The following is a 56317-nucleotide window of genomic DNA, read 5'->3' on the forward strand; positions in this document are numbered from 1 at the left end:
GTCGGGCTTCGCCCGACTGCCAGAGGCGCGTCGCGCCTCGCTGTCGCCGGCGCTAGGCGCCGGCTGCCAGCGGGACCTTCGGTCCCTCGCTGGACGCGGCGAGCGAGGAGCGTGGTTCGAGAGAGCTTCGCTCTCTCGTCACCGCCGGGAGTCACAGACTTCCGGCTAGCAGTCAGGAGCCGAGGAGTTCTGACGATATCCCGAAAATCGGAGATTTTCGGGCGACAGCAAGCCGCGCGAGCCCCGCAGCGAAAACGAGCGAGACCACGAGCGTCGCAGCCCGCACGGCGAAGCGGACGGACACGTCTTTTGAAGGCCCTCGCGCCTGAGGCTTTGGAGGTATCTTCACCCGACGCGGGTTTAGAAATTCACTTCCGCGCGACGATCCGCAACACGTCTTCATCAGCCAACTCGTGGCCCTTCCCGACCTGTTGGTCGTCGTGTTTCGCGCTGTCGCCCGACACCCGCGCAAATTTGAAGCGCTCGTCGAACTCGCCGCCGATCTTCGTACAGGCGTCGCCGACCGTGTCGCCCTCGAACAAAATTAGCGGCTCCTCGTAGTCGACGCCGCGACCGGGCTTGTCCATGTAGATGCGAATAACGCCCAGCTCCTCCCAGAGCCGCTCCTTGAGCCCGTCGAGGCCGAGTTCCTTCTCGGCGGAGATGAAGAGCACGTCGTCGGGGTCCAGGTCCCGCTCGCGCAACTCCGCTTTCACCGTCGGGAGGTAGCTCTTGTCGATGAGGTCCGCCTTGTTGACGGTGACCATCGAGGGGAGGTACTCGCGGTTGTCCATCACGGCGTCGACCAGCTCGTCGATGGTGAGGTCGTGCGGGATCGTCACCTTCGCGTTGACGTAGCCGTACTCGCGGAGGACCTGCTTGACCGTCTCCTCGTCGAGGCTCACGTCGTCGCTCATCGTCACGCCGAGCCCGTCCTTGTGCGTCTTCCGGATGTTGATGTTCGGGGGATCGGTGTCGAGGCGGATGTTGGTCGCGTACAGCTCCTCGCGGAGGCGGTCGTACTGCTCGATCTCGAAGACGGAGAGCATGAACACCACGAGGTCCGCGGTCCGGACGACCGAGAGCACCTCCTTGCCGCCGCCACGACCGCCCGCGGCGCCCTCGATCAGCCCCGGCACGTCGAGGATCTGGATGTTCGCGCCGCGGTACTGTAGCATGCCGGGGTTGACGTCGAGGGTGGTGAACTCGTAGGAGCCCACCTCGCTGTCGGCGTTGGTGAGGGCGTTGATGAGGGTGGACTTGCCGACGCTGGGGAACCCGACCAACGCGACCGTGGCGTCCCCGTGCTTCTCGACCGCGTAGCCGTGACCGCCGCCGGCGGAGGACTGGTTCTCCAGCTTCTCCTTCTTCTCGGCGAGTTTCGCCTTCAGGCGCCCGATGTGAGCCTCCGTCGACTTGTTATAGGGCGTCTCGGCGATCTCCTCGCGGAGGTCTTCGATCTCCTCCTCCAGTCCCATTACCACACCCTCGGCCGGTCGGCTCGTTAAAGGTGTTCCTTCGGATCGCCGGCCCGTCGGCGGGGATCGAATCGGCCGACAGCTCCGCGCGAATCGGCGGTTCGCGCCGAACGAGTGGTTGGTCCGCCGATACTTCGACACGGTTATATCGGAGACGAATAATCCTCTGACACGCCGAATGCCAGATCCGTCGAGCCTTCGCGACAGTACGCAGATCGTCCTCCCGCGCCGCGCGCTCGACGGGCACCGGGAGCCCCTCGAAGCCCGCTTCACCGTCACCGTCGTCGAGACCGACGACCGGTACCGGATCATCGGCAGCCCGGTCGAGATCAAGGCCGCCAGCGACTACCTCACCCGCAACGGCGTCGCTGTCGCGTGAGGCGCTCCGTCACGTGAGTCGTTCCGTCGGCGGGCGGCCCGGCGGTCGCGTGTCGATCCCGCTGCGCGACGGGGAGCCCTCGCGGGGCCGCTATCGTCGCGCCGGCCGCGGGTTCCGGATCCCCACGACGGCTGCTGGGGTCCAAACCCTATTGCGGTCCATCCACAAACGGGGACCGTGACGAACACCAACCGCGAGTGGCTTCTCGCCGAGCGGCCGACCGGCGAGCCCGATCAGGACAGCTTCGAACTGCGCGAGGCCGAGGTCCCCGCCCCCGACCCCGGCGAACTCCTCGTCCGCGTCCGGTTCCTCTCGGTCGACCCGTACATGCGCGGCCGGATGCGCGACGCCGAGTCCTACGCGGAGCCGTGGGACGTGGGCGACGCGCTCAGGGGCGGGGTCGTCGGCGAGGTGGTCGAGAGCGCGAGCGACGCGTACGACGCGGGCGACCTCGTGACCGGCGAGGGGCGCTGGGCCGACTACGCGACGCTCGACGCCGACGACGTCGCGCCCGTCGACCCGGCTGTCGCGCCCCCCGAGGCGTACCTCGGCGTCCTCGGCATGCCCGGGCGGACCGCGTACTTCGGACTGCTGGAGGTCGGCGAGCCGAAGCCCGGCGACACGGTCGTCGTCTCCGGCGCGGCCGGCGCGGTCGGCTCGGTGGTCGGCCAGATCGCGGTGCGGAACGGCTGTCGCGTGGTCGGCTTCGCGGGCAGCGACGAGAAGACCGACTGGCTCACCGACGACCTCGGCTTCGACGCCGCGATCAACTACAAGACCGCGGACGACTACCGCGCCGAGCTCGACGAGGCGGCGCCCGACGGCGTCGACGTGTACTTCGACAACGTCGGCGGCCCGATCACGGACGCCGTCTTCACGACGCTGAACCTCGACGCGCGCGTCGCGGTCTGCGGCCAGATCGCCCACTACAACGACGAGGAGACCCCGACCGGCCCGCGGAAGCTCCCGCAGCTGATTCCGGTGCGGGCCAAGGTCGAGGGCCTGCTCGTCAGCGACTTCGCGACCCGGTTCGGCGAGGCGAGCGAGCGGCTGGGCCGGTGGGTCGCGAGCGGCGACCTCGAACACCGCGAGACGGTCGTGGAGGGGTTGGAGAACGCGCCCGACGCCTTCCTCGGCCTGTTCTCCGGCGACAACATCGGCAAGCAGGTGGTGCGGGTGTCGGACGCCGACGCGGAGTAGTCGCGACTCGGCGTCGCTTCTACCTGTAAAGGGAGTGCGCGGGACCGGATTCGAACCGAGGCGAGAAATGCTCGCTCACTCCGTTCGCTGCGCTTTCTCGCTGGGTTACAAATCCGCTCCTGCTCCCTCACTCCAGCCGACTCGCTTTGCTCGTCGGCTTCCGTTCAGTGCGCGGGACCGGATTCGAACCGGCGGACCCCTACGGGATAGCGTCCTAAGCGCTACGCCTTTGGCCTGGCTCGGCAACCCGCGCGCAACCCCGAATACGCGAAACCGAGTCAAGAACCTGACGAACCACCAGCGGCGATGCGATTTATAAATACGATGGCGCGTGCCGACGAGCGCCCGCAGGGCGCGAGTCGCACGCGCGAGGGAGTCGGCCGCCCAGAGCGAAGCGAAGGGCGGCCGACGAGGCTGGGGAGGTGTGAGGTGCGGTTGCGGTGCCGTGCGGGGTGGGACTCAAAGGGGCGGCCGCGAGGGCGAAGACGCGCGACGCAAGTAGCGAGAGATCAAAGGTCTCTCGGACAGCCGGCGGCGGAGCCGCCGGCGAGACCGCAGGAGAGAACGGAGTGAGCGACGAGGACCGCAGCGAGCGCATCGAGCCCTCGCGGCCGGGGCTTTGGACGTGTTCGCTACCAAGCGGGCGTCACCGTTCACTTATAAACCACTACCAACTGACCCCGCCCCACCGTCTCAGCAGTACTCGCAGTCGCAGTACTCGTCACAGACGGGGTTGTCGCAGTCGGCGCCCCGAGCGGAGCAGTGCTCGCGGCCGTGCCGAATCAACAACACGTGAAGCGGATAGATCAGTTCGTCGGGCACCTGCTCGTCCAACACCTCGTGCGCACGCTCGTTCGACGCCGACTCCGGCACCAGCCCGAACCGCTTCGAGACGCGCTCGACGTGGGTGTCGACCGCCATCGTCGGCTTCCCGAAGTGGAAGTTCAACACGACGCTGGCGGTCTTCGGGCCGACGCCTTTGATCTCCGTGAGCCACGCCTTCGCGTCGTCGGTGGCCATCGCGTCGAGGAACGCCAGCGAGTACGCGCCGCCGGTCTCCTCGCGGATCGCGGTCAGCGCGCGCCGGATCCGGGCTGCCTTCTGATCGGGGAGGCCCGCCACGCGGATCGTCTCCTTCAGCTCCTCGTGGTCGGCCGCCTCTATCGCCGCGAAGTCGTCGTAGCGGTCGAACAGCGCCTCCGATGCGCGCCGCGTGTTCTCGTCGGCGACGTTCTGCGAGAGGATCGTCGTCACCAGCTGGCGGACGCCCTCGCCCGGCTCCGCGGTCGGGTCCGCGCCGTGCTCGGCGACGCGGTCGACCGGCTCGTACAGCTCGACGAGGTCGTCGTGAAGCGCCCGGACCCGCGTCTCGTCCCACTGCTGTGTCGACATACGCGCGATACGCGTGCGGTCAACTTGAGGCCGGCGGACGTCAGAAACCTCGGGACGGCGACCGCGGGCGGAGCGCGGCCGGCCGACGCGGCCGTTTATATATCCCCCGCGACTACCTCGGCGCGTGTACCGGGCGAGCGACCGGGTCGACAACGAGGCGTGGATCGAGCTGCTCGAGGAGGCGTGCGTCTCCCTCGACCTCGACGAGGAGACCCGCTCGACCGCGGTCGACCTCTTCCTCTCCCGCGCGCCCGACGACGACCGCGGCAAGCGCGTCGCGGCCGCCGCCAGCCTCTACGCCGCCGGCCTGATCCGGGGCGAGGAGCGGTCGCAGTCCGCGGTCGCGGACGCGATGGACGTCTCGCGGCTCTCGGTCCAGCAGCGCTGGAAGCCGATCCTCGAAGACGCCGGCTTCTCGCCGCCGTCGTGGTGAAACGGCGGAGACGGTGCGTAAGACCGTCTCTTCCGTCGCGGACCAGAGTCGTCTTCGACGGCGACGGTCTTAGTTTCTAACGTACAGTGTCCGTTACTGTAAAGCGAGCGTTACACACAGTTCCCGCTCGCTTTACCCCCAGCATAAGCGAACACACCACCTCCGCGACGACTCGGCCCTCCTCACGGAAACGCTACGAACGCATCGCGTACGGCCCGCTCGGCGCCGGCGTCCTCGCGCTGTGGATCGGTATCGCCCTCGACCGCTTCGTCCTCGGCGTCGCCCTGTACTGGGCCGGCGGCCTCGGGCTGGGGCTCGTCCAGCGGTTCAGCCCCGTCGAACTGTACGACGAGCGCGACACCACCATCGAGCGCAAGGCGAGCCAGAACACGATGAACGGCTTCGCGTACGTGTCCGTCCTCGGGACGCCCGGCGGGCTCGCGCTACAGGGGAGCGGCGTCGTCACGCTTCCGGGCGAGTTCTACGGCGCGACCTGGACCCTCTTCGGGGGCTTCGTCGCGTTCGGCGCGTCAGTCCTCTACTACAAGCGGCGCATATGAGAAACGACGTCTCAGACAGACGCGCCGAGACCGGCGAGAGCCAGGCCGACCTCGCCGCCGCGGTCGGCGTCACTCGCCAGACGATCAACGCCATCGAACGCGAGCGGTACGACCCCTCGCTGGAGCTCGCCTTCGGCCTCGCGGACCACTTCGACTGCCGGATCGAGGACCGCTTCGACCCCGATGAGTGATCACTTCGGCGTCGCCACGACGCCGAGGTGGTCCTCGTGGAACCGGTCGAGCCGCCGCGTCTCCAGAATCTCGTACGCCTCTCGGAGGCGGCCGAGCGCGCCCTCGAACACGGTCTCCGGATCCACCGTCACGTCCTCGCTGCGCGCCTTGACCGCGAGCAGCAGCCGCCCGTCGTCCGCCAGGAACTGCGCGTTGCGCACGGCCACCTCGGCCTGGCCGCGCGTGGCCACGTCCTGAACGATCGCGTCCACGTCGGCCTCGACGACGTGCGCGTACGTCTCCGGCTTCCGCGCGTCCTTGAGCAGCGGGAACAGGCGGTCGCGCGGCGCCGCGGCGTCGAGCAGGTCCCTCGCCGGCCGGGGCGCGAACTCGACCGCGTAGGTCGGGCCCGCGAAGTCGGCCACGTGGCTGACCGTGGTGCCGCTCGCGGCGCCGAGGTAGAGGACCGTCTCGCCGCCCGTAAGCCCCGTCTCAACCCCGAGTTCAAGCATCCCGCCGAGCTTCGACCGCTCGGGGTCCCACGCGCGCCAGCCGTCCGCGGTCGGCTCGCCGTAGACGGGCTCGCCCCGGGTCGCTAACCGCCGCCCGCCCTCGATCTGGCGACGTTCGACCCCGTCGGGAAGGGCGGACTCACTCATCGGCGGCCCCCCCGTCCTCCGTCTCTCCGTCTTCCGCCTCGCCCGCGTCCCCCTCGCCGTCCGCCCGCGCCCGAATGGTCGCCATCCGCTCGCGGAGGTCGTCGTGGAGTCGCTCCCGGCGCTCGCCGGCGTAGTGGTCCGCACGCGCGCCGAGCGCGAGCTTCCCGGCGAGCGCGCGCGCCGCGGACCCCCGGTCTTCGGGCCGCGTCCCGCGGACGAACTCGTGCGTGTAGATGATCCCGTGTTTCGGCGAGGGCGCTCGTCCGGAGAGGTGCGCGAACAGCGCGTCCTCGGCGCCGAGCACCTGAACCGTGCCCGACGGCTTCTTCGCGAGCGGCTCCAGCCCGCCCGCGAGCGCGATCAGCCGCGCGGCGAGTTCCGGCCCGGCCATCTCGGTGAGGTTCGGCGCGACCGCGGGCGCGATCCGGCCGATCGTCTCCGCGAGCGCCGCCCGCTCGTCGTCGAGTTCGGCCGCGCGCTCGGCGAGGGAGACGGCCCGTCGCTCGACCTCGCCCTCGGGCTCGCGCGCCGCGACGGCTCGGGCGCCCTCGACGCCGGGGTCGACGTCGTCGAAGAGGCTCCCCGCCCACTCGACGGCGCGCTCGGCCAGCTCGTTAGCGGTCCGCTCGGCGTCGTCCATGGCTCGAATCGCGTGGATCAGCTGCGCGTCGTCCGCGCGCTCCCGCTCGCGGACCGCCTCGCGGGTGGCGCGCGTCGTCGCGGCCTTGAGCCGGTCGTAGTACTCGTCCGCGTCGCCGGTGAATCCGGCCTCGACGGCGCGCGCGGGCCAGTCGGCGGGCGACGCGGCGCTCCCGGTCAGGATTCGGTCGCGGCGCGCCGCGGCGTCGTCGTCCGCACCGGCGACCGCGACAGCGAACCAGCCCGCACTACCGACGTCGGGCGGCGAGTCCGGCGCCACGTCTTCGCTCATGACGAGCCGTTACTCTCCCCGCCCGTATAGGCGTTCCCGAAGCCATCCGCGCGACGAGCGCTGGGCCGTAACACCGGTTCACGGACGAATCGCCCCGCAGCGCGTCGAAAGCACGGATACACCCCAATAACAGCAGATAAATTAAATAACTCTGTATATGTATTACGTGGGGAATATTTATTTACTCCACTTCGTACATACGGCGTATGCCAACGAGTCACGAGGACTCGGCACGATCGAACAGGAGCGTGAGTCGTCGTCAGTACATCGCCGGTGCCGGTGCGGCCGGTGCGGTCGCACTCGCCGGCTGTAGCGGCGGTGGCGGCGGTGGCAGCGGTGGCGGCGGTGGCAACGGTAGCAACGGCGGTAGCATGGGCGGCGACGGGACGACCACGATCAACATCATCACGTGGGAGGAGTACGCCGAGATGCAAGAGAACATCGAGTCCACGCTCGACGGGGTGGAACTCAACATCACTCCCTCGACGTCGTCGACGGAGATGTTCTCGCAGTGGAGCGCCGGCCAAGACGCGCAGTACGACATCGCCGTCCCCAACAACAACCTCGTTCCGCGGTTCATGGACGCCGGCCTCGTCGCACCCGTGAACCGCGACGTGGTGACGAACTTCGACTCGATGTACGACCGGTTCCAGACGTTCGTCGACGAACAGTTCACGGAGGGCGGAGACGCCTACGGGGTTCCGATCCGCTTCGGTTGGTACGGCTACTCCTACGACTCCCGGAGCGTTCCGGACCACGAGCCGAGCTACAACATCCTGTTCGAGGAGGACTACGTCGACGCCGACCTCGACGGCGAGATCATCATGTACAACGAGGCGGCGAAGACGATCCCCGCGGCGGCGCTGTACCTCGGCATGGACGACGCCATGTCCGGCGCGCGGATGACGTTCACGGAGGAGCAGCTCACGGAGATCCAGGAGGTGCTCATCGACCAGAAGTCGCGACTACAGGGGTACATCGCCCCCGACCCGACCTTCATTCAGGAGTTCCGGCAGGGTAACTTCCTCGTCGGACACAGCGGGCGCAACGAGACCGTCCAGATGCGGAGCGAGGGCGACGACTGGGTGGAGTTCGTCGCTCCCAGAGAGGGCGCGCTGGCGTGGTACGAGACCGCGGTCGTCTCGGCCGCCTCGGACAACCAAGAGACCGCGTGGGAGGTCGTGAACGAGTTCATCACGCCCGAGAACGGCGCGGCCCTCGCCGAGGCGGGCTTCTCGCCGAGCACGAACCCCAACGTGGCGGACGAACTGACCGAGGAACAGAACGAACTGTACGGGCGGATCGATCCCTCGCGTCTCGAAGGGATGTACTCGCTCAAGGACATCGCCTCCGACGTCGAGGAGGCGTACCTCTCCACGTGGGAAGAGGTCAAGGCGGCATAGATGTCGACCGACCAGCCGGACGAGAGCAGGCGGGCGAGAGCGGTGCGGCTGTTGAGCGGACCGCGCAGTCGGCTCGGCGTCACGGTCGGCCCCAGCGCGGCGTGGATACTCACGCTGCTCGTCGCGCCGCTGGCGTTCATGATCGCCGTGAGCTTCTTCGAAGTCAGCTCGCTGACGTATCAGATAATCTACGAGCCGACGCTGAGCAACTACCGGTCGCTTTTCGACGGCGGGGGCGCGATATGGAACACCCCGTTCGTCACGGCGCTGTGGCTCTCGTACGTCATCGCCACCGTGACCACGGTGCTGTGTTTGGCGCTCGCGTTCCCGCTGGCGTACCTGCTCGCGCGGAACGGGGGACGGCTGTTCAAAGTCGTCATCTTCTTCGTCCTCTTGCCGTTCTTCACGATGTACCTCGTGCGGGCGTACTCGTGGGTCCTGATGTTCGGCCCGGGCGGCGTGATCAACAGCACGCTTATGAACTGGGGGCTGATCGACGCCCCGCTGGCGATATTCAACTACGGCATCCCGGCCATCATCGTCGGACTCACGCACGCGTACTTCCCGTACATGCTGTTGACGCTGTACGCGAGCCTCGACGGTCTCGACTTCTCGATCATCGAGGCCGCCCGCGACCTGGGGGCGTCGCGGGTCGAGGTGTTCCGTGACCACGTGATCCCGCTCACGCTCCCCGGGATCATCGGCGGGAGCCTCTTCGTCTTCGTCCCGAGCGTCGGCGCGTTCATCACGCCGACGTTCCTCGGTCAGGGGAAAATCCAGATGATCGGGATGCTCATCGAAAACCGGGTCGCCGGGACGTACTCGATCGGATACGCGAGCGCGGCGTCGATGTTCGTACTCGTCTCGATCATCGGCGCGATGGTCCTCGCCTTCCGGTACGTGAGCATCGAGGAACTGGGGGGTGCCTGAGATGGCGACCGAGACCGCCGAGTCGAACGAAACGACGGAGCCGACCCGGCTCGTCGGCCACCAGCAGGTAGAGAAGCTACTCAGCACCTCGCTGTACGTCGTGTCCGGGCTGTTGCTCCTCTTCTTGTGGGTTCCCCTCGCGATCATCATCTTCCTCGCGTTCGCGGAGAACGCCGTGACTATCTTCCCGTTCGAGGGGTTCACCCTCGACAACTTCCGGCTGGCTATCAGCAGCGATTCGATGCGCTCGTCGCTCGCCGGGAGTTTCACGATCGCGACGGTGGCGGCGTCGATCGCGACGATACTCGGCGTGCTGGCGAGCTTCGCGCTGACGCGCTACCGGTTCCGCCTCCGGGAAATGTACCGGACCTTCGGAATTATTCCCATGGTGATCCCGGGTATCATCCTCGGCGTGGCGCTCCGGATCTACTTTCAGAACCTGCTCGGCATCCTCCCCGGGTTCACGACCGTGGTGTTGGCCCACTCGTTGTACGGGCTTCCGTTCGTGCTCCTCATCGTCTCGGCTCGGCTGTATACCTTCGACGAGTCGTTGGAGGAAGCGGCCAGAGACCTCGGTGCGGACCCGATCACGGTGTTCAGAGACGTCACGCTCCCCGTGATCGCTCCGGCCGTCGGAGCGGGCTTCCTGTTCGCGTGGATCCGGTCGTTCGAGGACTACATCCGGGCCCTGTTCCTCACCGGTCCCAACACGGACGTGTTAACGATTTGGATGTTCAGCCGGATCCGACAGCTCGACGCGCCGGAGCTCAACGCCGTCTCCGCGCTCATCGTGTTCGGCGTCGCGGTCGCGTTGGCGGTCGCGATGAACGTCGGCAACGTGACCGGCTACGTCGCCGGAACGGTCGCCGACGAGGAGTAGCTCCCGACCGGGGGGACCGTTTCGAGGGGCGTTTCGAGACCGCGAACCACCCGCGTACGAACGCACGACGAGGCGAACCGCCGTACCCCGGCGGTCAGAAGACGGTGATCAGAAGACGGTCGGCGCGCCGTCGACCACGCCCAGCGCGACGTCGTCGCCGGTGTCGACCGACGACTCGCGTCCCTGAATGACCACCTGAAGTTCGTCGATATCCTCGTTTGGGTCGACGACGTAGTTCGTCTGGTCTCCCTGGAAGTACCGCTCGACGACGACGCCGCGCAGGATGTCGTCACCCGTCGCGATGGTGAAATCCTCCGGTCGGATCGAGATGGTGACCTCGCCGGCCCGGTCCTCTACCGGTACGCTGAAACCCCCCTCACCGCCGATCTCTGCGACCGTCGTTCCGTTCCGCTCGACGATCTGCGCCGTGATGAGGTTCGTGTCACCGATGAAGTCAGCGACGAACTCGGACGCCGGCTCGCGGTAGATCTGCTCCGGCGGGCCGATCTGTTCGATGTGGCCGTCGTTCATCACCGCGATCCGGTCGCTGAGCGTCATCGCGACCTCCTGGTCGTGGGTCACGTAGAAGAACCCGCCCTGCGTCTGCTTGTGGATCCGCCGGAGTTCGACCTGCATCTGCTTCCGGAGCTTCCGGTCGAGACTGGAGAGCGGCTCGTCGAGCAGCAGCACCGCCGGCTCGTTGACCAGCGCGCGAGCGAGTGCGACGCGCTGTTGTTGGCCCCCTGAGAGCTCCCCCGGGTTGCGGTCCTCGAACCCGCCGAGGTCGACGAGATCGAGGTATTCGGAGACGCGCTCCGACCGCTCGTTCGCCTCGACGCCCGCCTTGGCGAGTCCGTACCCCACGTTCTCACCCACGGTCATGTGGGGGAAAAGCGAGAGCTGCTGGAACACGAGGTTGGTGTCCCGGGCCTCCGGCGGAACCGATCCCATCGACCGGCCCTCGATCCGAACCTCGCCTTCCGTCGGGTGTTCGAAGCCGCAGATCATCCGGAGCGTCGTCGTCTTCCCGCAACCGGACGGGCCCACCAGGGTGAAGAACTCGCCCTTTCGGACGGAGAAGTCAATGCCGTCGACCGCGGTGAGATCACCGAACCGCTTCGTCACCTCGTCGAGTTCGACCAAACTATCCCCTGTTGTCATGTGACACTCGTCCCGACACCAGCATTATCAATCTACCGCCGGACGGCGCCCACGGCGGCGTCACACTCCACGAGGTGACCGGCGCGCTTGCCGCTTCGTCCCCTCCGGAAGCCGTGTCGCCCGCCGGTCGCGTCGCTCGCCGGCGGTTCGAGCCGACCGACCCCGCCGCCGGAGGCCTCGCTCGTTGCCGCCGCTGCTCGCCCGGCTCGTGGTGACGTTCCCGACGCGCCCGCGGGCTATCCGCTTCGCGGACCGGCCGTCCCGTCGGACCGATTACGGAAAATTCGAGGCGAAAGCCTCGCGTTTCAGCGCGGGGAGGATGTCAAGCCGCCGCGTCGGCCTCGGCTCCCCCGTCGTCATCGGCGTCCGCGTCGGCCCCGTCCGCGAACAGGCCGTCGGCGCCGGACTTCAGTTCGGCGAGCGTCGCCCCGGCCAACCCGCCCAGCGCGCCGCCGGTGCTGGCCGCGTTCCGGCTCCACAGCCCGCCGACCGCGGCGCCCACCGCGGCGCCGACGGCCGCGTACTTCGCCCTGTTAACCGCGTTTCGGATTCGGGATCCCATACTCCCCACTTCTTGTCTGTTCATAAAAATGTGTCTGCGAAAGCCACGAATTGGTTCGGTCGACCGGATCGGCGTACGGACGCGGCGGATACGCGTCGTCGCAGCCTATTGGAGCCGCTTCGTCGTCTCCACGAGCGGATGGCGCGCGTAGTCGACGACTTCGATGTCGTCGACGACGCGGAGCCCCTCCTTCTCCGCGGTCTTCGCCATTCCGAGGTCGACCGGCGTCTGCGGGACGATCACGTACGCGTCCATCGCCTCGATGCCGGCCTCGCGGGCGGCCATGGCGCGGTGGTGGCCGTCGGCGAGATAGAGGGTGCCGCCGTTGTCGATGACGACGAGCGGCTCGGCGAGCCCGTGTTCGAGCTCGTACTGTCGGCCCTCGAGTTCGTCGGCGTACACGCGGGCCTGCGTCGGCGTCAGGTCCGCGATGGCGACCTCGCGGCGCACCTCGTCGAGCTCGACGCCGTGGATCTGCGAGAGCGTCCGCATCAGCTTCCCGACCTTGCCCGGCGTGGCGCGCTCGATCTGCGAGCGGACCACGTCGGTGTTCGAGATGATCCCGACGAGGTTGTCGGCGTCGTCGACGACCGGGAGCCGTTGGATGCCGGAGCGTAAGATCACTCGCGCCGCGTCGGTCACCCTCATATCGGGGTGTGCGACGATCAGGTCCTCCGTCATCACCGTGAACACGGGGGCCTCGTCGTCCGCGAGCAGCAGGTCCCCGGCCGAGACGAACCCCTCGACGGTCCGGCCCTGGGTGACGGGGAACCCGTTGTGTCCGTCGCTGTCGGCCATGCGGCGCGCGACGGCCGCCACCGTCTCGTCCGGACTGACCGTCTCCACCTCGCGGGTCATATACTCTCCGACGGTCGGTTTCCCGCTCATCACCCGCCGTAGACGCCCCCGGAATAAAAAATAGGGAGGGCGGATCTGAGCGATAACGGCGAAGCGGCCGCTCGAGAACCGGGGAAAGTGAGAAATCACAGAGAGGCGGCGACGCCGTCTACTGCGGACTCGGGCTGGACGGACCGGAGACGTTGCCGTCCTTCAGCGTCGACCCCGTGATCGACTTCAGCCGGGAGACGAGCGAGTCCTTCTCGGTCTCGCCCTCGAGGGCGATGTCGAGGACCTCGCTGATGTGCGAGACCGGGATAACCTCGATCATCTCCTCGTATTCGTCTTCGATCATCACGTCCTGCTCGTTGGCCGCGGGGATGATTACCCGGTCGCAGCCGGCCTTCGCGGCCGCTTCGATCTTGTGGGTGACCCCGCCGACGGGGAGCACGTCGCCGCGGACCGACAGCGAGCCGGTCATCGCGAGGCTCTGGTCGACCCCGACGTTCTCCAGCGCGGAGATGACGGCGGTCGCGACCGTGATCGACGCGGAGTCGCCGTCGACGCCCTGCTGGCCCGTCTGGATGAACTGGATGTGGATGTCCTTCTCCGAGATGTTCTCGTCGGAGAACTTCTTGATGATCGCCGAGACGTTCTGAACCGACTCCTCGGCCATCTCCTTGAGCTGACCGGTGGCGATCACCTGCCCGCCGCTCTGGGTCGGCGTCACCTCGGCCATCACCGGGAGCATGATCCCGGAGTCCTCGCCCATCACGGCGAGGCCGTTGACGCGACCGGCGACGTAGCCGTCGGAGACCTGGAGCTCGTAGTCCTTCCGGCGCTCGATGTAGTCGTCCGCGAGCTGCTGTTCGATGGACCGGGAGCGGCCCTTCGCCTGAAGGACGTGCTCGCGGGTCGTGATGTCCGCGTCCTCGCCGCGGGCGATGTCGCCCGCGACGCGGACCATCCCGCCGAGGTTCCGCATCTTCAGCGTGAGGTGGCCCTTCCGGCCCGAGCGCCGTTTGGCCTCGAGGATGATCTCCTCGACGGCCTCCGCGGAGAACTCGGGCAGGCGGCCGTCCTTCGCGACCTCCTGGGCGATGAACCGGACGTACTTCCGGCGCATCTCCGGGGTGTCCTCGATGGTGTCCTCCATGTACACCTCGTAGCCGTACCCCTTGATACGGCTGCGCAGCGCCGGGTGCATGTTCTCCATCGCGTCGAGGTTCCCGGCCGCGATCATGACGAAGTCGGTCGGGACGGGCTCGGTCTGGACCATCGCGCCCGAGGAGCGCTCGGACTGGCCCGTGATCGAGAACTCGCCCTCCTGGATCGCCGTCATGAGGTGCTGCTGGCTGCGGATGTCGAGCGTGTTGATCTCGTCGATGAACAGCACGCCCTTGTTCGCCTTGTGGATGGCGCCCGCCTCGACGCGGTCGTGGCTGGGCGTCTCCATCCCGCCGGACTGGAACGGGTCGTGCCGGACGTCACCGAGCAGCGCACCGGCGTGCGCGCCGGTCGCGTCGCGGAACGGCGCCGTCTTCGTGTCGCCGTTGTTCACCAGCAGGTTCGGGATCATCGCGTCGGACCCGCGGTTGAGGTACCGGAAGACGAGGTACACCACGCCGGCCGCGATGATGCCGACGAGGATCTGGCCGACGATGATGAGCGCGTAGCCCAGCACGACGGCGATGATGATCCACATCAGCAGCGATCGCATCTGGTTGCGCTTGCGCGCCTCCTCGCGGTGCGCCTCGACGATCTGGTCGCCCTTGCCGGCCGGCACGGTCCGGATCTTCGGCTTGTTGCCGTCGTCGGGGTTGTGATACACCAGGACATCCTGAAGCTCCTCTTTGGGGAGGAGTTCGGACATCGCCTTCGCGAGCATCGACTTCCCGGTCCCGGGCGAGCCGATCATCATCACGTGGCGGCGCTGCTTGGCCGCCTTGATGATCACGTCGCGGGCGTGTTCCTGCCCGATGACCTGGTCGACGAGCCGGTCGGGGATCTCGAGTTCGGCGGTCGTGTCGATCTTGAGCCCGCCGAGGAGGTCGTCCTCGTCCGGGTCCTCCTCTATCTCGGCGCCCTCGACCTCAACGGTGCTGCCGAGCTCGTCGATCCCGCCGTCGTCGACCGGACCGGCGGTATCGCCGTTCCGGCCGCCGTCGGGACCCTCCCCGACGACCTCGGTCTCGTCGACCCCGCCGTCGTCGACGACGATCCCGTCGTCCCAGGGGTCGTCCCCGTCGTCGGGGTCCGCGGCCGACTCCTCGTCGGGGTCCGCGGCCGACTCCCCGTCGGAGTCCGCGGCGTCGTCGACGTGGGGCTCGTTCGCCGGACCGTCGTCGGGCTCGGGGTCGCCGTGCGCGGCGTCCTCGCCGTTCCCCGCCGGACTCGAGTCGTCGACGCCGCCGTGGGGCGGTTCGTCGGGGTCGTCGGCCGTCGGGTCGTTCGTGTCCTTCTCGTTGCTCATAGAATCGAGTGTCGCTATTGGAAAGGAAGGGTCGGTTACTGATATACTTTCTCCCCCCGGAGGCGTCGGTTCGGGGGCAGTAAACACCGTTTTGAAGCCGTTTACTCACCGATCTCGGCCTCCTGCCGTTCCCGCCGGGTTTATAAATGGCGGCGACGCTACGTGGATCCATGCGGGGGTTTTACATCGGCCGGTATCAGCCGTTTCACGACGGCCACCAGCACATGGTGGAAGAGATCGCCTCGGAGGTCGACGAACTCGTCTTGGGAATCGGCTCCGCGGGCGACTCTCACACCACGCGGAACCCCTTCACGGCCGGCGAGCGCGTGATGATGGTGACGAAGGCGGTCGAGCGGTTGGACGTCACCACCTACGTCGTCCCCATCGAGGACCTCGACCGCAACTCCGTGTGGGTGAGCCACGTCCAGAGCATGACTCCGCGGTTCGACGTCGCGTACTCGAACAACCCCCTCGTAGTCCGCCTGTTCGAGGAGGCCGGCGTCGAGGTGCGCCAGTCACCGATGTTCCGCCGCGACGTGTTGGAGGGGACGGAACTCCGCGAGCGGATGATCCGCGGCCGCGACTGGGAGGACCTCGTCCCGGACGCCGTCGTCGACGTGATCCGCGAGGTCGACGGCGTCGAGCGCATCCGCCGGATCGCCGAGACCGACTCACTGGGCGACGAGCCCTCGGACGAGTAGGGCGGGGAGTACGAGCGGAGCGAGGGCCGTCGGTCGCGAATCGTCGAGCGTGTACCGGCGGCGAACAGCTTCGATGGCCTCGCTCTCTCGTAATGGATACCCGTCAATCTGCGGTGACCGTCTCCGAAGCCCCGGCTGCCCTCTTCGAGTCCCGCCCCGCACCGCGACCGCACAGCACCGCCCTCACGCCTCCCCAGCCTCGCGGTTCGCGCTCTGCGAGCGCTCACCGCTCCCTCGCACGCGCTCCTCGTGGCCTGCCGGCCACTCGGAGGCGCGCGCCACCGCGGCGGGCGGGTGAACGGCGCGGTCGCCCGTTCGTTTTAACCGCTCGCCGGACGCGGTTTCAGATATGACATCGGGTCTGATCACGTTGACCTCGGACTTCGGATCGCCGTATCCCGCCGCGATGAAGGGCGTCGTCCGCCGACACACGGACGCCGAGATGATAGACGTCGCGCACGACCTGCCGCGCGGGGACCCGCGGGCGGCCGCCTTCTGGCTGCGGTTCGTCCTCCCCGAGTTCCCGCCGGCGGTCCACTGCGCCGTCGTCGATCCCGGGGTCGGCACCGACCGCGACGCGCTCGTCGTCCGCGCCGGCGCGCACGTCCTCGTCGCGCCCGACAACGGCCTCGCGATGCCGCCGGCCCGAGCGCTCGCGGCCGACGACTCCGACGTCGAAGTCTGGACCATCGCGGTCGACGAGCCCGCGAGCGAGACGTTCCACGGCCGCGACGTGTTCGCCCCGACCGCGGCCCGCGTCCGGGCGGCCCTCGACGACGCGGCGGCGGGAGACGGTGCGGCGGCGGGAGACGGCCCGAGCGATCCCGACGCGGTCGCCGAGACGCTCGCGGGGACGGACGACCTCTCGCCAGCGAGCGACCCGGTCGACATCCGCTTCCCGGAGCCGACGGTGGAGCGCGACGAGGCGGGCGACGGCGAGGGGAGTGACGGGGAGGGCGGCGGCGAGGTCGTCGCCGTCGACGGCGAGGTACTCGCGATCGACCGGTTCGGCAACGTGATCACCAACGTCCCCGGCGAACTGGTCCGCGGCCGCGACTGGATCCGCGTCGACGGCGACCTCACGCCCGTCGCGGCGACGTTCGGCGCCGTCGACCCCGGCGACCGCCTCGTCACCGTCGGGAGCCACGGCTACGCGGAGTGCGACGTCAACGACGGGCGCGGCGACGGCGCGTTCGACCTCCGACCCGGCGACTCGGTCCGGTTCGTCCCCGACAGCGTCAGCCTGTGAGGGTCGGGGCGTCCGCCCGAGACCGTCCGTCCGCCTCAGAGTTCGACGCCCGAGGGGATCAGGCTCTCGCTGCGGAGGAGGTTCCCCTCGTGGTCGTAGACGAGGAAGGTGTCTTTGTCGTAGGTGACGAGCCGCTCGCCGTCCACGTCGATTTCGACCCGGTACCGGGCGTCGCCGTCGTCGGTGGCGTCTCGCGCGGCGTGGATGAAGGGGAGTACGTCGGTCGCCGTCTCGTTGAGTTCGAGGATGAAGTCACCGGTGTACCGGTTGGTGACGCCGACCACGCCCTCCGGGTCGTCCGCCTCGTCCAGGGGCTCGCGGAGCCGGAAGGCGACGTCTACCTCGTCGGCGGTGAGTAAGTCGTCGCCCTCGCCGTCGGCGCCGTCGCTCTCGCCCCCGGAGAACTGCTCGCGGAGCAGCTCCTCCGGTCCGTGGAAGTCGATCCGCACCAGCGGGGGCGACCGAGAGCCGGCGCCGTCCCCGACGCCCTCAACGGTCAAATCGAAGTAGTCACGCCGCATTTCGTGCCAACTGCTTTGCGGTCCGGCCGTATCAACGTAACGGGCGGATCGGCGGTAGCGCGGGGTGGGCGACGCGCACGCGCCAGCGCGAATCGACGCGGACACCGGTTCGGTCCGATCCGGACGCCGGTTCGGTCCGATCCGGACGCCGGTTCGGTCCGATCCGGACGCCGGTTCGGTTCGATGTCGACCGTGATAATCGCCGGGGGGAGTTTAACTTCCCCCCGCCTCTACGTCCCCGTAGCCATGGCGAGTGACGCCGGCGGGAGCGACCTCGGCGACCGGATCGAGGCCCTCCAGCGGCGCCTCTCCCGCACGTGGGAGCTGCTCCAGGGCTCGACGCTCGACGTCCGGCCGTTCAGCCCGGACGAGGACGGACCGCTCGCCTCGTTCACCGTTCCCGAGGACGAACGCGAGGTCGACCGGTACTGGGTGAACGCTCCGTACGCGTACGTCGTGATCACCTACGACGACGTCGAGAGCGAACACCGCTACTACGCGGTCGAGCCCGAACTCGACGCGTTCGAGCGCGACCTGCTCGACCGCGTCGTCGACGACATCCGCGACCCGCTCCTCTACCGCGAAGGGAGCGGGAAGACGGACGAGGAGACGCTGCGGACGGAGCTCGAGACGCTGTTAGAGGGGTACGGCGTCGACGCCGGGATGGACACGTTCCACGCCATCGCGTACTACCTCTACCGCGACTTCCGCGGTTACGGGAAGGTCGACCCGCTCTTGAACGACCGCCACATCGAGGACGTCTCCTGTGACGGCTACGACCTCCCGATCTTCGTCTACCACGACGAGTACACGGACATCGAGACGAACGTCTCGTTCGGCCAAGAAGCGCTCGACAGCTACGTGATCCGCCTCGCTCAGCAGTCCGGCCGTCACGTCTCCGTCGGCGACCCCATCGTCGAGACGACGCTCCCCGACGGGTCCCGCGCGGAGCTGGCGCTCGGCGAGGAGGTGACGCCGCGCGGCTCGGCGTTCACGATCCGCCAGTACGCGGAGGACCCGTTCACCCCGGTCGACCTCGTGGAGTACGGCACGTTCTCGATCGAGCAGATGGCGTACTTCTGGCTCTGTATCGAGCACAACAAGAGCCTCATCTTCGCGGGCGGCACCGCCTCCGGGAAGACCACCTCGATGAACGCGGTGTCGATGTTCGTCCCGCCGCGCGCGAAGGTCCTCACCATCGAGGACACCCGCGAGCTCTCCTTGTACCACGACAACTGGCTCTCGGCGGTCACCCGCGAGCGCCGGTTCGAGGGGACCGACATCGACATGTACGACCTGCTGCGCTCGGCGCTGCGCCACCGCCCCGAGTACATCGTCGTCGGCGAGGTGCGCGGCGAGGAGGCGATCACCCTGTTCCAGGCGATGAACACGGGCCACACCACCTTCTCGACGATGCACGCCGACTCGATCGAGACGGTGATCAACCGGCTGGAGAACGAGCCGATCAACGTCCCGCGTGCGATGGTCCAGTCGCTCGACATGCTCTCGGTCCAGACGCTCACGCGCTCCGGGGACGAGCGGGTGCGCCGCGCGAAGACGATCGGCGAGATCGGCGGCATCGACCAGCGCACCGGCGAACTCGACTACTCCTCGGCGTTCGAGTGGCGCCCGGACTCGGACACCTTCCAGCGGAACGACTCGTCGCTGTTGGCGGAGATCGCCGACGAGCGCGCCTGGTCGCGCTCAGAGCTCCTCCGCGAGGTCCGGCGCCGCGAGCGCTTCCTCGAACTGCTCTCCGCGCTCGGCATCGACGACTACCGCACGTTCACCGCCCTCGTCAACGAGTACTACGCCGACCCCGACCGCGTGATGGAGAAGCTCGACGAGCGCGCCGCCGCGGCCGACGACGTCGACGCCGACGACCTCGGCGGCGAGGAGGTCGGTGAGGGCCGAACCGGCGCTGGAGACCCGATGACCGATCCCGCGGGCCGATGATCGAGTACCTGCCCCTCGTCGTCGCGGTCGGGGCCTGCCTCGCGCTCGCGCTCCAGTTCGTCGACGACCGGGCCGACCTGTTCGTCACCCGCGTCGCGCTGTCGGCGTTCGGCGACTACGTCGGCGAGAACGAGACGCGGCGAAAGGCCCAGCGCGACCGGATGCGCGCGGCCCACGTCGCCGGCACCACGCACCGCGTCTACGCGTCGCGGACCCTGCTGTACGCGGCCGTCCTCGGGGTCGCCGGCGGCGTGATCGGCGTGTACGCGGCCGGGGGACTGCTCGCCGCGCTCGACGTCGGCGAGGCCGCGCTCCGCGAGGCGCTCCCGGCCCAGCTCGGGTTCCTCGCGGGCGTCGCGCGGCTGGCCGACCTCGGGCTTGGACGGCTGTTCGTCCTCCTCCTCGTCGCCTCCGCGACCGTCGGGGCGGGGCTCGCGCTGGGCGTGTACGTCGGTCGCTGGCAGTTGCTCGACCAGCGGGCGGCCGCGCGAGCCGCCGAGATCGACGCCACCTTGCCGCGGACGGTCGCGTTCATGTACGCGCTCTCGCGTTCGGGGATGGCGTTCCCCCGCGTGATGGACACGCTCGCGGAGAACGAGGCGGTGTACGGCGAGGCCGCCACGGAGCTGTCGGTGGCCGTCCGCGACATGAACGCCTTCGGGACGGACGCGCTCACCGCGCTTCAGCGCATCTCGCGGCGGACGCCCAGCGACGACCTCTCGGACTTCTCGGAGAACCTCGCGTCGGTCCTCGGAACCGGGCAGTCCGTGTCGACGTTCCTCAAGGACCAGTACGAGCGCTATCAGGCGGAGGCGGAGGCGAAACAGGAGCAGTACCTGGAACTGCTCTCGACGTTCGCCGAGGCGTACGTGACGGCGCTGGTCGCCGGACCGCTGTTTTTCATCACCATCCTCGTCGTCATCGGGCTCGTCTTACAGGACACGATGCCGCTCCTCCGCGTCGTCGTCTACCTCGGCGTGCCGCTCGGCACCTTCGGCTTCGTCGTCTACGTCGACAGCGTGACGCAGGGCGTCGGCGGCACCGAGACGGTCGCGGAGTCGTCGCTCGACGACCCGAACACCCCGTCGGTCACCGGAGTTCGCAACGCGACGGACGGGTCCGGGGACCGGGGCGACCCCCCGCGGTTCGACGGGGGAACGGCGACCGGGAGCGGCTCGGACGGGGTCGACGCGAGCGGCGCCGGCGCGAACCGCTGGACGGAGAGTCGCGAGCGCCTCCGGATATACGACCGCCTCCGCTGGGTGCGTCGGCTGATCGCGTCGCCGGCCGAGACGGTGCTGGCCTCGCCGCGGACGGTGTTTCTCGTCGCGGTCCCGGTCGCGGTCGTCGGACTCCTCGTCTTCGCGTTCCCGATCACGCTCGGGACGCCCGTGGAGATGGCCGACCAGGTCGACGGGCCGATCGTCGCCGCGACCGCCTTCGCCCTCGCGGCCTACGCGGTCGCCTACGAGTTCGGCAAGCGTCGGGTCCGCCGCATCGAGTCCGCGGTGCCCGACTTCCTCGACCGCCTCGCCAGCGTCAACGAGGCGGGGACCGCCGTGGTCGGCAGCGTCCGCCGCGTCGCCGACTCGAACCTGGAGGCGCTGACGGCGGACCTCCGCCGGACCCGCCGCGACGTCGACTGGGGGGCGGACGTCGCGACCGCGCTGCGCCGCCTCGAGCGGCGGGTCCGATCGCCGATGATGTCCCGGGCGGTCGCCCTCGTCACCAACGCGATGCGAGCGAGCGGCGACGTCGGACCCGTCCTCCGGATCGCGGCGGACGAGTCGCGTGCGACCTGGTCGCTCCGGCGTGAGCGACGACAAGTAATGTTAACGTATCTCATCGTCATCTACATCTCCTTCTTCGTCTTCCTCGGGATCATCGCGGCGCTCTCGGTGTCGTTCATCCCGGCGATAGAGACGGCCGCCGTCCCGGAGACGGGAGGCGGTAGCCTCCCGGCGGCCGGGACCGGCGCCTCTCTCGGTGGCGGCGGGATCACGGACGGGATCGCCGAGATCAACGCCGCGGCCTACGAGCAGCTGTTCTTCCACGCCGCGACGGTTCAGGCGATCTGCTCGGGCCTCGTCGCCGGCCAGCTCGGGGAGGGCTCGGTGCGCGACGGCGTGAAACACGTCGTGGCGCTGCTCGCGCTCACGCTCGTCTCGTTCGTCGCGATCGGCGTGGTGTGACGCGGTCCGGTCGGCATATACCCCTCGCGGCCGAGGGAGAGCGTATGGACCTCCAGTCGACGTACGACCGCATCGCGGCGCACTTCTCGAAGACCCGGGAGCACGCGTGGCCCGAGGTCGAGTCGTTCCTAGAGGGGCGGTCGGGGACCCTCGCGCTCGACGTCGGCTGCGGGAACGGGCGACACACGGAGGCGCTCGCGACGCGTGCCGAGACCGCGGTCGGCGTGGACCTCAGCCGCGGGCTGCTCGACGAGGCGGCCGCCCGCGCTCTCGGGCGCGGGTTCGCGGACGCGACCGAGTTCGTCCACGGGGACGCGGCCGCGCTGCCGGTCCGCGACGACGCGGTCGACCTCGGGGTCTACGTCGCAACGCTCCACCACCTCTCGCCGCGAGCAGCCCGGATCGAGAGCCTGAACGAACTGGCGCGCGCCCTCGCGCCCGGCGGGGTCGCGCTCGTCAGCGCGTGGAGCACGGCACACGACCGATTCGACCGCGACGACGGGTTCGACACGACCGTCGACTGGACCCTGCCGGGCGGCGAGACGGTCCCGAGGTACTATCACATCTACTCGCCTTCGGAGTTCGAGTCAGACCTCGACGAAAGCGCCCTCGAAACGCTCGAAACCGCGGTTTCGAGCGGGAACTGCTACGCGACCGTCTCGGCTCCGGACAGCTGATTATCGCATGTGATACCAGCGTGCGGGGATTAAATAAGGTTTGTCGACCGTCTCGTGGTAATGGCCGATACCTTCCTCGAGCGGCTCCTCCGTCGGGTCGCGCCCGGCGTGGTGGCTCGAAGCTATCTCGCGAAGTTCCTCGTGGCCCTCGTCGTCGTCGTCCTCGCGATCGGCGCCGTCGGGGCCGTCACGTACGCGGAGACGACGGATCAGCTCGAATCGAACGCGCAGGGCGACTACACGGCCGTCGCGGAGCTGGGCGCCCTCGAGGCCGACGGCTGGACCAGCGAGCGGCGGAGCCTCGCCGGTGAGGTCGCGGACAACGACGTCTACGGCGAGGATCCGGACGCGGTCGCCGCGTACCTCTCGTCGCGGCTGTCGCGGGCGAGCGACGACGTCCGGGCGTTCCACTTTATCGACCGCGAAGACGGGACGGTCATCGCGTCGACGGACGAGGCCCAGGGGGGCGGCGACCGGGCGGAGACCCTCACGAGCCGGCCGTGGTTCGACGACGGGCTCCTGCTCGGCGACACGGTCACGACCACGCCGACGTACGAGGTCGACGGGGAGCGTCGGGTCGCGTACGTCGCCGGGACGCCCGAGCGGGAGTACGCGGTCGTGGAGGTCTCGCTCGAGTCGATGGTCGGCGAGTTCCGGCAGCCGACGGACGGCGCGTTCACGACGCTGGTCGAAGGGGACGGCACGATCGGCGCGAGCGACCGCGACGGCGTCGCCGGGGAGCGATACGACGAGACGCTCCGTTCGCGGCTCTCCGACGGGAAGGACTCGGTCGGACACGTCTCGTCGGCGACGCTCGGCTTCGCGGACGGCGCGCGCTACTTCGTCGCGTACGCCCCCGTCCCGTCCGAGGGCTGGTCCGTCGCCGTCCACGTCCCCCGCTCTGAGGCGTACGCGCTCTCGGGGATGATCGGGCGGAACCTGATCCTCATCGTCGGCGTCGCGATCGTCGGGCTCGGGCTGATCGGCGCGACCCTCGGTCGCGGCACCGTCGTCGAACTGAACCGGCTCCGGGCGCGGGCGTCGGCGCTGGCCGACGGCGACCTCGGCGTTGACTTCCACACGGAGCGACGCGACGAGTTCGGGGACCTCTCCGTCGCGTTCGCGACCATGCGCGACTCGCTGCGCGAGCAGATCGAGTCGGCCGAGACGCAGCGCGAGCGCGCCGAGGCGGCGAAGGCGGAGAGCGAGGCGTTCGCCGACCGGCTGGAGTCTCGGGCGGGCGACTTCGGCGAGACGATGGCGGCCTGCGCGGACGGCGACCTCACCGCCCGGCTACGCGTCGAGCCCGACGACCCGGACGCCCTCCGCTCCATCGCCACGGAGTTCAACGACGCCATGGACGAACTCGAGGGCGCGATCGCCGAGGTCGACGCGTTCGCGGTCGAGGTGGCCGAGCGGAGCGACGCGGTCACCGACGGCACCGACGAGGCCGCGGCCGCCGGCCGGGAGACCAGCGAGGCGGTCGACGAGATATCCGCCGGCGCGGAGCGGCAGAGCCGCCAGCTGGCCGAGGTGGCCGGCGAGATGGAGGACATGTCGGCGACCGTCGAGGAGGTCGCCGCCTCCGCGGACCAGGTCGCGACCACCTCCCGGCGGGCCGACGCGCTCACCGAGGAGGGGCGCGAGGCCGCCGCCGACGCCGTCGCGGAGCTCCACGCGATCGAGGCGCGCTCCGAGTCCGCCGCCGAGACGATCGAGCGGCTCGAGGCCGAGATGGCCGAGGTCGACGCGATCGTCGAGACGATCTCAGAGATCGCCGACCAGACGAACCTGCTCGCGCTCAACGCCTCGATCGAGGCCGCCCGCGCGGGCGAGGCCGGCTCCGGCTTCGCGGTCGTCGCCGAGGAGGTGAAGTCGCTCGCCGAAGAAACGCAGGCGTCCGCCGCCGAGGTGGAGTCCCTCATCGCGGGCCTCCGCGAGCGCACCGACGAGAGCGTCGACGAGATGGCCGCGATCCGCGACGGCGTCGACGACGGCGTCGCGGTCGTCGAGGACGCGGAGGACGCGCTCTCTGAGGTCGCGAACCGGGTGAGCGAGGCCGACGACGGCGTTCAGGAGATATCCGGCGCGATGGACGCGCAGGCGACGTCGGTCAACGAGGTGACCGGCGCGGTCGACGACCTCGCGGGCGTGAGCCAGCAGACCACCGCCGAGGCGACCACCGTCGCCGCCGCCGCCGAGGAGCAGGCCGCCACGCTCGGCGAGGTCTCCGAGCAGGCGCACGACCTCCGCGAACGGGCGGCGGACCTCCGGCGGACGACCGAGGCCTTCGATGTCGACGTCGAGGCGGGTGCGGTCGGTGACGACGGTCCAACGAGTGACGCGGAGGCCGGCGAGTCGGCGGCGACGACGGAGACGGGCGAGTCGGCGTTCACGTTCGGCGGCGACGGCGATCCGGACTCGACCGCCCCCGCCAGCACGGACGGCGGCACCGCCGACGGAGCGGACTCGGCGGACGATCCGCCGCTGGACGGACCGAAGGACTCGGAGGCGTCACTCGACGAACGGGCGAGTACCGCAGAAGAGTGACCGTCGTCCGCGACGCCGCCGCACGTCGGTCGAGTCGCGGTCGGTGACTCCGCCTCGGTTCAGTCGGCCATCGTCTCGTGGCTGACGTCCCGGTCCTCCGGGAGCGGCGCCACGAGACGGTACGCCGCGTACAGGCCGAGCACCGCGAGGCCCGCCAGCACGAATCCCGTCCGGATCTCGGGGGCGATCAGCGGCGTCGCGACCACCTCGCCCGCCTCGTTCGTCATCGGAACCGGGCTGTACGGCTGTCCCGCCAGGACCTCTACGAGTCCCAGGACGACGATGCCGAACAGCATCAGTCCCGCGCTCAACGCCCGCGCCGCCGTGTCGATGATGTCTGTCATTAGTGGTCACCTCTCAGCCGAGTAGGTACCGCAGTTTGGGGTTCTGTTTGACGAGTTCGGTCCGTTCGATGAGCGCGTCGAGGCCGTAGTACCGCCCGGCCGCGAGCACGATCACCGTCATGAACAGGAGCAGCCCCATCAGGTCGCTGTTGACGACGCCGTGACCGAACCCGGCGTTGCCGATCCAGAAGAGGCTCATGAAGATGACTCCGCCGAACGCGGCGAACCGGGTCAGTGCTCCCGCCATCAGCGCGAGGCCGATGAGCGTCTCGAAGAGGGGTACCCCGGGCTCGATGAGCCACGCGAGGTTGTTCCCCATCCAGACCGGGATGCCGCCGAGGGCGGTCCCGGTCATCTGTTGCATGTACGCCGAGCCGTAGGTGTACGCGAAGCCGCTCTCGATGATCTTCGTGATCCCGGAGTGGAAGAACCACCACCCGGTGACGACGCGGATGAACGCGATCCAGTAGGTCGCCCACGGTCCGTCCAGCGCGAACTCGGTCTCGCCGACCAGCGGATTGCTCGATTGGTATGACATCGGTCTCACCTCACGGATGTACGTTGGGTGGGTACACACATATGTCCCGAACAGGTTTCTAAGCGGCTGAAAAGGGTTCTAACGAGCTGGGAGAGGTCCGCAGTATCGTGGGTCTTTAAGACCTAACCACGCCCCTCGGGCGGCGTTCCACCTGCCGACCCACCCGAACACGGAACGCTTATGAGACTCGTTCCGCCTACGTGTAGGTGCGTCATCGGCCGACGCGAGCGCCGGTGGTCTAGTGGTAGGACCTGAGCCTTCCAAGCTCATGGCCCGGGTTCAAATCCCGGCCGGCGCATACGCTCCTCCGTCGCGTCCCGCACTTTTCAGGTGTCTTGAGGATGAATCCAACATGGACACCGCAACTCAATGCCCGGGTGTTTCAGAGACACCCCGACGCAGTACAGCGATTCTGGATAGTGACAGGCTCAAAACAATAAAACCGCACGACAGCGGTGGGGCCTGAACCGATGGAAAAAATCGGGAAAGCCCCCATAGTCGGCGGGACCGCGCGCGACTACCTTGATGAACGACGGTATACGGACTACTACGACTACAAAGAACGCCTCCTTCGCTGGCTCGACACCATGGGTAAGAACCCCGAAAGAGCCGAGGGCTACGCCGACAGTACCGTTGCGAACGTCACGTACAAAATCGATCTTTACAACGTCTGGAACTGGAAGGAGACCGGGAACTACAGTACGAGACTAACTACAGACCGCGCAGACGCGCATATGATGTACCTCGTAATGGAGGGAGACAGGTACAGCGACACCTACAAAGACATTGTTCAGAAGTGCCTCAAGCGCGTCTTCAAGTATCAAAACCACGTTGAAGGCGCAGACACAGAGTGGGAGCCGGAACACACTTTCTCACAGGATCTCTCTGCGCCTCGGGACTTCCTGACGATGGATGAACGGCGGGCTGTACGAGACGCCGCACTCGACTATGGTTCCGTTCCCGCTTACAACGGACTCTCCCCGGGAGAACGCGACCAATGGAGACAGTACCTCTCACAGCGCCTTGAAAAGCCGAAGACAGAGATTGTTCCCGAAGACTGGACTAAAGCGAACTCGTGGAAGATCCCGTCGATCACATGGACAAGCCTCGATACAGGCCTCCGTCCGATAGAGGTCGAAAGAGCGCGAATCCAATGGGTTGATATCAAGAATAACGTTCTCCGGATCCCGAAAGACGAGTCTTCAAAGAACGAGGACAACTGGACAGTCAGTATTACTGAACGAACGGGAAGCGCCCTTGAGCGGTGGCTGGATGAACGAGAATACCACGACGAGTATGACGACTCTGACGCGCTCTGGTTGACTCGTCACGGAAACTCATACAATTCCAGTTCACTTCGGAAAGTCCTCCACAGGCTCTGTGGGATTGCCGAGATACCCGTTGAGAACCGTCAGATGAGCTGGTACACGATCCGGCACTCGGTAGGGACTTACATGACTCGGGAGGAAGACTTGGCGGCGGCGAAGGCACAGTTACGTCACAAGAGTCCGAAGACGACTATGCGATACGATCAGGCACCAGTAGAAGACCGACGCGACGCGCTGAACCGGATGGGATAACGATGACAGAGATCAACATTGACACCGAAGAGGTCGAGGCACTCACCGAAGAATACGTTAGCTGTGGAACTCCCAAACGGCGTCGGGAGATAGAGATAGAACTACTTGAAGCGACCCTTTGGAAGGCACTTGAACGGGAGAACGGCCGCGCATTTGCGGAATTCTCCGAGGAAGAAATGGAAATCATCTCAGAGGCGATAGAGGGAGACGATCCCGACGTGAGTAGGCTTGTACGGAGGCCGTTCTTAGATAACCTGTAAATTACTCTTGGTTATCTAATAATAGAGTTATTATTTATTGAGTGTGAATTATTAATCAAACCCACAAAGACCAGCACATAATAAAATGAAGTAGCTCAATCCGCGTCTTCAGCCAGAGACAATTCAAGATGGAAATCAAATATCCGGTGCGACAATATAATCAGACGTGATCACCCAATCAATCGTCGGTTCGTTAGAAGTTGTACGCGAGAACGGGCTTGGTTCCGGAATATAATCCAGTCTACGTGGAATTGTCGTAGCTAAGAGGTATCAGTTGCCAAATATATTATACTACTGGCAAAATTCTATACACGTACTTGTATATATTTGCTGTTTTGTAGAAACTATCCTAAAGTTGTTCTCGCGCGCTTCGGAGAAGGTTGTTTTCGCGAACAGATTTGTCGGTCAGACTCCCCCTAAAGCTCGTCAAAATCGAGAAAATTTCTGAGCGGGTTACCTCCTTCAGATGGTGGATTAGAAGATATTCAAGTCATAACTACCTGTTTATGAACTAATATGCGATATAATTATTTCACACTTTCTTACCAATTTCTGACACATTATCTCTATCTACAGAGATATGAGCTATCGAAGTCATCAAACTTGAACCGAATAATGTGTGTGATTGTGTGCCGTGGTACCTGTTTGACAATACATACAGCTGTTAACAGTAATGGTAATATTATAGAGTAGTATTGTTGTTGATAGTATTGTTAACATATTCTGTATCATATGGGAAAGTTAGTAACGTACAGCAAATCTATTCGGGAGAAGGGGCTGTGCTGTCTGTGCTGTGCTGTAGCTGTGCTGTAGCTGTGCTGTTGTGCTGTGGCTGTGCTGTCTGTGCTGTGGTTATGCTGTGCTGTTGTGCTGATACAGGTTCGGTAGTAGCTGTGCTGTCTTCATGAATGGCTTAAACCGGTTATTGAGGCCTGAGAAGTAGTTTTATCACTGATCAGAGCTAATTGTAGTTACGGTAGAAGTGTACCGAGTCGATTATAGAGGCTCTTCCCCTTGGTGAAGATCGATCCTAAGGCCTCTGACGTGTCTTCTAACCAATTTGATTTCACTATAAGTGGTTTGATACATCTCAGAGTTAAAATCTCTTAGAAACAATTCTCAGTCGTCTGAGGGGATTGGTGCTTTGACCGGGGTTTATTGTAGATTGTTTGTCTGTATTTCCGGAGGACCTGAACTGGTCAATCCAACCATTTTAATTTAGTTAATATATCTGATATAGGGGTTATAGGAATAATAGATAAGTTGTGATATTCATATTATACACCTATAGATCGCTTTCAGAGAACACCAACTGTGTGCTATTGGCGTCCAACCAATGAGCGTGTTCCTCGTATTCAGAGTCGTATTCAGCAACTAAAGACCAAAACTCGTTTGTGTGATTTTGCTCTTGGAGGTGGGCCAATTCGTGGATCACGATGTAATCAACTACCTCGGGAGGGGCCATCATTAACCTCCAATTCAATCCGAGAGTTCCGGTAGTGGAACATGATCCCCATTTCGTCCGTTGATTTCTGACCTCGATCTTGTCGTACTCGACTCCTATCTCATCCGCGAAGTGATTGGCCCGCTTCTCAAAGAGTTCCCGAGCTTCCCGCCGATATAATGTTTCCACAGCCCGCTTGATAGAGGTCTGCTCAACATGGTGCTTTGCCAGCCGAAATTCGTTCTCGATTACCTGTGAAGAGGACCGTTGTTCTACGACAATCTTGTACTGTTCCCCGAGATATGGAAATCGTTCTCCTTCCTCGAATTCCCGATCAGGGATTTGCTCACGATAGGCGTCGTACTTTTGCTTCTTTTCCAGAACCCACACGGCGTTCTCCTTGAGAAGCTCCTCGGGGACCGTGGTGGAGTCCTCTGGAAGAACCACCCGAACCCCATGTAAATCCACATCAATCCGTGATTGCGTTGCCTCGTCGCTATGGCGTACCTCATAGACGACGTTCTCGTTTTGAAGTGTAACCTTCCGAGGTGCCGTTTCAGGCATTGTAATTGTTCACGAGGTAATTCCGGATCGCGTCTACGAGTGGGTCGTCAATGAGATCGGGTCGGTTGTACTCAAGCGCGATCACATCGAGGATCAGCTCCTCAATATCTTGTTCGGTCGCCTTGTTCGTTTGCCACCCTGAATACGCACGATCCACGCGGTCCTCAAACTGATCGACGATGGAATCTGCTATGTCGGCGGCCTTCTCGCGTTCAAATTCCTCGTCAAGCTCCTCTGTTAGGTGATTCTCAATAGCGTATTTGGCACGTTCGTCGGCGTCATCACCAGCTTCTTTCTCAACTTCAAGGACTTCTTCCTCAATCGATTTGAGTGCCTCTACAGCCTCCGGATCAGCCACCTCACCGCCTTGCCAGCGTTCTACGATCTCTGTCACCCGCTCGCTCAAACGCTGGTAGTGGGGGTTCTGACCCGTTCTCGGATGGAGGTGATCTTGAGTGGCATGGGCTATTTGGGAGGCTTTCACGCCGGGATTATCCAGCCCTTCTGCGTCTTCAAGGAACTCCTCTCCGAGCTTGTAGGTTGGGAAGTCGTCGCGGATCTCACCAACGTCCACGTTCTCGTTGATTATCTGGCGTGTCTTCTCCCGCATATCGTCTTCGGGAGCTTCCTTCCCCGAAGTCGTCCGTTCAAATGCCACCTGAATACGGCTTAACCACTTGTACTGGTCCTGAATCCCTTCCTCAATCAGCCGACCATCGGGAGCAACGGATTCGTAGAGATTCTGGAGCCGGCGGAAGCCCTGTTTGAATTCGCGGCGTTCCGGGTGTTTACTGATCCGTGAGACGGCGGCGTTGGTGGCCTCTTGAGAGTCGTCTTTCGGGATCCCGTCGAAAATGTCCATAACCGTCTCCAACTGGTCAACGAGATCGTCGAATAACTCTTCCTCGTCACGGGCCGCGTATGCCTTCGTCTCGGCCTCGTAGTCGAGGGCGTCGTCAATGTTCTTGAAGACCCCTTGAAAGTCTACTATCTCCCCGTTCTGTTTCCCATCGGCTGGCCGGTTTGTCCGAGCGATCGCTTGGAGAAGATTGTGGTCTTTCAGGTTCCGGTCCAAATACATCGTCTTGAGGATCGGCGCGTCGAAGCCCGTTAGGAGCATATTGTGAACGACGAGAAGGCTCGGATCCTCATCGGGTTCCTTGAAGCTTTCAACGATACTGTCGCGCTCCTCGGGGTCCGTATGGAATTTCCGAATGAGGTCGGGATCGTCGTTGGTGGATGTATAGAGGACTTCGACGGCGTCCTCTCCCCGACGTTCCTGTAAGCGTTCTCCGTACATCGCGGCTGACCGTCTACTCGGAGTAACAACCATCCCCTTCCAGCCGTTGGGGGCAACCTTCTCGCTGTAATGGGCGTCTATCTCTTCGACGGCGCGATCAACCCGAGGTTCGAGTTCAGCCATAGTCCGGCTGGTGACGTTTTTACTGATGAACTCTCGCTTCTCCTCGGTCGTCATACCACGGAACTCGTGTTCGAACTTCTCGTCAAGGGCGTCCTCGGAAACTTTCCACTCCATCTCGTGGCGGAGGGTGAAGTAAACAGGGAGAATGAGGCCGTCCTCGATCCCTTGTTTGACCGAATACCGATGGAGATAGTCCTCACCTTCGGGACTGAACTCGGTGAACGTGTTGCGGTCCTTCTCGCGTTCCCCTTCTCTTACAGGGGTCCCGGTAAAACCGAAGTGCGAACTGTTAGGGAGTGCGGCGTCGAGACGGCTTCCGAGGTCGGCCTCCATGAACCGATGGGCCTCGTCGGACATGACGATCACCTCATCGTTCCCTTGGGTGTCCGGCTCCACGTCTTGGAACTTCTGAATGGTCGTGAGAACCAGTTGGCTACTCCCTTCCTCGATCAGTTCTTGGAGGTGATCGATGGATTTGGCTTCCGTCCATTGGGCCAGCGAGAGGTTCGAAAGCTGGTCCCGCATTTGGCTGTTGAGCTTGTCCGTATCGACGATGATGAAGACTTGCGGGTTGCGGGCCACCTCACTCCGAGAGAGGAGGTTCTCGGCCGCGTAGAGCATAGTGAAGGACTTCCCGCTACCCTGTGTGTGCCAGATTAGTCCCCGGTCATGGACACCTTCACGGACCCTGTCGAGGATTCTGTTGACGGCGTAGTATTGGGTGTATCTCGGAATGATCTTGGCGTCGCCGCCGGGCCGTTTCTCGAAGAATACGAAGTTCTTGAGAACGTCCACGAGGGTCGCTGGATTACACAGGGCTTGGACGGCCTGTTTCATCGGATTGTCCTCGTCGGCGTATTGTTCGGGGGCCTCGTTCCACAGCTCGTAGAATTCGTCAGGGGCACCCACAGAGCCGTATCGGAACTCCATGGTGTCGGCGGCGACGTTGAACAGTCCGGGGATGAACAGCCGGGGAACGTCCTCCTCGTACTGGTGAAGATCGCTGATTGCGTCGTAGTAGTCGTTGTCTTGAGCGACGCTCTTCAATTCCATCGTGACAAGGGGGATCCCGTTGACGAAAAGAGTCACGTCCGGGCGAATCGTTGCTCCTCGGGAGACAGAGAACTGATTGACTGCGTGGAACCGATTTGATTCTAAGAAGTCGTCCGGATCGAAGTCGATCAAATCAACATAAACTGTGTCGTTGCCGCCGCGGGCGTTCTCGATTCCAAATGTCTTGCCTTTAGTAAGCAGTTCATGGAAGTTCTGATTGCCTTCCAGTAGGTTCTCGTAGTCAAGCTCGCGACGGAGTGAGTTGAGGAATCGATCGGCGTTGTCCTCTGTGATTTCGTCGTTGATTTCGATTATTTGCTCTTTCAGGAGATTCCAGTAGATGACCTCGTTACTCCGGCGGTCATACTTCCCGTCGAGAACGTTCGCGCCACGACTTCCGTCTTGACCGTGTACTTCCCAACCAACGGCGTCAAGCCATGAAAGGAGGGACCGTTCGACGCCGCCTTCGTTGGGGACGCTAACCATGTTGGGCGATTTCGTCGGGCACCTCTATGTTAGTGTTGGTGGTACGAACTGTTCCAGAGAGAAGATCTTGTTGGAGACCTTGTTTGAGTCGCTTGAGTTGTGATTTATATTCAGCTTCGTTAGACAGTCTTTCATCAAACGATCTTAGAGTCTCGGCGATTTGTTTTTGTTCGTCCAAAGGTGGGAGGGGAATTGGCGTCTTCAACAGATGATCTTTCAGGATTCGACCCACCGTAGATCCTCCAGATTGTGCTGTTAGATAGTTTTGTACGTAGGGATGACGTATCGCGGCTTGTAAGAATCTATTATCAACACCAACTGTTCTAAAAGTAATAATCCGCCTTGTCGGCATGAATGTTCCCTTCGGATATAATGCCACCTTTCCAACGGGTGCCTCTGTCGTGATTATTAGATCACCGGCTTTGGGGACACCTCGATTAAGCTTTTCTTCGTAGGTTTCCCGAGATACATATCTCTCTTCATCGAATACAATCTCGCTATCTTGGATATTTCCGCTCGAAATCACAGGTATTCCTGATTCGGAATAGGGGGGCGTTTTTCCTCGATAATCAATATCATACGCGACAAATGTGTCTAAAGAGGTCCAAATCCAACCATCTGGTAGTTCCGGCAACCGTTGGGTTGCTAAATTAAGTGGGGGGCTGTACTTGGAGTCATCTATCTGGCCATCAAGGTTGCCGGCACGCTTTTGACGTTCTCTTTCCGCTTTTTCCCACACCTCTCGCCGCGATTTCAGTATCTTGTCAATCTGATTTTGTTTAGAAACATCAGAGTTCCTTTCACTGCTGGCGTCTTGATCGAATAGATTGAGCACTATCCCTTCACGAACCCGATCTACTTGTGATCTTATCTGTTCCGTCTTCTCAATCGCCCGGTCAACCGTGTAGAGTACAGCGGCGATCTTACGTTGTTCAGAGATCGAGGGATATCGGATATCAACCTTACCAGTGAAGCCCCGATTGATTCCCTCTTGTGCGGAACCAGTGATTGTTCCATTAATCTGCTTCCACCCTTGATGAGACAATAGAAAGTAGAACAGATATGGCGAATTAATAGTTGAATCTGCCCGAAGTGTAAATATGTGTTCGTTCGTTACAATACGGTCGTCAGATTCCCACGCAATAGCTACGTCACCGGTGTTCGCACCATCTTTAACGACCAGAATGTCGTGTTTCTGTAATTGAGTCTCTTGAACCTGTGTAAAGTAGCTTTCAGGAATGTACACTAAGTCGTGAAGATCAATATATCCCTCTGAATCAATCTGAGTTCCACCAATACTGATATATTGCCCATCATCTAAACCTCCGCCTGTCGGGCGGCTTCCAGTTAGCAGATCAGAAAGAAGATAATCAAGTTTTGACTCTTGCCATTCGGATTTGGAGTTCTCTCCGGGCTTTACTTGCTGAAACTCATCCAGAGTTAGGTCTTCACTCATAGTCCAACACCTCCATATGTTCGCTCATCGTTGCTTCAATCTCGTTGCGTTCAGTCTGTAGTTCCCGTAGCTTCGCCAGTTCCTCTTTAACATCTATGTCCTCTTCAGGCTCAGTCGTGTCTACGTACAGAGCGACATTGAGATTGTAGTCGTTCTCCCGAATCTCATCCAACGAGACAGTTCGACTCACCCGTTCTTCGGTTGTCCACCCACGAAAGTTCTCAACGATGTGATCAAGTCCATCCTCTGTGAGAACATTCTGATTCGATTCATCACGATAGAAGTCTTCGTCGGCGGCGTGGATGAACTGAACCTCGTTCTCCCGTTCCTCTGGCTTGTCAGCATTCAACACGAGAACGGCTGATGGGATCGAATTGTTCTGGAATAGATTCTCGGGAAGACCAACGATCGCCTCCACCATGTCGTTCTCCAACATCGGCTTCCGATACCGACTCTCGTGTTTCCGGAACAGAACGCCGTGAGGAATAACAATAGCCGCCTTCCCTCCATTCCCATCCTTCTCAGGGTTCTTCAGTTGTTTCGCGATGTGCTGAATGAAAGCGTAGTCACCACGATCCGCACGGGGGAGCTTTTCGTGCCAGTCAAACCGATTGTAGGGGTCGTCCTGTAGCTCGTCTTTCGCCCAATCAGCCGAGAAGGGGAAGTTGGCGAGAACCCGATCGAACCGAGTGAGTTCATTTTTGTCTTCGTTGGTGAACGCTGGCTTCGAAAGAGAGTCTTCCCGTTCGATCGTTCCGTTCAACCCGTGAATGGAGAGGTTCATTTTCGCGATCGCGGCAATGTCCGGGTTAATCTCTTGTCCGGAGAACCGGAACTTCTCAGGGTCCCCACCTTGCTCCTCACGGTAGTAGCGGGCCGCCTCAATGAGCATTCCCCCGGATCCGACCGTTGGGTCGTGGAATGTTTGACCGTCCTCAAAGTCGTCTACGAGCCGTACACAGAGGTTGACGATGTGTGGGGGCGTGAAGAACTGACCGCCCGATTTCCCTTCTTCTTCAGCGAACTGACGAACGAGGTCCATGTACGCCTCTCCGAGCATATCCGGAGGGATACTGTCCCGGTCAAGATCGTGTGTGGAGAGATGTTCAACCAGCTTCCCGAGGCGATCGTCGTCAAGGGCGTCGGCGTCGATGTAGTCGGCCCGGAAGACGCCTTGTAGCTCGGGGTTCGCGTCGGTGACGGCGTCGAAGGCCTCGTTTAGAGCTTGGTCAACGTTGTCGCTAACGCTTCGGAGGTTGTCCCACAGGTAGCCTTCGGGAACAACGGGAACGTCGTAGAGCTTCGGGCGTCGGGCGAGGTCCTCGTCACCGTACTTCTCAACATTCTTTTCGTATTGCTTTTCGTACTCGTCGGAGATCGCCTTGTAGTAGACGAGCGGGAGAATGAACTCTTTGTAGTCGGTCGGATCGACGGCGTCTCTGATTATGTCGGCACATTTGAAGAGGTGAGAATCGAGGTCGGGGAGTGACAGCGACATAGAGGAGTAGTATGCTCAGGGGGTCATATCTCCTGTGGTGTGAACAGAAGGAATCTGCTGATCAATACAATTGTGGATACAATTTAGTATCAGAAGGTTACACAAGATTGTATGAGTGAAGAGGAACCGGACGCGGTAGTTGATGAGGCTTACACGTCGGTTGAACAGCTAAATGAGAAATTACCAGATGGTGTATGGTTTGACGAAGATTCTAAAAAACTTCACGTTCACGGGGAGACCTATGACATTAACAGTCTCGTTAATACGGTAAAATCACGTGCTAAAGAGCGCGGACCAGCTACCTTCGGATTGACTGTTGGTGGAGTTACAGTCGCATTAGCTATTGCTGGTCCTGTGGCGGGAGCCGCCGCCGCAACAACGGGATCTATTGTCGGGGCACTATATGACAAAGGTTATATTGAGTTTGTCGATGGGAAAATTAAGTTCAATATGGATGATGAAACTGAATATATAGAATCCGGAGAGGAGGCCAAGATGGACGATCCATTAGAGGTCCATTCAGACAAGTGGTACGAGCCTGATAGTGACACATACTCTTTCGCAATCGAACTTGCTAACGGGGAGAAGCGATATTATAAAACGGAGGAGGGAGCGGCGAATCGGCTTATTGACGAATACGGTATTTGAGTCACTTGGGAACAATAGATTCTCAGTCAATCAAACCAATTTTTGACCGTTATTGACACATCCTGAGCCAGTCGCCTAAGCGCTCATGGTGCGGGTTTTATATACTGGTAACCCATTTAGAGACAGTAGAGACGCCTGAAAAGCGCAAGACGGAGTGGAAGTTTCGCGCGAGCGTTGTGGTCGAGCGCGGCCTTCCAAGCTCATGGCCCGGGTTCAAATCCCGGCCGGCGCATCCTCCCGCACATAACGAACGAGGAGCGACAGCGACGAGTGAGTCGGTGCGGGAGGATGCGCCGAGGGATTCGAATCAGAGAGCGAGCGAAGCGAACGTCAACAGGCTCACTCCCAGTCGACCACGTCGAGCGACCCGTCGAGCGTGAACCGGTGTTCGGTGCCGCCGATTGGTGCCGTCACCGCGACGCGGACCGGATCCTCGTCGACCACCCGCTCGGTCGCCTCGTTGAGCCACGTCTGTTCCCAGTGCGGGACCGCCCGGTAGTCGATCCCGGCGTCGTACAACAGCGACACCGTCGCGGGGTGGCCGATGAGCGTCCCCCTGGCGCCGCTCCGCCGCCACTCCCCGCAGGCTCGGCACTCGTGGATGACGTCGACCGAACCGTCGAGGTCGGGTTCGAAGTCGGGGTGGAACCGGGCGACCGTCTGCTCGATCGGACCGTCGCACAGGTGACAGAACCCTCGGTTGGTCCGCTCGACGGTCAGCATCGAGAAGCGGCTCCCGACCACGGGGACGTCGTCCGCGTCGTTCGACTCGACGACGATCGGCGGCACCGGGACGGCGTCCGGCCGTCGGTCGCAGGTGTCGCAGCCGAACCGCAGTTCGCCGTCGCGGTACTCGACGGTCGTGCTCCCGTCGCAGTCCGAGATGTGGCAGTCGCCGACGGCCGCCTGTCGGACGCTCGGTCCGTCCGTCTCCGTGTAGGCCCCCGAGACGGCGTCGCCGATCAGCTTCGCCCCGGTGTGGGTCAGGCTGTAGCGCTCCTCGCGCTTGCGGACGAACTCCGGGACGAGCTTCCCGAGGTGGTAGTTGAACCGGCCGCCGTCGCTGACCCCCACCCGCTCGCGGAGCTCCGAGAACGAGGCGCCTTCCCCGTCGGAGACGCGAACGTCCCACAGCGCTCGGAGGATCTCGATTCGGGTGTCGCTGGCGACGAGCCCGAACGCCCGCTCCAGTTCAACCCCGGAATCGGTGAGGAAGCCGTCGCTCGTCACACCGACACCATCCGAGAGGTCCGACTTAGTGTTTCGGCCGGCCCTCAGCGCGACGCGCGACCGCCGAACCGCCGGGCGTGTCGACGGCGCTCGCGGGCCGCCGAGGCGGGCCGGTCGGAGGGTGTCGGTATTTGCGAGTCGGTGGCGGCGAACCGCGGCGTCGGTGCGCTCGGAGCCGATCCGTCGGCTCAGTCCGGGCGCGGCCGCGGTTCGGAAGGCGACGCGTCAGCGGGGGGCTGCCGACCGGCTTCGCGGCGTCGGTACGCCTCGCGACCGACGCCGACGGCCGCCGCCGCGACGACGGCTGCGATGCCGACCGCCGGGACGAGCAGGGTCCCGACGACGAACGCCGCGAGGAGGGTGAACGCGGCGAGTCCGGATAGCGTTCGCGGGCCGCTTGGCCCCTGATGGTCGCCGATCGGCGGATCGAGTGGTCCGTGTTGCATCGCAACCGATGAAAGGCACTACGGGAAGTTAAATATAATCTGAATTACATTTCTGTAACGCGCGTTACCGAAATTCTCTTCTGTAACTACGGCCCGCTCGGAAGAGCGTCGCCTCCGCGTTCCTCTCGGCGTCCCCGCGCGCCGGTCTCACGTCGGACGCCCGGCCCGGTCAGCGTGTCGACCCGGGGGCCGCCGGAAGCGCGAATCAGTCGTCGTCGGCAGCCGGCGCCTCGGCGTCGTCCGTCTCGGCCACCTCCGTCCGCGGGCCGCCGGCGTGCCCCTCGTGGGCGACGGCAGTCGCCATGAGGTCCGGCGGGATCGCGGGCACCTCGTCGGCGTCGACGGGACCGTCGCGCGCGATCTCCTCGGTCGAGCGCGGGAAGTCGCGGAGGCTCTTGTGGAGCGCGATGCCGGCCTTCGCGCCTTGCCCCATCGCGACGGGCACCTGGTTGTGGCCCGGCGTCACGTCGCCGACCGCGAACACGCCGTCCTCGCTGGTGCGCCCGTGGTCGTCGACATCGACTTCCCCGCCGTCGGTGAGGTCGCAGCCGAGCCCCTCCGCGAGCGAGGTGTTGTAGTCGGAGCCGTACATCGGGAACCCGCCGCGATACTCGCGGCGGGTGCCGTCCTCGAACTCCATCGCCTCCAGCCAGCCGGAGTCCGGGTCGTTCTCGATGCCGGTGACGTCCTCGTGAACGATCTCGACGGGGTGCGCCTCCAGTTGGGCGGCCGTCTCGTCGCTCCACGTCGGCTCCGCGCCGCGGGTCAGGAGGTCCACGTCGTCGGTCATGTTCAGCATGATCATCGCGACGTGGGCGGCGGCCTCGCCGTGCCCCATCACGTACACCGGCTCGTCGACGAACATGTAGGCGTCGCAGTGGAGACACCAGTGGAGCCCCTTCGCGTTCCGCGGCAGCGGCGGGTCGGGGCGCTCGTCGGAGAACCCGGTGGCGAGCACGACGCGGTCCGCGAGGATCTCGTCGTCGCTCGTCGTCAGCCGGAAGCGGCCGTCGTCGGTCTCGACGGCGTCCGTGACGAAGTCCTGAACGAAGGTGCCGCCGTACGACTCCACCTGCTCGCGGCCGGTCGCGAGCAGCTCGTTGCCGGACACGTCCTCCGTGACGCCGATCACGTTGTGGGTGTCGGCCATCATCGCCGCGCGGCCGCCGCCGCGGTCGATCAGCACCGTCTCGTGGCCCAGTCGGGCCCCGTACAGCGCGGTCGTCAGCCCGGCCGGCCCGCCGCCGACCACCGCAATCTCGTACTCGTCGTCGGACGAACTCATTACCGATCGTACGTGATGCGGCGGTTTAAATCGCCCCGTGCTGTGCGCGGACCGCGACCAGCCACGGTCGTTCGGGTCGCAGCGCGTCACGGGCTCTCGGCGTCGGCGTGGTCACGACCCGACCGCGTGCCCCGAAGTTTATGCCTTCGCACCGCGTTCGGTCGGCCAGTGCCCTCTCGTCTCGCCCTCGCCGTCGGTCTCCTGATCGCCGGGGCCGCCGCGGACATCGGAACGACGTACGTCGCGCTCTCCGGCAGCGAGTACGTCGAGGGCTCGCCGGTCGGTCGCCTGTTCATCGCCCGGTTCGGGCTCTTCGGCGGGATGCTCCTCACGAAGGTCGTCGGGATGGCCGTCATCGGCGTTCCGGTCGCGGTCGCCGGCGGCACGCGGCGGTTCGTCGCGACCTTGATGTGCGCGGGCGTCGGCGCCCTCTCGCTCGCGGTCGCCGCGCGGAACCTGCTGTTCGTCGCGGGCCTGTGGGCGTGAGGCTCCCGGTCGGCCCTCGACCGTAACCGCCGCCTCGTCGCCCGCGAGACCGGCGGATCAGCGGTCTCGGCCGCCGCGACCCCAGCGGTTTTGCGTCGCCGGCGACACCGGTCCGTATGTCACGCGAATCCGTTCCGGCCCGCTCTCCGCCGGAGACGAAGCGAGAGGTCGTCACGGAGACGCTTCACGGAGTCGACGTCGACGACCCGTACCGGTGGCTCGAAGGCGACGGCGCGGCGGTCGACGACTGGGTCGACGCGCAGAACGCCCACGTCGACGCCGTCCTTGACGACGGGCTCCGGGACCGGCTTCGCCCGCGCTTCGAGGACCTCGTCGAGGTGGCCGACTACGGCCCGATAACCGTTCGCGAGGGGCGGTACTTCGCGACGGTCCGCGAACCGGGGGACGACCACGCCCGCCTCGTGGTCCGCGACGCGCCCGACGGCGCGGACCGGCTCCTCGTCGACCCGAACGCGTGGCCGGCGAACCGCGACGACGACCGCGAGCCGCGCTCGATGGCGTGGTACGTCCCGTCCCACGACGGCGAGCGCGTCGCCGTCGGCGTCACCGAGGGCGGCGACGAGAACTACGACGTGCGCGTCCTCTCGGTGCCCGACCCGAGCGAAGCGGGGTCGACCGCCGACGCCGACGACCCCGAGGCCGCGGGGGACGACGGCTACGGCCCGGGCGTCGAGGAGGTCGCCGTCCTCCCCGAGCGCGGCCGCGTCGACGCGGGGAGCCTCGCGTGGGCGGCCGACGGCGAGGGGTTCGTCTACGTCGCCACCGGTGGCGCGGCCGACGGCGCGCAGATGGACAAGGAGATCCGGCGTTTCCGGCTCGCGGACGGTCCCGAGGCGGAGACGGTCCTGCTCGAACACGACGATCAGCACGTCTGGCCGCGGGTCACGGTCGACCCCGACTCGGGGCTGCTCGCGGTCGCCTTCTCCGAGATGGTCGGCGGCACCGAGTGGTACGTCCACGTCGACGGGGAGCTCAGACCGGTCCTGACCGACACCGACGCCGAGACGTCGGTCCAGTTCCACGGGGGAACGGCGTTCGTCTCGACCGACCACGGCGCGCCGCGGCGCCGGCTGCTCGCCTGCTCCGTCGACCGCTTCCGCGAGGGCGACCTCTCGTTCGAGGAGTGCCGGGAGGTCCTCCCCGGCGGCGAGGGGATCATCCAGTCGGTCGTGCCGACCCCCGAGCGCCTCCTCGTCCACCGGCAGCGCGACGCGCACTCGCGGCTCTCCGTCCACGACCGCGACGGGACGCACCGTCGCGACGTGTCGCTGCCGTCGTACTGCTCCGTCACGTGGGTCTCCGGGGCACGCGACGCGCCGGAGGCGTTCTTCGGGCTCACCGGCTTCGACCGGCCCCCGGCGGTCCGCGGGCTCGACCTCGACGACGGCGGTGAAGACACCGAAGCCGGGCCGACCGCGATCGATTCGGTCGACCTCTCCGTCCCCGACGACCTCGTCGTCGAACAGCGGTTCGTGGACTCGACGGACGGCGCCGAGGTCCCGGTCTTCGTCTGTTACCGCGAGGACGTCGCCGTCGACGGCCCGCGCCCGACGCTCCTGTACGGCTACGGCGGGTTCCGGAACAGCGTCACGCCCTCGTTCGGCCGGTTCCGGCTGCCGTTCCTCGCGGACGGCGGCGCGTTCGCGGCGGTGTGCGCCCGCGGCGGGTACGAGTACGGCGAGCCGTGGCACGAGGCCGGCATGCTGGCCGAAAAACAGCACACCTTCGACGACTTCGTCGCGGCCGGGGAGGGTCTCTGCGAGTCCGAACTGACCGACACGGACCACCTGGCGGTCGCCGGCGGGTCGAACGGCGGGCTCTCGGTCGGCGCGGTCGTCACCCAGCGCCCGGACCTGTGGGCGGCCGCGCAGTGCGCGGTCCCGCTGCTGGACATGCTCCGGTTCCACCGCTTCCTGCTCGGCGAGTCGTGGACGACGGAGTACGGCCACCCGGAGGACCCGGCGGCGTTCGAGTACCTCCGGGCGTACTCCCCGTACCACAACGTCGACCCCGACGCGACCCATCCGCCCGTCTACTTCACCACGGCCGCGAGCGACACGCGCGTCCACCCCTCGCACGCCCGGAAGATGACCGCGCGGCTCCAGAACGAGGCCGCGGGCGGCCCGTTCCTGTTGCGGACGAAGTCGGCCACCGGCCACGGCGTCGGCAAGCCCGCCTCGATGGTCGTCGACGAGCAGACGGACTCGTGGGCGTTCTGCTACGAGCAGTTAGGGATCGAGCCCGGGGCCGACGACCGCGACGCCGCGAACGCCGAGTGACTCACTTCCCCTCGTAGAGCCGCTCCGCGGTCGTTTCCGGGAGATCGGCCTCGCGGACCGCCTCGGCGACGCGGTCGACGTCGTACTCCACGCGGTGCGTCTCGACCGCGTCGACTCCCTCGGCCGTCGTGTCGAGGACCGCGTACCCGGCCCGGGGGTCGCCGTCGCGCGGCTGGCCGACGCTGCCGGGGTTACACACGAAGCCGCCGGCCACCTCGCGGCACCCCTGAACGTGGGTGTGGCCGAGGACGATGCCGGCGTACTCGCCCATGTGGCGGTCGAGGGTCGGGAACTCCTCCGGGTAGACGTAGGCGTCCTCGCGCTCGGCGGCGGGGTGCGAGTGGACGAGCAGGTACCGGTCGCCCGCGAACGTCTCCGCTCGCGGGAGGTCGCCGATCCACTCGCGCTGGTCGTCCGAGAGGGACGCCTTCGCGTGTTCGAGGCCCGCCTCGGCCATCCGGTTGGCGCCGTAGCGCTCCGGGGTCTCGACGGTGCGGTCGTGGTTCCCCCGGACCGTCGCGGCCGCGACCTCGCGCACGCGTTCGACGCACTCGGCCGGCCACGGGTTGTAACCGACCACGTCGCCAGCGCAGTAGATCCGGTCGACCGCGGGCATGTCGTCGAGCACCGTCTCCAGCGCGGGGAGGTTCGCGTGAACGTCCGAGATGAGGCCGATCTTCATCGCGAGGGGATTCGATCGGCGGCAGGGAATAGGTTGCGGCGGGAGGGTGTTGTGGGACGGGTGGCGGGGTCGTGGGGTTCCGAGAGGGGTTTAAATAGGCATTCGCGGTGGCGTGTGCCTCCGAGTGGCCGCCAAAGGCGGCCGCGAGGAGCGCGCGCGAGGGAGTCGGCCGACCGAAGCGAAGCGGAGGGAGGCCGACGAGGCTGGGGAGGTGAGAGGTGCGTTGCCGTGCTGTGCGGGTGGGAATCGAAGGGGCAGTCGTGCGGGCGTCGCAGGCGACGTAAGCACTGGAGGGAGTGAGCGAAGCGAACGACCGAAGCGCGCAGCGAGCGTGCGACGCCCTCACGACTGGGGCTTTGGCGGTGTTCCCCGTCGATCTGCGTTCAACTGCTATAAACAAACGAATGAGGCTTCGGCGGTGGTCCGTATCGATCCTTACGCCTTCACCTTCTCGCGGAAGCGCTCGCGGACCTTCTCCACCTTCGGCTGCGCGTGCATCGTACAGTAGGCGTCGGCCGGGTTCTTCTCGAAGTAGTCCTGGTGTTTCTCCTCGGCCCGGTAGAACGTCTCCAGCGGCTCGACCTCGGTGACGACCTCGTCGTCGTAGCCGCCCTCCTCGTCGAGCGCCGCGACGTACTCCTCGGCGAGCCGACGCTGCTCGTCGTCGTGGTAGAGCACGATCGACCGGTACTGGCTGCCAACGTCCGGCCCCTGCCGGTTCAACTGCGTCGGGTCGTGGACGGTGAAGAACACCTCGAGGATCTCCTCGTACGACAGGGCGTCGGCGTCGTACTCGACCTGAACCACCTCCGCGTGGCCGGTGTTGCCGGTACACACCTCGCGGTAGCCCGGGTCGTCGGCGTGGCCGCCGGCGTAGCCGGAGGTGACGCGCTCGACGCCGTCGAGTTCCTTGAACGCCGCCTCGACGCACCAGAAGCAGCCGCCGCCGACCGTCGCGGTCTCGGTGTCCGTCATGCTCACTCGTTGGCGGCGCAGACGTATTAATCACGCGCGGCCGGAACCGAGAGCGAAGATGCCGCCGGGCGTCTATCGCCATTAAGCGCCCTGTGGCGAACACCACCGGATCCCCTGTGGCGAGTCCTCGCCACTGCCCCTTCGAGTCCCGCCCGGCACGGCACCGCGACCTCACACCTCCGAGGCCCCGTCGCTCGCTGCCCGCGGTTTCACCGCTCGCGATCGGGGTGCTCGCTTCGCTCGCACCTCGCACCGCTCGCGACTCCAGCGAGAGTCTTCGAGCTCTCGCCGGCACGCGCCGGACGGGCACTCACCGGCACGCGCCGGTCGGGCGCTCACCGGCACGCGCCGGTCGGGCGCTCACCGGCACGCGCCGCCACGGGGTCTCGATCGGTTGTCGTCTTGTCCTCGAGTCTCGCTCACGTCGCTCCGTTCGACCGAAAGGCGCTTTTCGCGGGGCCGCGACCGTCGGGTATGCTCACGGTCGCGCTCGCGGGCAAGCCGAACGCCGGCAAGTCCACATTTTATACCGCCGCTACGATGGCCGACGTCGACGTCGCGAACTACCCGTTCACGACCATCGACGCCAACCGCGGGGTGACCCACGTCCGCACCGAGTGTCCGTGTCTCGACCGCGACGAACGCTGTGGCAACGAGAACTGCCGCGACGGGACGCGCTACGTCCCGATCGAACTGCTCGACGTCGCCGGGCTCGTGCCGGGCGCGCACGAGGGAAAGGGGCTCGGCAACCAGTTCCTCGACGAGCTGACGAACGCGGACGCGGTGTTGAACGTCGTCGACGCCTCGGGCGCCACGAACGCCGAGGGCGACCCCGTCGAGGTGGGGAGCCACGATCCGCTCGACGACGTGGACTTCATCGAGGAGGAGATGGACCTGTGGCTCGCGGGCATCGTCGACGGTAACTGGGAGGGCGTCGAGCGGAAGTCCCGGGCGCCCGACTTCGACCTGGAGGCCGCGCTCTCGGAGATGCTCACCGGGTTCGGCGCGACCGAGGGCGACGTGGCCGCCGTCCTCCGCGGGCTGGAGTACCCCGACGACCCGAAGGCCTGGACCGACGACGACCGCGAGGCCCTCGCGCGGGCGGTCCGCCGCCGCACCAAGCCGATCGTCGTCGTCGCGAACAAGGTCGACGCGGCGCCGGCGGGTGCGGTCGACCGGATCCGCGAGGGGACCGACAAGCCCGTGATCCCCGCGACCGCCGACGGCGAACTGGCCCTGCGGCGGGCCGCGGAGGCGGGCGTGGTCGACTACGACCCGGGCGACGAGTCGTTCGAGATCGTCGGAGACGTCTCCGACGACCAGCGCGCCGGCCTCGACGCGCTCCGCGGGTCGATGGACGAACACGGCGGGACGGGGGTTCAGACGGCGCTGAACGCGGCCGTCTACGACCTGCTCGACCGGATCACGGCCTACCCGGTCCAGGACGCCGGCAAGTGGACGGACGGGACGGGAAACGTGCTCCCGGACGCCTTCCTCCTGCCCGCGGGGTCGACCCCGCCCGACCTCGCGTACGCGGTCCACTCCGACATCGGCGAGGGGTACCTCCACGCGGTCGACGCGCGCGCCTCGCGCCGGATCGGCGAGGACCACGAGCTGACCGAGGGCGACGTGATCAAGATCGTCTCGACCGCGGGGCCGTGATCGGAGACCGGAGCGGCGACCGTCGTCGACGCGCTCCCTCGACTCACTCCAGGGGCCGCGCGTACGTCACCTGTTTGGGCTCGAACCCCGCGTCGCGGTAGAACCGTCGCGCGCCGTCGTTGTGCCACTCGCACGAGACCGTGAGGTAGTCGCGGTCCTCGTCGCGAGCCATCGCCTCCACCCGTTCCACGACCGCCGTGCCGTACCCACGGTTTCGGTGTTCCGCGTCGATTTCGACGTTCACGATGCTGAGGTATCTGGACCGCTTTCGGGAGGGACGACTGCCGGTTTCGAGGGTGACGAACCCGACGGTCTCGCCGTCGACGACGACGAGGTAGTCGGTTATCGACGGGTCTTCGAGGTGCGCGCGAAAGCCGTCGTCCGGAACGTCCGTCGCGTCCTCGTAGACGATCTCGTTCAGCTCCGAGTACGGCTCCATCGCCGTCGCGAGGCCGAACCATCGGTCGACGAGGGCGCCGAGGTCGTTCTCGGTCGCTTCGACGAGTTCCATATCGCCCCACGACGGCAGACGACCTTCAGTTTTCGTGCGCCGTGGGCCGTCGTCACATCCGAGAGGGGTGTCGAGTCGCGCTCGCAGCCGGGAGGGCGGGGCGACCCGCCGTGCGACCGACAGGCACATGCGGGTCGCCCGAGACGGGACGGTAGAGAGCCGCCATGCTCGGGCTCGAACACGACTTCCGGATCGTCGACACCCGCGCGACTCTCGACCCCGACGAGTCGTCGGTCGCCACCCACGGGCGGGACATCTCCCCGGAGCGACTGGAACGCGAGATGCTCCAGGCGGGGATCGTCCGCGCCGTGGCGAGCCCCGGCCAGCGCGCCGCCGGACGGAGCTACCTCCGCGCGAACAACGCCGTCGCCCGGCTGGCGATCGACCGCCCGTTCGTCGCGTTCGCCCGCCTCAACGGTCCCCGCGACCCGGGTACCGGCCCGGTGTCGGCCGTCCGGAACCTCCGCGCCGAGCGCGACGACCACCACACCCGACCGGACGACGTCGAGCAGTACTCCTACGACGACCGCTTCCACGGCTTCACGCTGGCGCCCCACGTCGACGGGCTCCCGGACGAGGACGTGCTCCGGCGGCTGGAGGACGCCGACCTCCCCCTCTTCGTCCACGCGGGGCGGGAGTTCCCGCCCGAGGCGGTCGAGACGGAGCTGCTCGGCTACGACCTCCCGGTCGTCCTCGGGAGCTTCGGCGGGTACCCGCTGGACGCCGAGCTGATGAATCGGACGCTGGACCTACTGGACGAACACGACCGACTGTACGTCGACACGAGCGCGGTCCGGTACCGCGAGGTGCTGGAACGCGGCGTGTTGGAACACCCCGACCGCGTCCTCTTCGGCTCCGGCGCGCCCGACGTCCACCCCAACGTCGGCGTGATGGAGGTGCTCACCCTCGACGTCTCCGAGGACCTGATGGCCCGGGTGCTGGCGAAGAACCCCGCCCGCCTCGTCCCCGCGCTCGCCGAGGGCGCCGACGTCTGAGGCGGTGGGAGCCGACGGCTCCGGCACCGGTCCGCGCCGCCGAAGCGACGGCCACTTGTCGCGCGCGCCGGATTTTACGGTAATGAGCGACGACGCCGACGACCCCCTCGTGGAGGTGATCCGCGCGGTCGGCCACGAGAACGTGACCGCCGAGCACGCGAGCACGTTCGAACTCACGACCGACGACTGGCTCACGCCCGCCGGCGACTGTATCGTCGGCGTGGAGGCCGACCGAACCCCGCGGGACTTCTCCGCCGCGTTCCGGGAGGCGTGCCGGGACGCGGACGCGACGATCGAGGCGACGCTCGTCGTCGACGCGGGCGACGAGACGTACGCGGAAACGGTCACCGGGCGCGGCCACCCCGACCTCGCCCTGCTCGACGACCGCTCGATGGTGGGGCGCACGAGCGAGTACACCGACGACGAGCGGACGGTCCTCGTCGACGGGGACGCGGCCGCGGCCGATCTCGACCGCGACCTCGTGGCCGCGCTGGCCGACGAGGCCGAGCTGACGCTCCGACTGGCGGTCGAGCCCGCCGAGTGAACGGCCGTCCGGGAGCCGCGGGCCGCGCGGTCAGGACCGGTCGGCGGCGTCGATGAGGTCGAGGACGGGAAACGGCTCGGTCCAGTCGAACGAGGCGAAGATAGCCTCGTAGCGGGCCGAGGGCAACACGAACACGACGACGTTCTCGAAGAAGAGCGTCTGGGCCTCGAACGACTCGTCTATGAGCTGCTTGAACTCGTCGCCGGTGACCTGGTTCGCCATGATCAGCCGGTACGCGGACTCCAGGTCCCGGTCGGAGTACCGCGACTCGAGGTCGTCCCGGACGTACTCGACGGTGAAATCGAGGGACCCGAGGTGGGCTATCACCCGGGCCTCCGCGCCGTCGACGGCGCGGAGGCTTTCGACGAGGTCGACCATGCCGATGGATTTTGCTCCCGTGTGGTAAAAGTACCCATCCGGAGCTAACGACCCTCAAATCGGCAGTTCCGCGTCTGCCCCGATGACGCGGTCCGGCTCCTCGGGGGCACGCCAGTCGGTGGTTCGCTCCAGCAGTTGGACGACCATCCGCCCCGTCACGCCCCAGACGGTGTAGCCGTCGACGTGGAAGTAGTGGACGCGGTGATCGCCGTACTCAGGGTGGCCGACCCGCCGCTCCGACTCGTAGTTGTCGGGGTTGGTGAGGGCGTCGACGGGAAGCACCGCCACCTCCGCGACCTCCGACTCGTCGGGGACGTACTCGCGGTCGGACGCGACGCCGACGAACGGCCGGACCGAGTACTTGCTCGACGTGCGCGTGTCGTCGAGACGGCCGATCACGTCCACCTCGTTCGCCCGCATTCCGACCTCCTCGTCGGCTTCGCGGAGCGCGGTGTCCGTCAGCGTCCGATCGATCGGCTCTCGGCCGCCGCCGGGGAAGCTCATCTGGCCGGGGTGTTCGCCGAGGTGCGCGGCGCGCTTGGTGAACAGCAGGTGGGCGTCGCCGCCGCGCTCGATGACGGGCGCCAGCACCGCCGCCTCTCGCCGCCCGGCGAGCGACCGCGGCGTGTGTCGGCGCAGCCCCGACAGGTCCATGGGCGAGGTAGGCGACGCGAGGCGGTTAACGTTTCCCCGGCGACGGTATCGGTGGACGTGAACGTGTCACGCGTTCGGGCGGATTCCGGACGCGACGGTCCGACGGGCGTCCGGGGAGGGGCTCCGGCGACCCGTCGTTCCCCATTGCCCCGGTCACACCGCGAGCGCCTGCTGGACGATCGTCGCCGCGAACGCCGACAGCACGAGGGCCGCTGCGATGAGTAGGACGGTCCGTTTCGTCGGGAACCTCATGCGTCGACCCACGGGTGGGACGGACAAGTACCCCGACGACCGTTCACACCGGATTTCGCTCGTTTTACGCCGAAATCGGGCCTTACCGGCGATATTTATGAGGAGTAATCGGAGCCAACCGAAGCGGGCGGCGCGCCGGGAGGACGACCGGTCCGACCGGGACCGCCGACGCGATGCGTCCGCGAGCGAGAGCGGGGCGCGCATGGCCGCCGCCCCGACGCGGCGGTCGGGTTCGGACCTTTTAAGCCCGCGACACCCGCTTTCGAGAGTAATGAGCGACGACGACCAAGAGCTCGGCATCACCGAGTCCAAGACGCACAACACCGGCGAGTGGTACGCCGAGGTCGTACGGAAGGCGGGGCTAGCCGACTACGGACCGGAGGGCATGAGCGGCTTCATCGTCACCCGCCCGCGAGCGTACGCCGTCTGGGAGCGGCTCCAGGGGTTCCTCGACGCGAAGTTCAAGGAGACCGGAGTCCAGAACGCCTACTTCCCGCTGTTCATTCCCGAGTCGTACCTCGAACGGGAGAAGGACATCGTGGAGGGGTTCGACCCCGAGGTGGCGTGGGTCGAGGAGGCGGGGAACAAGGAGCTCGAGGAGCGCCTCGCCGTCCGGCCCACCTCCGAGTCGATCATCACCCCGTACATCAGCCAGTGGGTGCGGAGCCACCGGGACCTCCCGCTGCGCGTGAACCAGTGGTGTTCCGTCGTCCGGTGGGAGGCGACCGAGACGAAGCCGTTCTTCCGCACGAAGGAGTTCCTCTGGCAGGAGGGCCACACCGCGCACGCGACCAGCGAGGACGCGTGGGACGAGACGCTGACGCGGCTCGACCAGTACGAGTCCGTCTACGAGGACCTGCTGGCGCTCCCGGTCCTCAAGGGACAGAAGCCCGACCACGACAAGTTCCCCGGCGCGGACACCACGACGACCGTCGAGGCGCTGATGCCCGACGGGAAGTCGGTCCAGGCGGGCACCTCCCACCACCTCGGACAGTCGTTCGCGGAGGCGTTCGACATCACCTACTCCGACGAGGACGAGGAGGAGCGGACCGCACACACCACCTCGTGGGGGCTCTCGTGGCGGGCGCTCGGCGCGCTGATCATGACCCACTCCGACGAGCAGGGGCTCGTCCTCCCGCACACGGTCGCGCCCACGCAGGTCGTCGTCGTCCCCATCTGGCAGGAGGACACGAAAGACGACGTGCTGGAGTACGCCGAGGGCGTGGCCGAGGACCTCGACGAGGCCGGGATCCGCGTCGAGCTCGACGACCGCGACGAGCGCAACCCCGGGTTCAAGTTCAACGAACACGAGCTGAACGGCGTCCCGCTCCGGATCGAAATCGGGCCCCACGAGGTCGACGACGGGGAGCTCACCCTCGTTCACCGCCCCGACGGCGAGACGATCGAGGTCGACCGCGACGGCGTCGCAGACGCCGTCCGCGACGGGTTCGACGAGATCTACGCCAAGCTGTACGCGACCGCCGAGGAGACCCTCGACGACGGCGTGCGCGAGGCCGACGACCGCGCCGAGATCCTCGGGACGCTCGGCCAGCACGGCGGCTACGTGAAGGCGCCGTGGTGCGGCGACGAGGCCTGTGAGGAACCGATCAAGGAGCCGCTGGCCGCCGAGATCGTGATGGTCCCCTTCGAGGACGACGACCCGCTCGTCGACGGTGACGGCGACGAGACGTGCGCGATGTGCGACGACGACGCCGAGCGGACCGCGTACTTCGCGAAGACGTACTGACGCGAGACGAGGGGGATCCCGCGGCGACGCACGTTTCCGAATATCACCCCGTCCCCGTCACGTCCCCCGATTAATCCGCGTTGATCCGGCTTAACGGAGTTCCGGATATATAGGTGAGGGACGCGTACGGACTGGTGATGAACCGATGGATCGCGAGTCTCCTCGCGGCGGCCGTCGCCGCGGCGGTGATCGCCGGCGCCGTCGCCGGCGCACCGGCGGGAACGGTGACCGCACAGCTCGACCCGACGACGACGAACGGGAGCGGCGCGAACGCCTCGCTCGACCTCAGTCCCGGTGAGCGTCTCGCCGGCGTCGTCGGGGTTCAGGGCGCCGAAATCGAGGGAGAAGTCGAGTCGCGCGCCTTCGAGGTGGCGCTCAGACGGTCCGAGACCAACGAGAGCCGCGCCGACGTCGTCGCGGACCGGCTGAACCGGACCGAAGAGCGCCTCGCGGAGCTGGAGCAGCGGCAGCAGGAGCTCCGCGAGCGGCGCGAGGCCGGCGAGCTGAGCCGGGGCGAGTACGCCGCCCGGATGGCGAGGACGACCGCGCGGATCGAGACGCTCGCCCGCGCGCTGAATCGGAGCGCGAGCGTCGTCGCGTCGCTCCCGGCCGCCGTCCGGGACGAGCGCGGCGTCGACCCCGAGCGGTTGGCGGCGCTACGAGAGCGCGCGAACGAGCTCAGCGGCCCCGAGGTCGCCGCAATCGCCCGCAGCGTTGCCGGCGGGGGTGTCGGGGGGCCGATCGGACCCGGACGGCGCGGGCCACCCGGCAACGGAACCGATCGCGGACCGCCGGGCGACGCCGGCCCACCCGAGAACGGCTCGTCCGGGGGTGGCCCCGGGAACGGATCGGTCGGACCGCCGGGAGCCGGAGCAGCCGGTACGCCCAGCGCCGGTTCGGGAAACGGGTCGACGGGACCGTCGGAGACGGGCCCCGGGAACGGATCGAGCGGCGTCCCCGGACCGAACGGTCCCGCCGGAGAGAGTGCCGAAAACGGCTCGGAGACCGATACCGCGGACGGCTCCGACTCGTCTGACCCGCCCGGAAACGGTACCGCGACCGACGACGATTCCGGAAACGCGTCGACGGGCGCCCCGCCCGACTCCGGAGACGACGCCGACGGGGAGACCGGTTCGGGCGGTCCGGCCGGTGACCGTTCCGAGGGGAACGGCTCGAACGGCGACGCCGGGCCGCGACTCGGTGGGTGAGCGATGCCGCGCGGTGGGCTCGGAACGCGGCGCAGTTCGACCCGCGCCGGGGTATCGGAGCCGTCGCGGATGGGAAGGAATTTATCGGCTCTCCGCGTGACGTGATCCGTGCAGCGAGCGTCGGTTCTCCTCGTCGTCGTCGCCCTCCTCGGAGTCGCCGGTCTCGCGCTCGGTGCCGGCGGCGCGGGCGCGGTCCCGTTCGAGGGCGGCTTCGCGCAGATGGACGTCGAACCGGACGACGTGTCGCTGGCGGTCGCGGTCCAACCGGACGGCGACGCGCAGTGGACCGTGGAGTACCGGATCCGACTCGCAACCGACGAGGAGGAACGGGCGTTCGAGGGACTCCGCGCGGACGTCGAGAGCGACACCGACGCGTACACGAGCCGCTTCCGCGAGCGGATGGTCTCGACCGCGGCGACCGCCGAGTCGGCGACGGGCCGAAACATGACGGTGTCGAACGTGACCGTGACCGCCGAGCGCCGCGAGCTCCCCCAGGCGTACGGCGTGTTGACCTATCGGTTCGAGTGGACGAACTTCGCCGCCGTCGACGGCGACCGACTCCGGGTCGGCGACGCGGTCGGCGGGCTGTTCTTAGACGGCTCCTCGTCGCTCATCGTCTCGTGGCCCGAGGGGTACCGCCTGGAAGAGACGACGCCGGACCCGGACGAGGTGCGCGAGCAGTCCGTCGTCTGGAACGGCCCGGTCGACTTCTCGGCCGGGCAGCCGCGGCTCACGGTCGCCCCCGCGGGCCCGCTCTCCGGGCTGCCGACCGCCGGAGCGGTCGCGCTCTTCGGCCTGCTCGTCGTCGCCGGGGGGGCCGTCGCGTATCGTCGGCGGGGCGACGAGGACGACGCGGGCGCGGGAGTCGTCGCGGCCGGGAGCGAAGAGACGGCGACCGAGAGCGAGGCGACCGCGGGCGAGGCGGCGGACGCGGCGACCGTCGGCGCGGCCGCGAGCGACGGGTCGGAGCGCGACGGCGGCGACGCGGACGGCGGCGAATCGGAGCGCGGGTCGGCCGAGACGCCGCCCGTCGACAGCGACCTGTTGAGCAACGAGGAACAGGTGCTTCGGCTGATCGAGTCGCGGGGCGGGCGGATGAAACAGAAGCGGGTGGCCGAGGAGTTGGACTGGACCGCCGCGAAGACGAGCCAGGTGGTGACCGGACTCCGCGACGAGGGCGACCTCGACGGGTTCCGACTGGGCCGCGAGAACGTCCTCTCGCTCCCCGGCTACGACCCCGAGGCGGACGCGGGCGACGGCGAGGGAGCCGAGAGAGACTCCGACGACGGGAGCGACGAGGCCGACGCTACCGGGGACAACTGACCGGACCGACGACCGTCCGAGGTCGGTCGAGTCCGCCGGTCACAGGTCCCGCGAGCGCCCGAGATGGTGGAGTTCACCCCCGCATTCGCACTCGCCCGGCGAGCCGGTCCGACGACCGCATTCGAAACACTCGTACACTTCTTCGCCGTCACAGTCGTATTTTGGTCGCATATATCTACACACGCTCCCGTGGTAGATAATCACATTCCTAATATTATTTGGATAATATAAATACTATATCGAGTTCCGGTGACCGAACGATCGGACGTAGTCGATCGGGGGAAGACGGGAGTGCGACGGCGCCCGAGTCGAGGCTCCTCGGTTCGGCGGCGGTCGGTGAAAAGAGCCGGAGGAGGGATTTGAACCCTCGACCTATTCCTTACGAAGGAATCGCTCTGCCAGCTGAGCTACTCCGGCACGCATGCTTCAATTCCCGGACGGAAAAATAAGGGTTCCGAAACGGTGACGGAGCGGCGATTCGGCGCCTCCAGTCGCTTGCTAGAACCGGTGAATTATTCCGATATTAATCGGACATACGTCTCTGATACTCTCGAATACTACCATGGGACACACAAGAAATCGGGAGACAACACAACTATATAAGGAAAAAGACTAAATACGTGTTTGGACTTCAATCTGAGCGTGATGACACCGCCCGCGTGCCGAGACGGCGGGGATCGAATCCCTCGGCGGTGCGTGCCCGGTCAAAGCCCGTGCCGGGCGGCGAAGGTCCCGCCGGTCGTCACCCCCACGGCGACTCGGCGCGGCCGTCATCCCGATCGGCGTTCCGTCGCGGCTACCGTGTGAAACGCGTCTCCGACGCGCCAAGCGCAGAATCGCCTCTGGTCCGAGACCGCCGCCGCGACCGCTTGTCATGTGACGGGCCACGGCCGCGCCGCCCCGACCCCCCTCGGGCGGCGCGGCGTTCTCGCTGTCTCGACGCCTCCTCGCGAGCGGCCGGACCGCTCGGCGCATCCGAGCGTCGGCGCGCGAGACGCGAACTACGCGAACAGCCGCCGCGTCCGGCTCACCGCCGCGGAGAGGCCGCCGTAGCCGGCGCCGACGAGCCCCGCGAGCCGGACCTCGGCGGGCGCGACGCCGAGGCGGTGAGAGAGCGGACCGGGGCGCGCGTCAGCGCCCGCCACCGCAACCGTTCGGCCGCGGACCCTGACCTCGGCGGTGAGCCCGCCGCGAACCAGCTCCGCGACCGCGAGGTTCGAGACGGATTCGTCCGGGAGTCGCCGGGCGATGCGGAGGGCGTCGCGAGCGCTGTCGACCTCGACGAACACCCGGCGGTCCGTCGCGTGGACTTCGGCCTCCGCCCCGCCCGTCGACAGCGTCAGGTCCTCGGTCTCGACCGTGAGCCGCCGCCCCGACTCACTCCCGCTCACTCGTGGTGACCCGGACCCCGCCGTCGATGCGCCACTCGGCGTGTTCGGCGTCGTCGCCCGTGCCGCTCGGCACCTCGACGGTCATGTCCTCGAACTGGTAGTGTATCTCCGCGTCCCGTCCGGTCAGTCGGTCGTACAGTCCGATCGCCAGCTCCGGCCAGGTGGTCGTCTCGTCGATGCGCTCCTCGGGGTCTGCGGCGTCGCTCATGCCATGAGACGTTAGTGAGCATCACTCATAAGTTACTCCCCTGACGTGTCTGTCCGAGCGCCCCCGGGCGCCCGGCGGCGGGCTCAGTCGTCGACGCGCGTCAGCCGGACGTCGAGACAGACGTTGTACTCGTGAGGGGCGTACGACCTGACGACGCGCTCGGTCTCGACGTCGACGGCGTAGGCGTCGCCCGCGGCCGCCTCGATCGCGCGCCGGCCCGGGCCGAACGGGTCGTCCTCGTGTTGGATGTCGTAGTAGTGGACCGCGCAGTCGTCGCCCGCGAGCGCGACCGCGGCCTCCAGGAACTCCTCGGCGGAGTGCGGGAGGTTCATCACCAGGCGGTCTGCGGTCCCGGCGTGCGAGTCCGCGAGGTCGCGGGCGTCGCCGGCGATCGCGGTGACGCGGTCCGCGACGCCGTTGCGCTCGGCGTTCTCGCGGAGGTACTCGACCGCGCGCTCGTTGAGGTCGCAGGCGACCACGTCGGCGCCGCGGGACGCCAACGGGATCGCGTAGGGCCCCACGCCGGCGAACATGTCGACCGCCGACTCCCCCGATTCGACCTGCTCGACCACGCGGTGGCGCTCGGTCGCGAGCCGCGGCGAGAAGTAGACCGCCGCGACGTCGAGCGCGAACTCGTGGCCGTACTCGCGGTGGACGGTCTCGGTCCCGTTCCCGGCCAGCACGTCCCACTCGCGGACCCGGAGTTCGCCCTCGATCGGCGACGCGCGGTTGAGGACGGTCTCGCAGGGGAGGTCGGCCGCCATCACGGCGTCGGCTATCTCGCGGGCGCGCTCGTCGTCGTCCTCGTCGATTATGACGATACCCCCCAGCCGTTCGAGCGAGGGCTCGTAGCCGAGGATCTCCGCGGGCGCCGTGGGGCGGTCCCGCGCCGCCGCGTCGCGGGCGACGATCCGGTCCGCGAGGTCGGCGGGGACTCGGTCGCGGCCGACCACGGGGATGTATATCGTGTCGTCGTCGACCGCGATCTGGTGGTCGCCGTCGAGGGCGTCGGCGTCGGCGAGCCGGCTCCGAACGGTCTCGCCGCGCTCGCGGGCGACGGCGACGCAGGGAACGCTCATCGTCGGACGGAGGGGGGCGAGCGAATAAACGGTGACGCTTCGCGGATGGCGCGCGGAACTCGGCGGGTCACCCTCGGTCCGCGGTCGCGGCCGCGGCCCCGACCGCGTCGAGCAGTTTCGCGTCGTCGACGTCCGCCGGAACGGGAACGAGGCGGTCCGCGGCCGCCGCTACGTCCGCGTTCGGGCCGCCCGCCTTCGGGCCGCCCGCGATCACGGACTCGCCCCCGGCGGTCCCGACCGCGAGCGTCGCGTCCGCCTCGGCGGCGAGGTCGCGGGCCGCGGCAGTCGTCTCCGGGGTCGGTCCCTCGAACGGCGGCGCCGTCACCGCCGTCGCGCCCGCGTCCGCGGCGGCGCCGGCGGCCGCATCGCCCC

The 56317-nt window shown here is 66.2% G+C and carries 52 protein-coding genes, 3 tRNA genes and 1 pseudogene; 26 read left to right on the plus strand and 30 right to left on the minus strand.

The window, feature by feature from the left end; genetic code table 11:
- Positions 1-368: 368 nt before the first annotated feature.
- Positions 369-1478 (minus strand): GTP-binding protein, encoded by a 1110-nt coding sequence (locus EXE45_RS11120; protein ID WP_092924386.1) that lies wholly within the window; start codon positions 1476-1478, stop codon positions 369-371.
- A 178-nt stretch (positions 1479-1656) separates the two neighbouring features.
- Between EXE45_RS11120 and EXE45_RS11125 the strand changes: the two genes are divergently transcribed.
- Both EXE45_RS11125 and EXE45_RS11130 read left to right on the plus strand, forming a co-directional pair.
- Positions 1657-1857 (plus strand): hypothetical protein, encoded by a 201-nt coding sequence (locus tag EXE45_RS11125; protein WP_092924389.1) that lies wholly within the window; start codon positions 1657-1659, stop codon positions 1855-1857.
- Between the two features lie 177 nt (positions 1858-2034).
- Entirely contained in the window at positions 2035-3057 is a 1023-nt protein-coding gene (locus tag EXE45_RS11130; protein WP_092924392.1) for an NADP-dependent oxidoreductase, read from the plus strand.
- 168 nt (positions 3058-3225) lie between these two features.
- Here the strand turns inward: EXE45_RS11130 and EXE45_RS11135 are convergent.
- Both EXE45_RS11135 and nth read right to left on the minus strand, forming a co-directional pair.
- Positions 3226-3310, minus strand: a tRNA-Leu gene (locus EXE45_RS11135).
- A 440-nt stretch (positions 3311-3750) separates the two neighbouring features.
- Positions 3751-4449, minus strand: coding sequence for an endonuclease III (nth, locus tag EXE45_RS11140; RefSeq protein ID WP_092924349.1), 699 nt, complete (start codon positions 4447-4449; stop codon positions 3751-3753).
- Between the two features lie 124 nt (positions 4450-4573).
- Here nth and EXE45_RS11145 point away from each other — a divergent pair, with 124 nt between their 5' ends.
- The 3 genes from EXE45_RS11145 to EXE45_RS11155 all read left to right on the plus strand — a co-directional run bounded on the left by EXE45_RS11145 (position 4574) and on the right by EXE45_RS11155 (position 5633).
- Positions 4574-4882 carry a cyclin gene (locus EXE45_RS11145; protein WP_092924352.1) on the plus strand — a complete coding sequence of 103 codons (309 nt, stop codon included), beginning with the start codon at positions 4574-4576 and terminating at the stop codon, positions 4880-4882.
- Positions 4883-5025: 143 nt separating this feature from the next.
- Positions 5026-5442: a DUF2178 domain-containing protein gene (locus EXE45_RS11150; RefSeq protein WP_137694413.1), complete on the plus strand. Its 417-nt coding sequence runs from the start codon at positions 5026-5028 to the stop codon at positions 5440-5442.
- Positions 5439-5633 (plus strand): helix-turn-helix transcriptional regulator, encoded by a 195-nt coding sequence (locus EXE45_RS11155; RefSeq protein WP_137694389.1) that lies wholly within the window; start codon positions 5439-5441, stop codon positions 5631-5633. Before EXE45_RS11150 ends, EXE45_RS11155 begins: the two co-directional genes overlap by 4 nt.
- On the opposite strand, the gene EXE45_RS11160 is transcribed toward EXE45_RS11155, so the two are convergent.
- Together EXE45_RS11160 and EXE45_RS11165 are read right to left on the minus strand one after the other, a co-directional pair.
- Positions 5634-6272, minus strand: coding sequence for a fibrillarin-like rRNA/tRNA 2'-O-methyltransferase (locus EXE45_RS11160; protein ID WP_137694390.1), 639 nt, complete (start codon positions 6270-6272; stop codon positions 5634-5636). It abuts the gene before it with no gap.
- Positions 6265-7203 carry an NOP5/NOP56 family protein gene (locus EXE45_RS11165; protein ID WP_092924357.1) on the minus strand — a complete coding sequence of 313 codons (939 nt, stop codon included), beginning with the start codon at positions 7201-7203 and terminating at the stop codon, positions 6265-6267. Before EXE45_RS11165 ends, EXE45_RS11160 begins: the two co-directional genes overlap by 8 nt.
- 206 nt (positions 7204-7409) lie before the next feature.
- Between EXE45_RS11165 and EXE45_RS11170 the strand changes: the two genes are divergently transcribed.
- The 3 genes from EXE45_RS11170 to EXE45_RS11180 are packed head-to-tail and all read left to right on the plus strand — an operon-like array spanning position 7410 to position 10416.
- On the plus strand, positions 7410-8606 hold the full coding sequence (locus EXE45_RS11170; RefSeq protein WP_092924360.1) for a PotD/PotF family extracellular solute-binding protein: 1197 nt from the start codon (positions 7410-7412) through the stop codon (positions 8604-8606).
- Positions 8607-9536 carry an ABC transporter permease gene (locus tag EXE45_RS11175; RefSeq protein WP_137694391.1) on the plus strand — a complete coding sequence of 310 codons (930 nt, stop codon included), beginning with the start codon at positions 8607-8609 and terminating at the stop codon, positions 9534-9536.
- Position 9537: 1 nt separating this feature from the next.
- Positions 9538-10416 (plus strand): ABC transporter permease, encoded by an 879-nt coding sequence (locus EXE45_RS11180; RefSeq protein ID WP_137694392.1) that lies wholly within the window; start codon positions 9538-9540, stop codon positions 10414-10416.
- A 108-nt stretch (positions 10417-10524) separates the two neighbouring features.
- Here the strand turns inward: EXE45_RS11180 and EXE45_RS11185 are convergent, their stop codons facing one another.
- The 4 genes from EXE45_RS11185 to lonB all read right to left on the minus strand — a co-directional run bounded on the left by EXE45_RS11185 (position 10525) and on the right by lonB (position 15449).
- Entirely contained in the window at positions 10525-11577 is a 1053-nt protein-coding gene (locus EXE45_RS11185; RefSeq protein WP_137694393.1) for an ABC transporter ATP-binding protein, read from the minus strand.
- A gap of 322 nt (positions 11578-11899) precedes the next feature.
- The gene (locus EXE45_RS11190; protein WP_092924371.1) at positions 11900-12139 is read right to left on the minus strand and encodes a glycine zipper domain-containing protein; all 240 of its coding nucleotides are present in this window, start codon (positions 12137-12139) and stop codon (positions 11900-11902) included.
- Between the two features lie 105 nt (positions 12140-12244).
- Positions 12245-13027, minus strand: coding sequence for a CBS domain-containing protein (locus tag EXE45_RS11195; protein WP_137694394.1), 783 nt, complete (start codon positions 13025-13027; stop codon positions 12245-12247).
- Between the two features lie 118 nt (positions 13028-13145).
- Positions 13146-15449, minus strand: coding sequence for an ATP-dependent protease LonB (gene lonB / locus EXE45_RS11200; RefSeq protein WP_137694395.1), 2304 nt, complete (start codon positions 15447-15449; stop codon positions 13146-13148).
- A gap of 170 nt (positions 15450-15619) precedes the next feature.
- On the opposite strand from lonB, the gene EXE45_RS11205 reads away from it, so the two are divergent.
- Entirely contained in the window at positions 15620-16150 is a 531-nt protein-coding gene (locus EXE45_RS11205) for a nicotinamide-nucleotide adenylyltransferase (protein ID WP_092921293.1), read from the plus strand.
- Between the two features lie 361 nt (positions 16151-16511).
- Complete coding sequence (locus EXE45_RS11210; protein ID WP_137694414.1) at positions 16512-17399, plus strand: S-adenosyl-l-methionine hydroxide adenosyltransferase family protein; 888 nt, start codon at positions 16512-16514, stop codon at positions 17397-17399.
- A 35-nt stretch (positions 17400-17434) separates the two neighbouring features.
- On the opposite strand, the gene EXE45_RS11215 is transcribed toward EXE45_RS11210, so the two are convergent.
- On the minus strand, positions 17435-17920 hold the full coding sequence (locus EXE45_RS11215) for a DUF5793 family protein (protein ID WP_092921291.1): 486 nt from the start codon (positions 17918-17920) through the stop codon (positions 17435-17437).
- Between the two features lie 246 nt (positions 17921-18166).
- On the opposite strand from EXE45_RS11215, the gene EXE45_RS11220 reads away from it, so the two are divergent.
- From EXE45_RS11220 to EXE45_RS11235, 4 genes are read left to right on the plus strand one after another with little or no spacing between them, the layout of a single operon-like run.
- Positions 18167-19876 carry a type II/IV secretion system ATPase subunit gene (locus EXE45_RS11220; RefSeq protein ID WP_092921289.1) on the plus strand — a complete coding sequence of 570 codons (1710 nt, stop codon included), beginning with the start codon at positions 18167-18169 and terminating at the stop codon, positions 19874-19876.
- Entirely contained in the window at positions 19873-22068 is a 2196-nt protein-coding gene (locus EXE45_RS11225; RefSeq protein WP_092921287.1) for a type II secretion system F family protein, read from the plus strand. The genes EXE45_RS11220 and EXE45_RS11225 overlap by 4 nt, the downstream gene beginning before the upstream one ends.
- A gap of 44 nt (positions 22069-22112) precedes the next feature.
- The gene (locus tag EXE45_RS11230) at positions 22113-22745 is read left to right on the plus strand and encodes a class I SAM-dependent methyltransferase (protein WP_137694396.1); all 633 of its coding nucleotides are present in this window, start codon (positions 22113-22115) and stop codon (positions 22743-22745) included.
- A 60-nt stretch (positions 22746-22805) separates the two neighbouring features.
- Entirely contained in the window at positions 22806-25295 is a 2490-nt protein-coding gene (locus tag EXE45_RS11235; RefSeq protein ID WP_137694397.1) for a methyl-accepting chemotaxis protein, read from the plus strand.
- Positions 25296-25354: 59 nt separating this feature from the next.
- Here the strand turns inward: EXE45_RS11235 and EXE45_RS11240 are convergent, their stop codons facing one another.
- Positions 25355-25639 carry a hypothetical protein gene (locus EXE45_RS11240; protein ID WP_092921281.1) on the minus strand — a complete coding sequence of 95 codons (285 nt, stop codon included), beginning with the start codon at positions 25637-25639 and terminating at the stop codon, positions 25355-25357.
- 13 nt (positions 25640-25652) lie between these two features.
- The gene (locus EXE45_RS11245) at positions 25653-26177 is read right to left on the minus strand and encodes a DoxX family protein (RefSeq protein WP_092921278.1); all 525 of its coding nucleotides are present in this window, start codon (positions 26175-26177) and stop codon (positions 25653-25655) included.
- A gap of 227 nt (positions 26178-26404) precedes the next feature.
- On the opposite strand from EXE45_RS11245, the gene EXE45_RS11250 reads away from it, so the two are divergent.
- The 3 genes from EXE45_RS11250 (at position 26405) to EXE45_RS11260 (ending at position 28017) form a co-directional block, all read left to right on the plus strand.
- Positions 26405-26475 (plus strand) — tRNA-Gly (locus tag EXE45_RS11250).
- A gap of 172 nt (positions 26476-26647) precedes the next feature.
- Positions 26648-27757 carry a site-specific integrase gene (locus EXE45_RS11255; RefSeq protein ID WP_137694398.1) on the plus strand — a complete coding sequence of 370 codons (1110 nt, stop codon included), beginning with the start codon at positions 26648-26650 and terminating at the stop codon, positions 27755-27757.
- 2 nt (positions 27758-27759) lie between these two features.
- Positions 27760-28017: a hypothetical protein gene (locus EXE45_RS11260; RefSeq protein WP_137694399.1), complete on the plus strand. Its 258-nt coding sequence runs from the start codon at positions 27760-27762 to the stop codon at positions 28015-28017.
- Between the two features lie 1285 nt (positions 28018-29302).
- Here the strand turns inward: EXE45_RS11260 and EXE45_RS11265 are convergent.
- From EXE45_RS11265 to EXE45_RS11280, 4 genes are read right to left on the minus strand one after another with little or no spacing between them, the layout of a single operon-like run.
- A complete protein-coding gene (locus EXE45_RS11265) occupies positions 29303-30025 on the minus strand; it encodes a M48 family metallopeptidase (RefSeq protein WP_137694400.1) in 723 nt (240 codons plus the stop codon).
- Complete coding sequence (locus EXE45_RS11270) at positions 30018-32987, minus strand: type I restriction endonuclease subunit R (RefSeq protein ID WP_137694401.1); 2970 nt, start codon at positions 32985-32987, stop codon at positions 30018-30020. The genes EXE45_RS11265 and EXE45_RS11270 overlap by 8 nt, the downstream gene beginning before the upstream one ends.
- Entirely contained in the window at positions 32980-34443 is a 1464-nt protein-coding gene (locus EXE45_RS11275; RefSeq protein WP_137694402.1) for a restriction endonuclease subunit S, read from the minus strand. Before EXE45_RS11275 ends, EXE45_RS11270 begins: the two co-directional genes overlap by 8 nt.
- Positions 34436-35941, minus strand: a complete 1506-nt coding sequence (locus EXE45_RS11280) for a class I SAM-dependent DNA methyltransferase (protein ID WP_137694403.1) — start codon at positions 35939-35941, stop codon at positions 34436-34438. Before EXE45_RS11280 ends, EXE45_RS11275 begins: the two co-directional genes overlap by 8 nt.
- A gap of 111 nt (positions 35942-36052) precedes the next feature.
- Here EXE45_RS11280 and EXE45_RS11285 point away from each other — a divergent pair, with 111 nt between their 5' ends.
- A complete protein-coding gene (locus tag EXE45_RS11285) occupies positions 36053-36589 on the plus strand; it encodes a hypothetical protein (protein WP_137694404.1) in 537 nt (178 codons plus the stop codon).
- 339 nt (positions 36590-36928) lie between these two features.
- Here the strand turns inward: EXE45_RS11285 and EXE45_RS11290 are convergent, their stop codons facing one another.
- The 3 genes from EXE45_RS11290 to EXE45_RS11300 all read right to left on the minus strand — a co-directional run bounded on the left by EXE45_RS11290 (position 36929) and on the right by EXE45_RS11300 (position 39550).
- Positions 36929-37819, minus strand: a complete 891-nt coding sequence (locus EXE45_RS11290) for a winged helix-turn-helix domain-containing protein (RefSeq protein WP_092921276.1) — start codon at positions 37817-37819, stop codon at positions 36929-36931.
- A gap of 188 nt (positions 37820-38007) precedes the next feature.
- On the minus strand, positions 38008-38265 hold the full coding sequence (locus tag EXE45_RS11295; protein ID WP_092921274.1) for a hypothetical protein: 258 nt from the start codon (positions 38263-38265) through the stop codon (positions 38008-38010).
- Positions 38266-38470: 205 nt separating this feature from the next.
- Entirely contained in the window at positions 38471-39550 is a 1080-nt protein-coding gene (locus EXE45_RS11300) for an NAD(P)/FAD-dependent oxidoreductase (RefSeq protein WP_092921272.1), read from the minus strand.
- A 168-nt stretch (positions 39551-39718) separates the two neighbouring features.
- Here EXE45_RS11300 and EXE45_RS11305 point away from each other — a divergent pair, with 168 nt between their 5' ends.
- Both EXE45_RS11305 and EXE45_RS11310 read left to right on the plus strand, forming a co-directional pair.
- A complete protein-coding gene (locus EXE45_RS11305) occupies positions 39719-40036 on the plus strand; it encodes a hypothetical protein (protein ID WP_137694406.1) in 318 nt (105 codons plus the stop codon).
- Positions 40037-40152: 116 nt separating this feature from the next.
- Positions 40153-42336, plus strand: a complete 2184-nt coding sequence (locus EXE45_RS11310; protein ID WP_137694407.1) for a prolyl oligopeptidase family protein — start codon at positions 40153-40155, stop codon at positions 42334-42336.
- Between the two features lies 1 nt (position 42337).
- Here EXE45_RS11310 and EXE45_RS11315 read toward each other — a convergent pair whose 3' ends face one another.
- Positions 42338-43018, minus strand: coding sequence for a metallophosphoesterase (locus tag EXE45_RS11315; RefSeq protein ID WP_137694408.1), 681 nt, complete (start codon positions 43016-43018; stop codon positions 42338-42340).
- 435 nt (positions 43019-43453) lie between these two features.
- Positions 43454-43993, minus strand: coding sequence for a peptide-methionine (S)-S-oxide reductase MsrA (gene msrA / locus EXE45_RS11320; protein WP_092921264.1), 540 nt, complete (start codon positions 43991-43993; stop codon positions 43454-43456).
- A 474-nt stretch (positions 43994-44467) separates the two neighbouring features.
- On the opposite strand from msrA, the gene EXE45_RS11325 reads away from it, so the two are divergent.
- Positions 44468-45655: a redox-regulated ATPase YchF gene (locus EXE45_RS11325; protein WP_092921262.1), complete on the plus strand. Its 1188-nt coding sequence runs from the start codon at positions 44468-44470 to the stop codon at positions 45653-45655.
- A gap of 43 nt (positions 45656-45698) precedes the next feature.
- Here EXE45_RS11325 and EXE45_RS11330 read toward each other — a convergent pair whose 3' ends face one another.
- Positions 45699-46166 (minus strand): GNAT family N-acetyltransferase, encoded by a 468-nt coding sequence (locus tag EXE45_RS11330; RefSeq protein ID WP_092921261.1) that lies wholly within the window; start codon positions 46164-46166, stop codon positions 45699-45701.
- Between the two features lie 164 nt (positions 46167-46330).
- Between EXE45_RS11330 and EXE45_RS11335 the strand changes: the two genes are divergently transcribed.
- Both EXE45_RS11335 and EXE45_RS11340 read left to right on the plus strand, forming a co-directional pair.
- Positions 46331-47161: an amidohydrolase family protein gene (locus EXE45_RS11335; RefSeq protein ID WP_092921260.1), complete on the plus strand. Its 831-nt coding sequence runs from the start codon at positions 46331-46333 to the stop codon at positions 47159-47161.
- 82 nt (positions 47162-47243) lie between these two features.
- A complete protein-coding gene (locus EXE45_RS11340) occupies positions 47244-47705 on the plus strand; it encodes a DUF371 domain-containing protein (protein WP_092921259.1) in 462 nt (153 codons plus the stop codon).
- A 30-nt stretch (positions 47706-47735) separates the two neighbouring features.
- Here the strand turns inward: EXE45_RS11340 and EXE45_RS11345 are convergent, their stop codons facing one another.
- On the minus strand, positions 47736-48083 hold the full coding sequence (locus EXE45_RS11345) for a hypothetical protein (RefSeq protein WP_137694409.1): 348 nt from the start codon (positions 48081-48083) through the stop codon (positions 47736-47738).
- Positions 48084-48137: 54 nt separating this feature from the next.
- Positions 48138-48737 carry a CoA pyrophosphatase gene (locus EXE45_RS11350; protein WP_137694410.1) on the minus strand — a complete coding sequence of 200 codons (600 nt, stop codon included), beginning with the start codon at positions 48735-48737 and terminating at the stop codon, positions 48138-48140.
- 523 nt (positions 48738-49260) lie between these two features.
- On the opposite strand from EXE45_RS11350, the gene proS reads away from it, so the two are divergent.
- The 3 genes from proS (at position 49261) to EXE45_RS11365 (ending at position 53267) form a co-directional block, all read left to right on the plus strand.
- Complete coding sequence (proS, locus tag EXE45_RS11355; protein ID WP_092921256.1) at positions 49261-50736, plus strand: proline--tRNA ligase; 1476 nt, start codon at positions 49261-49263, stop codon at positions 50734-50736.
- 137 nt (positions 50737-50873) lie between these two features.
- Positions 50874-51944, plus strand: coding sequence for a hypothetical protein (locus EXE45_RS11360; protein ID WP_137694415.1), 1071 nt, complete (start codon positions 50874-50876; stop codon positions 51942-51944).
- Between the two features lie 108 nt (positions 51945-52052).
- A complete protein-coding gene (locus EXE45_RS11365; RefSeq protein ID WP_137694411.1) occupies positions 52053-53267 on the plus strand; it encodes a hypothetical protein in 1215 nt (404 codons plus the stop codon).
- Between the two features lie 39 nt (positions 53268-53306).
- Here EXE45_RS11365 and EXE45_RS11370 read toward each other — a convergent pair whose 3' ends face one another.
- From EXE45_RS11370 to EXE45_RS11395, 6 genes and pseudogenes are all read right to left on the minus strand, one after another.
- Positions 53307-53438 (minus strand): rubrerythrin-like domain-containing protein, encoded by a 132-nt coding sequence (locus EXE45_RS11370; protein ID WP_137694416.1) that lies wholly within the window; start codon positions 53436-53438, stop codon positions 53307-53309.
- 173 nt (positions 53439-53611) lie between these two features.
- A tRNA-Thr gene (locus tag EXE45_RS11375) sits at positions 53612-53684 on the minus strand.
- Positions 53685-54268: 584 nt separating this feature from the next.
- Positions 54269-54658: a peptide ABC transporter ATP-binding protein gene (locus EXE45_RS11380; RefSeq protein ID WP_137694412.1), complete on the minus strand. Its 390-nt coding sequence runs from the start codon at positions 54656-54658 to the stop codon at positions 54269-54271.
- A complete protein-coding gene (locus EXE45_RS11385; protein ID WP_092921252.1) occupies positions 54645-54866 on the minus strand; it encodes a hypothetical protein in 222 nt (73 codons plus the stop codon). Before EXE45_RS11385 ends, EXE45_RS11380 begins: the two co-directional genes overlap by 14 nt.
- An 83-nt stretch (positions 54867-54949) precedes the next feature.
- Positions 54950-55945 (minus strand): class I SAM-dependent methyltransferase family protein, encoded by a 996-nt coding sequence (locus tag EXE45_RS11390; RefSeq protein WP_092921251.1) that lies wholly within the window; start codon positions 55943-55945, stop codon positions 54950-54952.
- A 67-nt stretch (positions 55946-56012) separates the two neighbouring features.
- A pseudogene (locus EXE45_RS11395) lies at positions 56013-56317 on the minus strand (corrinoid ABC transporter AT-binding protein); the annotation flags it as partial.

Origin of the sequence: Halorubrum sp. SP9 (assembly GCF_005435015.1) — an archaeon.
Lineage (GTDB): Archaea > Halobacteriota > Halobacteria > Halobacteriales > Haloferacaceae > Halorubrum > Halorubrum sodomense.

Coding starts and splice junctions, on each gene's coding strand:
- EXE45_RS11120 (WP_092924386.1), bottom strand. CDS start 1,478: ATGGGACTGGAGGAGGAGATCGAAGACCTCCGCGAGGAGATCGCCGAG.
- EXE45_RS11125 (WP_092924389.1), top strand. CDS start 1,657: ATGCCAGATCCGTCGAGCCTTCGCGACAGTACGCAGATCGTCCTCCCG.
- nth (WP_092924349.1), bottom strand. CDS start 4,449: ATGTCGACACAGCAGTGGGACGAGACGCGGGTCCGGGCGCTTCACGAC.
- EXE45_RS11155 (WP_137694389.1), top strand. CDS start 5,439: ATGAGAAACGACGTCTCAGACAGACGCGCCGAGACCGGCGAGAGCCAG.
- EXE45_RS11160 (WP_137694390.1), bottom strand. CDS start 6,272: ATGAGTGAGTCCGCCCTTCCCGACGGGGTCGAACGTCGCCAGATCGAG.
- EXE45_RS11165 (WP_092924357.1), bottom strand. CDS start 7,203: ATGAGCGAAGACGTGGCGCCGGACTCGCCGCCCGACGTCGGTAGTGCG.
- EXE45_RS11170 (WP_092924360.1), top strand. CDS start 7,410: ATGCCAACGAGTCACGAGGACTCGGCACGATCGAACAGGAGCGTGAGT.
- EXE45_RS11175 (WP_137694391.1), top strand. CDS start 8,607: ATGTCGACCGACCAGCCGGACGAGAGCAGGCGGGCGAGAGCGGTGCGG.
- EXE45_RS11180 (WP_137694392.1), top strand. CDS start 9,538: ATGGCGACCGAGACCGCCGAGTCGAACGAAACGACGGAGCCGACCCGG.
- EXE45_RS11185 (WP_137694393.1), bottom strand. CDS start 11,577: ATGACAACAGGGGATAGTTTGGTCGAACTCGACGAGGTGACGAAGCGG.
- EXE45_RS11190 (WP_092924371.1), bottom strand. CDS start 12,139: ATGGGATCCCGAATCCGAAACGCGGTTAACAGGGCGAAGTACGCGGCC.
- EXE45_RS11195 (WP_137694394.1), bottom strand. CDS start 13,027: ATGAGCGGGAAACCGACCGTCGGAGAGTATATGACCCGCGAGGTGGAG.
- lonB (WP_137694395.1), bottom strand. CDS start 15,449: ATGAGCAACGAGAAGGACACGAACGACCCGACGGCCGACGACCCCGAC.
- EXE45_RS11205 (WP_092921293.1), top strand. CDS start 15,620: ATGCGGGGGTTTTACATCGGCCGGTATCAGCCGTTTCACGACGGCCAC.
- EXE45_RS11215 (WP_092921291.1), bottom strand. CDS start 17,920: ATGCGGCGTGACTACTTCGATTTGACCGTTGAGGGCGTCGGGGACGGC.
- EXE45_RS11220 (WP_092921289.1), top strand. CDS start 18,167: ATGGCGAGTGACGCCGGCGGGAGCGACCTCGGCGACCGGATCGAGGCC.
- EXE45_RS11225 (WP_092921287.1), top strand. CDS start 19,873: ATGATCGAGTACCTGCCCCTCGTCGTCGCGGTCGGGGCCTGCCTCGCG.
- EXE45_RS11230 (WP_137694396.1), top strand. CDS start 22,113: ATGGACCTCCAGTCGACGTACGACCGCATCGCGGCGCACTTCTCGAAG.
- EXE45_RS11235 (WP_137694397.1), top strand. CDS start 22,806: ATGGCCGATACCTTCCTCGAGCGGCTCCTCCGTCGGGTCGCGCCCGGC.
- EXE45_RS11240 (WP_092921281.1), bottom strand. CDS start 25,639: ATGACAGACATCATCGACACGGCGGCGCGGGCGTTGAGCGCGGGACTG.
- EXE45_RS11245 (WP_092921278.1), bottom strand. CDS start 26,177: ATGTCATACCAATCGAGCAATCCGCTGGTCGGCGAGACCGAGTTCGCG.
- EXE45_RS11255 (WP_137694398.1), top strand. CDS start 26,648: ATGGAAAAAATCGGGAAAGCCCCCATAGTCGGCGGGACCGCGCGCGAC.
- EXE45_RS11260 (WP_137694399.1), top strand. CDS start 27,760: ATGACAGAGATCAACATTGACACCGAAGAGGTCGAGGCACTCACCGAA.
- EXE45_RS11265 (WP_137694400.1), bottom strand. CDS start 30,025: ATGCCTGAAACGGCACCTCGGAAGGTTACACTTCAAAACGAGAACGTC.
- EXE45_RS11270 (WP_137694401.1), bottom strand. CDS start 32,987: ATGGTTAGCGTCCCCAACGAAGGCGGCGTCGAACGGTCCCTCCTTTCA.
- EXE45_RS11275 (WP_137694402.1), bottom strand. CDS start 34,443: ATGAGTGAAGACCTAACTCTGGATGAGTTTCAGCAAGTAAAGCCCGGA.
- EXE45_RS11280 (WP_137694403.1), bottom strand. CDS start 35,941: ATGTCGCTGTCACTCCCCGACCTCGATTCTCACCTCTTCAAATGTGCC.
- EXE45_RS11285 (WP_137694404.1), top strand. CDS start 36,053: ATGAGTGAAGAGGAACCGGACGCGGTAGTTGATGAGGCTTACACGTCG.
- EXE45_RS11295 (WP_092921274.1), bottom strand. CDS start 38,265: ATGCAACACGGACCACTCGATCCGCCGATCGGCGACCATCAGGGGCCA.
- EXE45_RS11300 (WP_092921272.1), bottom strand. CDS start 39,550: ATGAGTTCGTCCGACGACGAGTACGAGATTGCGGTGGTCGGCGGCGGG.
- EXE45_RS11310 (WP_137694407.1), top strand. CDS start 40,153: ATGTCACGCGAATCCGTTCCGGCCCGCTCTCCGCCGGAGACGAAGCGA.
- EXE45_RS11315 (WP_137694408.1), bottom strand. CDS start 43,018: ATGAAGATCGGCCTCATCTCGGACGTTCACGCGAACCTCCCCGCGCTG.
- msrA (WP_092921264.1), bottom strand. CDS start 43,993: ATGACGGACACCGAGACCGCGACGGTCGGCGGCGGCTGCTTCTGGTGC.
- EXE45_RS11325 (WP_092921262.1), top strand. CDS start 44,468: ATGCTCACGGTCGCGCTCGCGGGCAAGCCGAACGCCGGCAAGTCCACA.
- EXE45_RS11330 (WP_092921261.1), bottom strand. CDS start 46,166: ATGGAACTCGTCGAAGCGACCGAGAACGACCTCGGCGCCCTCGTCGAC.
- EXE45_RS11335 (WP_092921260.1), top strand. CDS start 46,331: ATGCTCGGGCTCGAACACGACTTCCGGATCGTCGACACCCGCGCGACT.
- EXE45_RS11340 (WP_092921259.1), top strand. CDS start 47,244: ATGAGCGACGACGCCGACGACCCCCTCGTGGAGGTGATCCGCGCGGTC.
- EXE45_RS11345 (WP_137694409.1), bottom strand. CDS start 48,083: ATGGTCGACCTCGTCGAAAGCCTCCGCGCCGTCGACGGCGCGGAGGCC.
- EXE45_RS11350 (WP_137694410.1), bottom strand. CDS start 48,737: ATGGACCTGTCGGGGCTGCGCCGACACACGCCGCGGTCGCTCGCCGGG.
- proS (WP_092921256.1), top strand. CDS start 49,261: ATGAGCGACGACGACCAAGAGCTCGGCATCACCGAGTCCAAGACGCAC.
- EXE45_RS11360 (WP_137694415.1), top strand. CDS start 50,874: ATGAACCGATGGATCGCGAGTCTCCTCGCGGCGGCCGTCGCCGCGGCG.
- EXE45_RS11370 (WP_137694416.1), bottom strand. CDS start 53,438: ATGCGACCAAAATACGACTGTGACGGCGAAGAAGTGTACGAGTGTTTC.
- EXE45_RS11385 (WP_092921252.1), bottom strand. CDS start 54,866: ATGAGCGACGCCGCAGACCCCGAGGAGCGCATCGACGAGACGACCACC.
- EXE45_RS11390 (WP_092921251.1), bottom strand. CDS start 55,945: ATGAGCGTTCCCTGCGTCGCCGTCGCCCGCGAGCGCGGCGAGACCGTT.